Source organism: Spiroplasma endosymbiont of Polydrusus pterygomalis (genome assembly GCF_964030635.1).
GTDB lineage: Bacteria > Bacillota_I > Bacilli_A > Mycoplasmatales > Mycoplasmataceae > Spiroplasma.
In genome coordinates this window covers 1,672,470-1,730,140 of sequence record NZ_OZ034909.1, presented here as the reverse complement: position 1 = coordinate 1,730,140, position 57,671 = coordinate 1,672,470, and the positions used below count along the sequence as shown (strand labels likewise).

Here is a 57,671-nt window from a genome sequence, read left to right as displayed (position 1 = left end):
GTTTTGCTTAAATGTTCCATCTTTAATTGATTTATTAATTAAAGTTAATGATTCATATTTAATCCGCCCGGATCCCAAATGAATATGGCCAACTTCAGAATTTCCCATTTGTCCTTCTGGTAAACCCACTCATTCTCCCGAGGCATGCGCTGATACTGATGGATATTTTGCCTTTAACATTTCAACATTCACCATATGTCCTTGCGTAACAGCGTTTCCTTCCACGTCGGGGGCAATTCCTCACCCATCAAGAATTGCCAATAAAATTGGTTGTTTTGCTTTCATTCTCCTATTTCTCCTCTTTTTCTTTTTCCTCAACAATTATATAATTATTTTTTTATCATTGAGAACATATTTTTCAATCATTTTTGCCATGCCACCTGTTTCAACGGTACTTGTTACTTCCTTGGCGATGGCTTTAATTTGTTCTTGTCCATTACCCATTGCAATTCCTAAACCAACATTTTTAATCATTCAATAGTCATTCATACTGTCCCCAATTGCCATCATTTCCGATAAAGCAATTTTTCATTGGGTTGAAATTCATTTTAGTCCAGCTAATTTACTAATTCCAGGGGCATTTATTTCTGCTGTCTTTGCTGCATCAATTGCAATCTCAATTTTATCGGCACGAGCAGCAATAATAAATTGATCGTTTTCATCAACATCCATCACAATACATTTATAACTTGTGTTCTGAATTTCAACTGCCGAATCATACTGAATAAAATCCCCGTTAAAAAAAACTAATTCAGGATTTTGTTCCGCAACAGGATCAAAATTAACAATAACTTTTGTTAAATCATCAATATAACATCATAATTTCTTATGATATTTCTCTGCTAATTGAAATAAAAAATTAACTTGCAACGCTGATAAAGTTTGTTGATAAGCTATTTTATTGGCTTTAATATCATAAATACACGCCCCATTGAAACCAATAAAGTATTGCTTAAAATAATCCATTTTCACTCGTAATGCTTCAGATAAGGAAGTCAATACTGGCCGCCCTGTTGCAAAAACAACTCGTACTCCCATTTCTTGTGCTTTAATAATTGGTTCAATGTTTGTTGCATGAATCCCTTGATGAAAAGAACAAGCAGTACCATCCATATCCAATGCAATTAATTTAATCTTAGTCATAATTTCCTACTTTCTATTTTAAAAAACTCATAATTATATTGTAAAAGAAAAATCCATATTTTCAAATATGGTTTAAAAGTTAATTAATAATCCGCACAATTATTTTCTAATTGCTGTTTTAATTTCAGTGGTAGGTTCTAGACTGCACCCCGTTTAGTAAGTATTAATAAAAAGGTTTACAAACTTTAATTTATTATATATTTTTCTTTTTGGTTTGAATATCATTTATTTCATTTTTTAACATCATTAATATATTCATTATGAGATTTATAATTTTTATTATGGATTGTTCCTTTTTTAAGTAATGAATGAAAACTTTCAATAATAATGTTGTCTGCACAATTATAATTTTTACCCATTGAAATTATAATTTTGTTATCTAAACATTTACTATTATAATCTTTAGATGTATATTGATATCCGTGATCTGAATGAATTATTGTTTTATTTAGATCTTTTTTTATTTTTTTAATTTTATTAATTGCAGCATTTAAATTATCAATTACAAGTTTGTTATTATTAAATTTTGATCATTTTACATCAATAATTTCTTTAGTATATCCATCAAGTATTGTTGATTGATAATGTTTTTTACCATTTCAAATTAAATAAGTTACATCAGTAAATAAAATTGAAAATCTTTCTTTAATATCATTAAAATTACGATTTACTAAATCAGGATATTTAATTATATTTTTATTTCTATTTTGTTTTATTAATATTTTTCTACGCATACGCTTTACATATTCAGCTTGAATATTATTTTCTTTCATAATTCGTAATACTTTCTTAGCATTATAAACAATGCCATAATCTTCTTTTAAATATTTGGTAATTCGACGATAACCAAATTGTTTTAAATTTTCTTCATAGACTTTTACAATATTTTTTAATGATTCGCTATCCTTACCATTACTTGAATAATTTTTATATTTATCTCAATAACTACGCTTTAAATCTGTTATATCAAGTAATAAATTTAGTGGATATTTATTAATGTTTTCTTTGATAAAAAATACAATTTTTCTTTTATTTAATTGTAAAAGTCATGAAGCTTTTTTAGTAATTCATACCTAACTTTGTAATAGTTTAAATCTCTTTTTTCAAATGATTCTTTTGGACCTTTATTGGTGTTTAAAATTCCTTTCTTAAAATTTTCATACCATGAAGCAACAGTTTTTTTATTAATTGCATATTTTTTTGCAATAAAACTTATACTATTATTTTTAACCTCTTGTCCTATCCTTTTTCGAAAATCTGCTGTATATTTATTAAATTTTTGTCCTTTTCTTGCCATATAAAAATGCACCTCCTTTAAAGTTTAGCAAAGACTTTTTTTCTTTACTTACTAAACGGGGTGCAGTCTAGTACACTACATTTTTAAGTTAATATTGCCTTTGTAAAAACATTGTTAATGATAGCGCTTGGGAGTTTACCATTATATAAAATATCATATAAAGTTTCAAACAACGGTAAAGTAATGTTATTAGCTTGCGCATCTAACACAATTGTTTTACAAGTTAAAACTCCTTCGACTGTTTTTGAATAACTCGCTAAAACTTTTTCCGCATCATCAGCTTGAGCAATTTCAAAACCAAGAGTATAATTTCGTGATTTTTTAGAAGTAACCGTTAAAATTAAATCCGCTAAGCCGGCAAAGTTTAAAAAAGTTTCAATCCGGGCTCCTTTTGCAATCGCAAAAAGTTTAATCTCATTTAATCCCATCGTAATTAATGATGCTTTAGCATTATCTGATTTATAAAGACCATTAAAGATTCCTGAAGCAATAGCAACAGCATTTTTCAAGGCAACAGCATATTCAGCCCCAATCACATCAGTGTCAGCAAAAGTAACAAAATATTCATTATTAAACAATCCTTGAACTTCTTGAGCAATACCAAGATCATTGGAAACTGCCATAATGCAAGTCGGTTTTCGTTGCAATACTTCCTTAGCAATACTTGGTCCATAAATACCAGCATATGCTTTTAAAATGCTTGGACTAATTAATTTAACAATTGATTTTGATAAAACTTCATGTGTTTCAGGGTCTAATCCCTTTGCAACATTAATGATAACAACGGGTTTTTTCACTGTTTGATTAATTTTATAAATAATTGGTTTAATTGCCACAACAGGAATTCCTAAAATAATATATTCGGCATCTTCCACTGCTTCATAAAAATTTGTTGTTGCTTTAATTTCTTTATTAATTTTTAAATCCGCAAAAAAATGACGATTTAAATGATCATCATTAATATCATTAACTTCTTTGTTTTCAATACCATACATAATAACATTATGGTCGTTATCTGTTAAAACATTTGCTAAGACAGTTCCGTATGCACCGGTTCCAATAATAGTGATATTCTTTTGTTCTTTTTTCATCATAATTTACCTCATTACTTTCTCTCTCTAAATAATATTTTCATTGGGACCCCATCAAAACCAAAATACTCACGAATTTTATTTTCAAGAAACCTTTTATAAGAAAAATGAATATATTTTGGATTATTACAAAACATAATAAAAGTCGGAATCATACCCTCGGGTTGCGTTGCATAATAGATTTTTAAACGACCACCATTAAAATCTGGCGGGGGATTTAATAATTGAGCTTTAACTAAAATTTCATTTAAAACACTAGTTTTAACCCGTTGGGTTAAACCAGCATAAACTTCATCAATTGTTTGAAATAAAAGATGCAAACGTTTTTTTTCTAATGCCGAAACAAAAACCATTTTAGCATAATTTAAATATTTAAAATAACCACGGATACTTTTTTCGTTTTTTTGCATTGACTGATCATCTTTTTCAGCTACCGCATCTCATTTATTAACAACTAAAATAATTGGTTTATTTTGTTCAAAGGCAATTCCGGCAATATTAGTATCTTGATCAGTAATAGGAGTTGTACCATCAATAATTAGTAAAACAAGATCACTTCGTTCAATAGCACTAACAGCCCGTAGAACACTATATTTTTCGAGATTTTCATAAATCTTTCCCTTGCGGCGAATACCAGCCGTATCAATTACAGTATAAAGTTGGGTATTTCGTTTAAAACTGGTATCAATTGAATCGGTAGTTGTTCCCGCAATTGGCGAAACAATCACACGTTCTTCACCTAAAATGGCATTTGTTAAGGAAGATTTCCCAACATTTGGTTTTCCAATTAATGAAAAATGAATCCCTTCTGTTTTTGGTTGAACGGGAATTTGATCTAAATGCGAAATTACTTGGTCTAATAAATCTCCCATCCCAATTCCATGGGCTGATGACACCGCAATTGGTTCGCCAAATCCTAATGTCATATATTCATACAATTCACTTTCTTTTTCCTGTTTATCATATTTATTAATAACTAAAAGAACTGGTTTTTTTGCTCGATATAAAATTTTCGCAATCATCTCATCATCAGGAGTAACCCCTTCTTTGTATGATAAAACAAAAATAATAATATCTGCTTCTTCAATTGCAATTTCAGCTTGCATTTTAATTTTTTGGGCAAACATTGCTGTATTATTTAACGTAATTCCACCAGTATCAATAATTAAAAATTCGCGGGTCAATCATTCTGAAAAAGCATAAATGCGGTCACGCGTCACACCAGGAGTATCTTCAACAATGGCAAGCCGATTTTTAATGATACGATTAAATAATGTTGATTTCCCAACATTTGGCCGTCCTACAATTGCAACATTTCCTTTTTGTGCCATTTATTTCCCTGCTTTCTGATAAGTACTTACTACTTGATAAATTTTTGCTAATGTTTCTGCAAATGTTAACCCACTACTATCAATAACAATTGATCCGGGGGCAATTTTTAATGGTCCTACTGTTCGGGTTGTATCAACATAATCCCGTTCAGTTAATTTTGCTGTAATTTTTACTAAACTATTATGAGTAATATGATTTTCCTTATTTTGATTTCATCGTCGTTCCGCACGCGCGACAATACTAGCTGTTAAATAAATTTTTACTTCAGCATCAGGTAATACAACCGTTGTAATATCACGGCCAACAACAACATTCCCTTTCTTAACAACTAATTTTCGTTGCAAACAAACCATTGCTGTGCGAATAAAATCAATCCCCGTAATTTTGTTGATATTATCAAGAACGATATTGGTTTGTAACTTGTCAGTAACATCAATATTATTAACATAAACTTGATTATTAATAACTTGATATTTATATTTAAAGTGTGATAATTGTGCTTGCAATTGATGATGGTTTGTAAAATCAACGGCTCCTTTGACACAAAAGTAAGTAAAGGCACGATAAGTTAAACCAGTATCAATAAACTGATAATTTAATTTTTTAGCCAATTCATAACCAGCAGATGATTTACCACTACCAGATGGCCCATCAATCGCAATATTTATTTTCATCATCTTCTCCTATTTTCTATAACATAAAGATTAAAGCTATACAAAATGTCAATAAAACAATTAGTAAAACCATCGTGGTAAATAAAACTTTATATCGTGGTTTTATATTGCAATAAACAACTAACACATTATTATGTTTTTCCTCTAACAACGCGCTTGAGTCTTTTAACATTTTTGCTGTTGGTCGTTGATCATTTTTACGCATATGCGCAATTGTACTAAATTCAATATTATCAGAATTAATTTTAAAATCATTATTTTCTGATTGAATTTTATCGCTTACGCGATGATATGTAATTTTTTCCGCTAAAATACTTTCTAAAATTGCTTGATATTTCTGATAAGTTGGTTTATTTAACAAAGTTTCCACAATTAAAATATTATGCATAACATAATCAGCATCTTGTTCGTTTTTTTGATTAGTTTGAATTGTTGCCTTTGTTGTATTAACAACTTGTTCTAACAATTGTTGCAAATCATATTTAAAGTCAGATGGATAAGGTTGTTCATCCGGATTTTTGTCCAAATATACTTTTTCTCAACTAAATTCTTGTTCAAAGTTTAATTTAACACTACCAAAAAAAGTCTCATCAATAGCATTTAATTTCGTCATATAACTATTAATGACCTGACTTTTTTGATTAATTTCTTGATCTATTTCAATCTCCTTCTTAATCATTTCACGTAGCTGGGCGAATTTCCCCATTCTAGTTTCCATATTAAACCTCCAACTTTTTTAAACTACATTAAAATTATATATTATTATTAAAATTTTCCTTTAATTTTGTCGAAAAATGATTGCGTTGCCAAAGTTGGGGAAAATAAAAAAGAAAGTTTTCAGTATAATTAAGTTTGAAAAAAATTAGAAAGAAAACTATCCTATGAATATTATAACTAGAATCCAAGAGTTTTTAAACGAAAATAATAACTCTTTTATTGATTTAATTAATGAAATTAGCCCCAATATTCCTATTACAGCACTATTATCCTATTTAAACAATGAAATTAGTTCTGAAGCTTGAATACTATTTAAAAATATTTTTGAATATATTGATAACTATATTTTTAATAAGGATTGACGCAAAGCACGTTATATTCCAAAAGGATTTTATCAACGAACTTTGGTTTTTCGTAATGGTGAAGTTACTTTTAAACGACGAAAATATATCTTAAAACCAGAATTTCAAGTGGCAAAAAAACCAAAAACGGTCTTTTTACTTGATATTCAATTAGGGATTGAAAGTTATCAGCGACTTGATTATGGTTTTTCGTTAGAAATAATCAGCAAATTAGGCATAAATTTTAGTTATCAAGATATTTGTAATATGTATCGGAATGCTAACATAACAAAAAAACAATTTTTAACCTTATTAAACGGTTTGATATTAAACATTTGTTAGAACTAATGCTAGATGAACCAGATACAAAACTAAAACATGATGGGGTTATTTATATTGAAACCGATGAAGCATATCGCAATGCCATTAGTTATCAAATCAAAAAACGATTAAAAATTAAGAAAAGAATCCGTTTAACCGTCTTTCATACTGGTTATAAAGATCCTAAAACAATACGAAAAACAATGCATAATGTCAAATTTCTAGTAACAATGACTAATGAAGTTAAAAAAATTAACTCTAAAAAATACTGACAAGGAATTAAAGAATTTATTAACTTAAATTATGAATCACCCGAGACAGCTAAAATTATTGTGCTTGGTGATGGTGCACAATATATTTCAACGGTTGAAAAACACATCAATGTTGAATTTATCATTGATCGTTTCCATGTTATTAAAAAAATTAAAGATTGTCTCCGTGGTCCACGATATTATAAACGTTATTTATTGCTGAATTATACTTGTAAGTGCAAGTAAATAAAATTGCAAAAAATCTCATATAAAAATTTTATGATGCTAAGTTTATTTTAGAAAAAATAAAGCAAGGAGTTTTTATATGGGATATAAACATCTTGGCATAGATGAAAGAATTTATATTGAGAATCAATTGAAGTTTAAAATAAAAATTAGTGAAATAGCTAAAAATCTTAATCGAAGTATTAGTACTATTATTCGAGAAGTTAATAGAAATAAAGATAATAATCATTATTTTTCATTAATTGCACAAAATAAAGCAGAAAATAGAAAACAATCACATATTTATTTTCATAAGTTTAAAAATAGAGAATTAGTAAAATATGTACAACAAAAATTATTATTAGGTTGATCACCTGAACAAATTTATGGCAGAATTAAAAATTTTCATAAAGAATGAATTATTAGTTTTAAAACAATTTACAATTGAATTTATTCTGGATTACTTGAAAAAGTTACTAATAAAAATTTAAGAAGAAAAGGTAAGAAACGAAAATATCAAGAAAATCAGGGTAAATTTAATGGTAAATCAATTAAAGAACGAAATGCTAATGTTAATAATCGCGTAACTCTTGGTCATTGAGAAGGTGATACCGTAGTATCATCACGAGGTAAAAGTAAATCATGTTTAATAACTTTAGTTGAAAGAACATCAAGATTTACTTTAGCAATATTAGTTGAAAATAGAACTACTAAAGTTATTAACGAAAATATTAGCCATTATTTATCAATTCTTCCAAATAATCTTGTTAAGACTATAACATTTGATCGTGGTAAAGAATTTGCTAATTGACAACAACTTGAAAAAAATTTAAATGTGAAAATTTATTTTGCTAATGCATATTCACCCTGACAAAGAGGTAATAATGAAAATACTAATGGTTTAATTAGAGAAAAATTTCCTAAAAAATTTAATTTTTCAAATACTACTAAAAATGCAGTTCATAAATTTATATTGTCTTTAAACCAAAGACCAAGAAAAATACTAAATTATCTTTCGCCAATCGAATATTTGGTTAGAAAAATAATTTAGTTGCACTTAACTTTACAATTTGGCATAGTTTAAATCTCTTTTTTCAAATGATTCTTTTGGACCTTTATTGGTGTTTAAAATTCCTTTCTTAAAATTTTCATACCATGAAGCAATAGTTTTTTTATTAATTGCATATTTTTTTGCAATAAAACTTATACTATTATTTTTAACCTCTTGTCCTATCCTTTTTCGAAAATCTGCTGTATATTTATTAAATTTTTGTCCTTTTCTTGCCATATAAAAATGCACCTCCTTTAAAAGTTTAGCAAAGACTTTTTTTCTTTACTTACTTTTTTGGGTGCAGTCTATGATACTTATTATATAAAATATTTTTACTAATTTTATATTTATTGGCAACCAAATCAATTGCTTGTTTAATCCGATAATTTTGTTTGGTAATTAATTGTTCAATTTCAGCAATTAAAATATCATCTGCCACCGCTGCTTGTACAGGGGCAATAAAACCATCAACAACAATCACATATTCTCCAAAAGCAACATTTTCTTTTTCTTTTTGTTGTAAAAAAACAAGAACCTCGCTTAAAAGACCACGATATCATTGTTCATGAATTTTGGTAATTTCTTTCCCCACCGCAATTTGGCGATCGCCAAAAACAGTTTTCATAAGAGCTAACGTTACTAATAATCGGTGTGGTGCTTCATAAAAAATAACTAGATATGGAAATAACATTAATTCCTCTAACTCCTGAACTTTTTTTGCTTTTGCTTTATTTAAAAAACCAAAGAACAAAAAATGTTGGGGATTAAGACCTGAACTAACAATGGCATTTAGCGCCGCGTTCGCTCCACTAACCGGCACGACATCATAAGGATAATTCGTTAAAATATGTTGAACAGCATAGTATCCCGGATCACTAATCAACGGATAACCCGCATCACTAATAATTGCAATTGATAAATTTTTAGCTAAATCATCTAACATTTCGGTTAAACGATACATTTCATTTTCTTTATTTAAAGAAACTAATTTCTTTTTGCAATCAAAATAATTCAATAGTTTAAGGGTATTACGGGTATCTTCACAATAAATTTTTTGAACATCATTTTTAATAACGGCAATTGCCCGCGGAGTCATTTCTTGTAAATTGCCAATTGGCGTTGCAATTAAGTACAGTTTTGGATTATTACTTTTAAAGCTATATTGTTTAATTTTATTTACCATTATAAAGACTCATTAGTTTATCAAAACTATCGCCTTTAACTAAGTACTGGACGAGAATTTGATAAACTCTTTCTAACAAATCATGCTCAAGAATCGTTAATTGGGCAGGAGGAAACTTTCCTAAAACCCAGTTCCGGGTTGGAATTTGGGCATCTTTCCCAATTCCTAAGCGAATTCGGTAAAAATTATCACTACCTAATTTTTGAATTAAATCTTTAATTCCATTATGTCCGGCACTTGAACCATTCTTTTTTAACTTAATAGCATTAAAAGGAAGATCCTTATCATCATAAATCACAATAATATCCTCATAAGATAATTTATAAAATTGTTTAATTTGACTAACCGCCACCCCACTTAAATTCATAAATGTTTGTGGCTGACAAAAAAGGACTTTTTCATTGTTAATTGTTGTCTCTCATAAAAAAGCATTAAAAGCATTTTTTGGTTTTGCTAAATTAAATTTATGCATCAATTTATCAACTGCCAAAAAACCAATATTATGTCTTGTATAAGTATATTCCTTATCTGGATTACCCAAACCCACAATTAACTTCATAATTTCGCTCCTTTTTATTTTAACACTCGTTGATAAATTTTTTCAACATTCCGTAAAAAATAATTGTTATCAAATAATTGCTCTAATTTTGGCAAGGGTAAATATTTTGCCACATTATTTTCAATTAAAACATCTTTAAAATCAGTTTGTTGTTGTTGCGTAATCAAAGTACATTTTTGAATAAAATCATAGACTTCTTCGCGAGAAGAATTTGTTGTTTGTAAAATATTTGTTAAAACAACCTGACTAAAATAAATTTGATTATCTTGTTGTAAATGTTCAATAATTTTATCAGGAATAACAACTAAATCATTAATAACTACAATCATCCGTTTCAAGAGATAAACCACCAAGTGATATGTATCAGGAATAATAATTCGTTCATTACTACTATGGGAAATATCACGTTCATGTCATAATAAATTATTCTCAAAAGTAACATTCATATTACTACGAATCAAGCGGCCTAATCCGGCAATGTTTTCAGCACTAATCGGATTCTTTTTATGAGGCATTGATGATGACCCTTTTTGTTTTTTGCTAAATCCTTCGGCAATTTCGCTAACTTCTGATCGTTGGAAATGCCGAAACTCAAGCGCCATTTTCTCTAGTAAACTTGCAATTTGTCCAAAACTAGTAAATAATGCAACATGATAATCTCGTGATGTTACTTGCGTTGTAATTGAATCAATCTTTAAACCTAATTGTTTCGCGACGTATGCTTCTACTTCTACTTCAACATGGGCAAAATTACCAACAGACCCCGATATTTTCGCAATAGCAATCCCCACGGCAGCTGCTTGAAACCGCGTCATATTTCGTTCTAATTCCGCATACCAAAGTAAAAATTTCAATCCTAATGAGGTTGGTTCAGCAAACATTCCGTGTGTACGCCCCATAATTAATTGATTTTTATAAGCCAAAGCTTTTTCTTTTAAAACCGCTTTTAATTCTAATAAATATTTTTCAACAATTTGATTTGATTCTTTCATTAAATAATTTTGACTAGTATCAACAATATCAGTTGATGTTAAACCATAATGAATTCATTTTTTTTCTGGTCCTAACGTTTCGGATAACATTCGGGTAAAAGCAACAATATCATGTTTTGTTTCTGCTTCTAATTCTGCCATCCGGGGTAAATTTATTGTTAAATTAAATTTAATTTTAGCAATATCAGCACTTGGAATTAAGCCTACCTGCCCTCATCCCTCACAAACTAATAATTCTACTTTCGCTCAAATTTGATATTTATTCTCATCATTTCAAATTGTGCCAATCTCTGGAACAAAATAACGTTCAATCATTATAAAATATCCTTATTCATTAAAATAGTTTGTTCACGATCAGGACCGACAGAAAATAAGCTAATTGGAACCCCAACAATTTCTTCTAGTTTCATTAAATACTGTTGCGCATTAGGGGGCAACTGTTCAAAGGTGGTAACATTACTAATATCTTCTTCTCAGCCAAGCATCGTAATTAAAGTTGGTTTACACATTTCATATTCTTTAATCGTACTTGGAACATAATCAATTTGTTCACCGTGATATTCATAACCAACACAAATTTTTAATTCCTTAATTGTACTTAAAACATCTAACAACATAATTGCTATGCTAGTATAACCACTAATCCGTAATGAATGTTTCATTAAAATACCGTCAAACCAACCAATCCGACGAGCTCGTCCCGAGACAGTTCCATATTCATGCCCGGTTTCACGAATATATGTTTCAACTTCCCCAAAAATTTCCGATGGAAAGGGTCCTGTTCCAACTCGGGTATTATATGCTTTAACAATTCCTAACACATTATTAATATAACGGGGGGCAATCCCAACTCCAACAGGAATTGAAGCCGCCGTTGGATTTGATGAAGTAACAAAAGGATAAGTTCCATGGTCTAAATCAAGCATTACCCCTTGGGCTCCTTCAAATAACACTTTTTGATGCGTATAAATTGCCTTATTAACTAAAATTGAAGTATCGGTTACTAAAGTTTTAATTTGTTGAAATAAGGCTAAATATTTTTTTCAAATTACTTTTGGATCGAAACCTTCACTATTAAAAACTTTTGTTAAAACTTCATTTTTAAATTTTAAATTATTTTCTAATTTGCGTAAAAATCCTTCCTCATCAAACAATTCCCCTAATCTAATCCCAATTCGTTCGGCTTTATCTTGATAACACGGCCCAATCCCTTTTTTAGTTGTCCCAATTGAATCTTTTTGCCGATATTCTTCTTGCAACTCATCAATTTTCATATGATAAGGAAAAATTAAATGGGTCCGATCACTAATTCGTAAGTTTTTACAATCAAAACCATGTTCTTGCAAATAATTAATTTCACTAACTAATTTTCGTAAGTTAACAACACAGCCATTTCCAATAATATTAATTGATTTCTTATTGAAAACACCTGATGGAACAATACTTAACTTATATTTTACACCCTTAATAACAATTGTATGACCAGCATTGTCACCGCCAGCTCAACGAACAATCACATCAGCTTGTTGCGCAAAATAATCCGTAACTTTTCCTTTCCCTTCATCTCCTCATTGACTACCAACAACTGCTAGTGTTCGATAATTTATCCCACTCATAATTCATCTCCAATCTTTCTACGGTTTAATTTTAATATAAATCAACCTAATTTTTCAAATTTTTCATTTTATTTATTTTTAATTACTGCTTGCACAAAACCATTAAATAATGGATTTGGTTTATTCGGTCTGGAAGTAAATTCGGGATGATATTGCACCGCCAAATAAAACGGATGGTCGGGAAGTTCAATTACTTCCACTAAGTTTTTCTCCTTGTAAAAACCACTAAATACTAAGCCCGCTGCTTCTAATTGCGCACGATAATCATTATTAAATTCATAACGATGACGATGGCGTTCTAACACATCATTTTTCCGATACAATTGCTGCGCTAAAGTATTTGCCATTAATGTTGTCTTATAATTCCCAAGGCGTAATGTTCCCCCTAATTCATCGGTTTTATCTTTTCCCCGAATAATATCAATAATAGCATTTTTTGTTTCTGTTAATTCCGAAGAATTAGCATCTGCAATGTGACATACATTCCGTGCAAATTCAACAACAGCTGCTTGCATCCCAAAACAAATCCCAAAGAATGGAATGTTATTTTCGCGGGCAAATTGACAAGCTAAGATTTTACCTTCAAAGCCACGTTCACCAAAACCACCCGGAACTAAAATCCCTTGCGCATTTTGTAATAATTGTTGATAATTATTTTTATTTACTTTCTCTGCTTTAATTCAGTCAATTTTAATTTGAACTTTATTTTCATAACCAGCAATTCGTAATGACTCACTAACTGACAAATAAGCATCAGGAAGTTCAATATATTTTCCAACTATTTTAATTTCAATTGTCTGTTTTGACTGGTTAATTTTTTCAACAAACCGGTTTCAGGCAGTCATATCTGTTTTGGTAATTTTTAAATTTAATAATTTGCCAATTACTGTTTGGGCATTTTGTTCATAAATCTTTAATGGTACTTCATAAATACTAGCCACATCATTTGCAACTAAAACATTACTTTTTTCAATATTGCAAAATAAAGCAATCTTTTCAATTACATTTTCATCAAGAACTTGTTCTGCCCGGGCCACAACAATATCGGGTTGAATTCCCAATGACAATAATTCCCGTACGGAATGTTGGGTTGGTTTTGTTTTTGATTCTTTTGATGCCGTAATATAAGGAACCAATGAAACATGCATATAAATAACATTTTCGCGTCCTTGTTCCATTCGAACATGTCGAACTGCTTCAATAAAAGGTAATGATTCAATATCACCAATAGTACCACCAATCTCTGTAATAACAATATCCGCTTTTGATGTTGCTGCTGCATGATAAACTTTCTTTTTAATTTCATTCGTAACATGAGGCACTACTTGCACGGTTCCCCCATCATATTCACCACGACGTTCTTTTTCAATCACATTTTTATAAATTCGTCCCGAGGTAATATTTGATTCTTTTGTTAAATTTTCATCAATAAAACGTTCATAATGTCCTAAATCTAAATCTGTTTCAGCCCCATCCGCTGTTACAAAAACTTCTCCATGTTGATAAGGACTCATTGTCCCTGGGTCAACATTTAAATATGGGTCAAATTTTTGCATAAAAACATTTAGACCACTTGCTTTTAATAAAACACCGATTGAAGACGCTGTAATGCCCTTCCCTAAGCTGCTTACAACTCCACCAGTTACAAAAATATATTTTGCCATTGTTTTATCATCCTTTCATCCCCAAATTAAAAAAAAGTTTAGAAATTAACATGGTTGTCAGTTCTAAAACTCTTTAATCTTTGGTATTAATTATTTTCTTCCATTTCTTCTTCAAGAGCTTTTTGGGAAATTTCTTCTGTAATACCCAATTTAGATGCTACTGTTTCATCGTCGTCGATCGAATAATCATTGACGATTAAATTGTCTTCAACTTCTATTTCAACAAAATCATCTTCCTCATTATCTTCTTCGTCTAATGTATCATCAAAATCAAGAGCATCAATTAATGATTCTTCCTCATCACTTTCCTCTTCAACTTCTTCATTTAAATCAATATCTTCAAATTCTTTTGTTGTTTCAAATTGATCAGTATAATCATATTGCTTATTTATTTCATCGTATTTTAAAAAATCACGCAATCCTCACATACCTTCACTTGTTAAAACAAATCGATTATCTAAAACTAAATCAGTATATAATTCGGCAATAACATCTCCCTTACTTGCCCCACGCACTGTTACATCACTTTTTGATGCGATATCATTTCAGATATTTTCAAAAGTATCACTTCTTTTTTTTTTCTTTAAATATGAATACAATAATTCTAATAACTCTACACTATCGTTCATTAATTTAAACCTTTCCTATTAATCATTTTCATATTTTTCCCCAATTGAAAATCAAATTGTTGTTGTTGCTTTATTGCTATTATTTTTAAATGCTAAGACTTCCGAAACACCCATAATGCATTTGATTCCTTCTGGTGTATCAATATAAATTGGTTTTGTATCACTATCATATAATTTAACTGGTTTTAGGTTATATTCAACCATAAAGTAATTATAATGGTTTTTATATTTTTTTATCAAATTATTTCCTCTAATTTTGTCGAAAACTCTTGATAAAGTAAAAAAATATTATAAAATATAGAGATTTGCAAGAAATACATTTTATTAAAAACCCAATAAAATAAAGGTTTTATTAAAATATCAAGAGAGGAAAATAATTGATGAAAAAAATACTTGCAGAATTAATAAATAGTTTAACAGATGATCAATTTTTAGAATTTTATGAAAAAGTTAAAAAAGAAGCAGAATTAATCAAAAAACAAAAACGCTTAAATGAAATTGATCAAAAATTTAGAAATAAAGGTATTATAAACTGCACCCAAAAAAGTAAGTAAAGAAAAAAAGTCTTTGCTAAACTTTTAAAGGAGGTGCATTTTTATATGGACTGTTGTTTTCTAAATTCAACAGGTGTTAAATAATTTAAACTACCGTGAATTCGAATATTGTTATATCAATGCTCAAAGTCAAATAATTTGTATTTTAATTGGGTTAAATTTATAAATTTTTGCCCCTTGATAAATTCCGTTTTAAAACTTTTGTAAGTTGTTTCAGCCACAGCATTATCGTATGGACAGCCTTTATTGCTTAATGATCATTTGATGTTAAAAGTATTTAAGATATTATCAATGATTTTAATTTTAAATTCATTACTCCGGTCAGTATGAAATAACGTAATTTGATTTAATGGTCTTGTAATTGAATAAAAGGCTTTTTGTCCTAGTTGGGCTGTTTTGTTTGTCCCGGCACTATAGCCAATTATTTCACGATTAAACAAGTCAATTAATAAACAAATATAATGTCATTTAGTACCAACTTGAACATATGTTAAATCACTAACAACAACTTCATTTGGTTGTTTATTATTAAATTCACGGTTTAAAATGTTACTAATTTCGTCGTTATTAACCATTGACTTATGATTACGATATTTTAATTTGGTGTATTTAGATACTAACTGATTTTTAATCATAATTTGGCGAATTTTTCTTCGCGATAAGATAATATCTTTTCTGGTTAAAATAGCTTTAATTTTACGAGCTCCATAAATTTTGCGACTAGCATTAAATGCACTGATAACTTCTTGTTCATAATTATTAACATCAACCGTAGCGTATTTATTAATTTGATAGTAATATGTTGATTTTGCTATCTTTAATATTTGACCCATTTTTCGCACGGAATATTTTTCTTTATTATTGTTAATAATTTCTATTTTTTGCCAATTATCAGTGCCGCTTGCTTTAAAATGTCGTTTTCCATTCGTAATTGGATTAATTCTTTCCGCAAGGCAATCAGTTCATTTTCTTCAACAGTGCGGTTATCTTTTGCTTTAAAAGATCCAGAATTATTTAATTTTTCAATTCACTGATATACGGCTGATTTTGACATCCCATATTCATTAAAAATTTCAAGAATGGTTTTACCATTTTGATAAAGTAAAACAATTTGTTTTCTAAATTCATCGGTATATTAATTTCTTCCCATTTTTATATTCCTACTTTCTTCATAATTATATTTTATTTGAAAGTCCACATAAATATGGTTCAACTTATTGTAATCTATCCAAAAAACAATTACATTTGATTGTGGTAAAGAATTTAGCAAGTAAAAAAACTTGAAAATATTTGTAAAATAAAAGTTTATTTTGCTGATTCTGGTTGTCCTGGCCAAAGAGGATTAAACGAAAATAATAATGGAATTTTGAGACGAAATTTACCAAAAGGAATAGATTTATCAATATTTTTTCAAGATGACTTAAATAAAATAGCATTGAAAATAAATTCAATGCCAAGAAAATCATTAAATTATAAAAATTCATTGGATTTAATACAAAATATTCAATAAAGTGTTCCAAATATATTTACAATTCAGGAAATAAAAATAGGTTGTGATAACAAAAATTAACTTCCACAAAAATGAAAAATGATGCCATTTTATGAATCATTTTCACTATTAATTATTTCACTAACCCTAAAAAAGCTTTTGGTTCTAAACTAGTTCCACCAACTAAGGCTCCATCAATATCTGGTTGTGCTAATAATTCTTTAATATTTTCTGGTTTAACACTACCACCATATTGAATTCGCACAACATTTGCTACCACTTCATCATAAAGGCTTGCAATTTTTACCCGAATAATGGCACAAACATTTTGAGCAATTTCTGCTATCGCTGTTTTTCCAGTTCCAATGGCTCAAATTGGTTCATAAGAAATCACAATTGTTTTAACATCTTCCAAATCAATTCCTTGTAAGGCTTTTTCAATTTGGCTCTCAACAACTTGTTGGGTTTGATTTTTTTCATATTGTTCTAGGGTTTCACCACAACAAATGATTGGAACCATTCCTTTAGCTAAGATTTTTTTTGCTTTTAAGTTTACTGTTTCATCCGTTTCATTAAACATTTGACGACGTTCTGAATGGCCAATAATCACATGAGTCAGTTTTAAGTCTTTCAACATATCAACTGAAATTTCGCCGGTAAAAGCTCCCAAATCTTCATAATGACAGTTTTGCGCCGCAATAATTAAATTATGAGCATGTTGTTTCGCCAATGCTAAATTAACAAATGGGACAGCAACACCCGCATCAACTGTTAAATCAACACAAGCATGATCCACTTCTTTGAAGAAATCAATTGTTTCACTTGTTGTTTTATACATTTTTCAATTTCCAATAATAATTTTTTTTCGCATTCTCTTCCCTCATTTCTATATAACTTTTTAATTATATACTTAAATTTTACTGATTTCCTAGTAAAATAGTTTAATTTTGTCGAAAACGATTGCGTTGCCAAAGTTGGGGAAAATAAAAAAAATCATCAATATGACAATTTGAAAACGAATTTGGTGGAAGATTATTATTGTTCTTTAACTTTTTTAGATGTTAAAATATAATACCGTTGCTTGTTGGTTTGGTGTTAAATCTTTGTGTTGGTATTTTCATTTTCAAAGATTTAAATAATTTTGAATGTTAGTAAAACCTAAACCATGATAATGAATTAAGGCTTCTTTAAGGGGGACTAGACTGCACCCAAAAAAGTAAGTAAAGAAAAAAAGTCTTTGCTAAACTTTTAAAGGAGGTGCATTTTTATATGGCAAGAAAAGGACAAAAATTTAATAAATATACAGCAGATTTTCGAAAAAGGATAGGACAAGAGGTTAAAAATAATAGTATAAGTTTTATTGCAAAAAAATATGCAATTAATAAAAAAACTGTTGCTTCATGGTATGAAAATTTTAAGAAAGGAATTTTAAACATCAATAAAGGTCCAAAAGAATCATTTGAAAAAAGAGATTTAAACTATTACAAAGTTAGGTATGAATTACTAAAAAAGCTTCATGACTTTTACAATTAAATAAAAGAAAAATTGTATTTTTTATCAAAGAAAAACTAGACTGCACCCAAAAAAGTAAGTAAAGAAAAAAAGTCTTTGCTAAACTTTTAAAGGAGGTGCATTTTTATATGGCAAGAAAAGGACAAAAATTTAATAAATATACAGCAGATTTTCGAAAAATGATAGGACAAGAGGTTAAAAATAATAGTATAAGTTTTATTGCAAAAAAATATGCAATTAATAAAAAAACTGTTGCTTCATGGTATGAAAATTTTAAGAAAGGAATTTTAAACACCAATAAAGGTCCAAAAGAAAAAAGAGGAAAAAGAGATTTAAACTATTACAAAGTTAGGTATGAATTACTAAAAAAGCTTCATGACTTTTACAATTAAATAAAAGAAAAATTGTATTTTTTATCAAAGAAAACATTAATAAATATCCACTAAATTTATTACTTGATATAACAAATTTAAAGCGTAGTTATTGAGATAAATATAAAAATTATTCAAGTAATGGTAAGGATAGCGAATCATTAAAAAATATTGTAAAAGTCTATGAAGAAAATTTGAAACAATTTGGTTATCGTCGAATTACCAAATATTTAAAAGAAGATTATGGCATTGTTTATAATGCTAAGAAAGTATTACGAATTATGAAAGAAAATAATATTCAAGCTGAATATGTAAAGCGTATGCGTAGAAAAATATTAATAAAACAAAATAGAAATAAAAATATAATTAAATATCCTGATTTAGTAAATCGTAATTTTAATGATATTAAAGAAAGATTTTCAATTTTATTTACTGATGTAACTTATTTAATTTGAAATGGTAAAAAACATTATCAATCAACAATAATTGATGGATATACTAAAGAAATTATTGATGTAAAATGATCAAAATTTAATAATAACAAACTTGTAATTGATAATTTAAATGCTGCAATTAATAAAATTAAAAAAATAAAAAAAGATCTAAATAAAACAATAATTCATTAAGATCATGGATATCAATATACATCTAAAGATTATAATAGTAAATGTTTAGATAACAAAATTATAATTTCAATGGGTAAAAATTATCATTGTGCAGACAACATTATTATTGAAAGTTTTCATTCATTACTTAAAAAAGGAACAATCCATAATAAAAATTATAAATCTCATAATGAATATATTAATGATGTTAAAAAATGAAATAAATGATATTCAAACCAAAAAGAAAAAGATATAATAAATGAAAGTTTGTAAACCTTTTTATTAATACTTACTAAACGGGGTGCAGTCTATTATAAATAAATAACGTTTATAATATCGTGGACCACGGAGACAATCTTTAATTTTTTTAATAACATGGAAACGATCAATGATAAATTCAACATTGATGTGTTTTTCAACCGTTGAAATATATTGTGCACCATCACCAAGCACAATAATTTTAGCTGTCTCGGGTGATTCATAATTTAAGTTAATAAATTCTTTAATTCCTTGTCAGTATTTTTTAGAGTTAATTTTTTTAACTTCATTAGTCATTGTTACTAGAAATTTGACATTATGCATTGTTTTTCGTATTGTTTTAGGATCTTTATAACCAGTATGAAAGACGGTTAAACGGATTCTTTTCTTAATTTTTAATCGTTTTTTGATTTGATAACTAATGGCATTGCGATATGCTTCATCGGTTTCAATATAAATAACCCCATCATGTTTTAGTTTTGTATCTGGTTCATCTAGCATTAGTTCTAACAAATGTTTAATATCAAACCGTTTAATAAGGTTAAAAATTGTTTTTTTTGTTATGTTAGCATTCCGATACATATTACAAATATCTTGATAACTAAAATTTATGCCTAATTTGCTGATTATTTCTAACGAAAAATCATAATCAAGTCGCTGATAACTTTCAATCCCTAATTGAATATCAAGTAAAAAGACCGTTTTTGGTTTTTTTGCCCCTTGAAATTCTGGTTTTAAGATATATTTTCGTCGTTTAAAAGTAACTTCACCATTACTAAAAACCAAAGTTCGTTGATAAAATCCTTTTGGAATATAACGTGCTTTGCGTCAGTCCTTATTAAAAATATAGTTATCAATATATTCAAAAATATTTTTAAATAGTATTCAAGCTTCAGAACTAATTTCATTGTTTAAATAGGATAATAGTGCTGTAATAGGGATATTGGGGCTAATTTCATTAATTAAATCAATAAAAGAGTTATTATTTTCGTTTAAAAACTCTTGGATTCTAGTTATAATATTCATAGGATAGTTTTCTTTCTAATTTTTTTCAAACTTAATTATACTGAAAACTTTCTTTTTTATTTTCCCCAACTTTGGCAACGCAATCGATTTGAAATATTTAGAGAACAAGGCAATGATAAAGTTGATGCTATTTTTGGAGCAAATGCCACTAGTTTCGGGTTTACTACTTTATTAACTGATAAATTAGTAGGTACTGTTTTAACTAAGGATGGTAAACCAACAAATAATATAGTTTATTCAACATATAATCTAAAACAATTAAATCAAAAAACTAACCGAATTTATTTAATTAATGAACTTACAACAGCGGTTGATGCTCAAACACCAGTTAGTGACGGTGAAGAAGATAATGATTGTGAATTCTTACAAACACCAGATGGGACAAATTGTAGTTATATTATTGATATGTTTTCAATACAAGCATTATATAAAGGTAATTTTGAAATTATCTTTTATGCTGATAACCCATATACCAATAATGAAGAAGATTATTTAAGATTATCAGTATGGAGTTTTCGTGGAAAAACAAAAAGTGTATTAAATAATTATTTACGAGATATGACAACTAATTATAAAACTAGTTTCTTATTACCACATGACTATGAAATCCCAACATTTAATTACCCACAATAATGTAGACTGCACCCTGTTTAGTAAGTATTAATAAAAAGGTTTACAAACTTTCATTTATTATATCTTTTTCTTTTTGGTTTGAATATCATTTATTTCATTTTTTAACATCATTAATATATTCATTATGAGATTTATAATTTTTATTATGGATTGTTCCTTTTTTAAGTAATGAATGAAAACTTTCAATAATAATGTTGTCTGCACAATGATAATTTTTACCCATTGAAATTATAATTTTGTTATCTAAACATTTACTATTATAATCTTTAGATGTATATTGATATCCATGATCTGAATGAATTATTGTTTTATTTAGATCTTTTTTTATTTTTTTAATTTTATTAATTGCAGCATTTAAATTATCAATTACAAGTTTGTTATTATTAAATTTTGATCATTTTACATCAATAATTTCTTTAGTATATCCATCAATTATTGTTGATTGATAATGTTTTTTACCATTTCAAATTAAATAAGTTACATCAGTAAATAAAATTGAAAATCTTTCTTTAATATCATTAAAATTACGATTTACTAAATCAGGATATTTAATTATATTTTTATTTCTATTTTGTTTTATTAATATTTTTCTACGCATACGCTTTACATATTCAGCTTGAATATTATTTTCTTTCATAATTCGTAATACTTTCTTAGCATTATAAACAATGCCATAATCTTCTTTTAAATATTTGGTAATTCGACGATAACCAAATTGTTTTAAATTTTCTTCATAGACTTTTACAATATTCTTTAACGGTTCACTATCCTTACCATTACTTGAATAATTTTTATATTTATCTCAATAACTACGCTTTAAATTTGTTATATCAAGTAATAAATTTAGTGGATATTTATTAATGTTTTCTTTGATAAAAAATACAATTTTTCTTTTATTTAATTGTAAAAGTCATGAAGCTTTTTTAGTAATTCATACCTAACTTTGTAATAGTTTAAATCTCTTTTTCCTCTTTTTTCTTTTGGACCTTTATTGGTGTTTAAAATTCCTTTCTTAAAATTTTCATACCATGAAGCAACAGTTTTTTTATTAATTGCATATTTTTTTGCAATAAAACTTATACTATTATTTTTAACCTCTTGTCCTATCCTTTTTCGAAAATCTGCTGTATATTTATTAAATTTTTGTCCTTTTCTTGCCATATAAAAATGCACCTCCTTTAAAAGTTTAGCAAAGACTTTTTTTCTTTACTTACTTTTTTGGGTGCAGTCTAATATTAGTTTAGCAACTATTTCAAAGTGAGTAAATCAATTTCAACAAAATAAAGAAATTCTAAAAGAACGAAAAAAGCGAAAAGATTTTGAATTAAATAAGTTTAAAAAACCCTTAGAACGTGAAAACTATTTATTAAAAAAAAGAAAATGAAAGAATAAAAGATGAGAATGAGGTTTTAAAAAAGCTTGAAGCTCTTCCAAAGATAAAAACAAAAACAAACATTATAAAACAAATTGCTTTTATTAAATCATAATTGCAAGTTTCAAAAATTACTTTATCATGATATTTAAAAGAATTAAGAATTTCATATGATACTTGAAATAAATATTCAAAAAATTGTGATGAATATCAACCAAATATTGATTATTCAATATATGAAATAATTAAAGCAATTCATAGAGAAAATAGTATTAAAGGACACAGACAAATTAAATTATCTTTGGAAGAGCAAAAAATTAATGTGTCGAATTCAACAGTTTATCGTTATATGAAATTAGCTAATAGAATTTCTAGTGTAAGAATTAAAACAAGAAAAAAAATTAATCATTTCTTAAAAATGACAAATGAACATATTCGACATAAATATCTATTAAAACGTAATTTTAAAGCTGAAAAAACTAATCAAAAGTGATCAATTGATATTACGTATGTTAAAACAATCACAGAATGAGTATATTTATTTGCAATCAAGGATTTATTTAGTAATTTAATAGTAAATTATTCTTTAACAACAACCCCAACAGTAAATTGAGTAAATAATTGTATCAAAGAAGCAATTATTAAAAGAAAAATAATCAAAGGTGAATTAACTATTAATTCTGATCAAGGTATTCATTTCACTTCAAAAGCTTATGAAAAATTATTAAAAAAACACGGTATAAATATAAGTATGTCAAGAAGAGGCAATTGTTTAGATAATTCACCGATTGAAAATTGATTTTCAATTCTTAAAACCGAGAACTCAGAATTATCACACTGTAAAAATATTTTAGAAGTAAAAAATATTGTAGATAATTATATAATTCATTATAATGAAAAAAGAAAAAATTTAAATTTAAAAATGACACAACTTCAATATGAAAAGAAAGCATTTTTTAATTAAAATTCTCAGTTATCTGAAACTGTGCACAGCAATTATCTGAGTATTTTTTTAATGGTAATATTATCCTTTACTGTGGTCAACATCTCAATTTTCTAAGACCATATGGTTAATAAAACGAATCATTCATTCATCACTATTAGGGCCAGTTTGTAAGTTTCCAATTTCCCCTGTTTTAAAACCAACATATTTACCATTTTTAACATAAACATAAGTTGATGTTCCACTTAATCCTAATGAATCAGCGGTAATGGTTTTATCAATTTCGCCATTAATTTTATGGGCATTTCGTTCTTGAGTAACAATTCAATCCCCAATTTTGGATACTCATTTTTCTTTTCAAACACCATTATAATCTTTAACATTTTCGGTAATAATTAAACGGGTATTTTTAATTTTTTCTTGTTCTTCCGCACTAAGAGGATAATTTTTTAAGGCAAATTGTTGGCCAAAATCACCAGCTAAATATTTGTCATATTTATTATTTCCAAAACCATTTTTATTATATAAATCAGCAATTGTTGTACTAATTGTATTTTCACAGTGAATACAATTTTGGGCGTAAACCATAAAAGTAAAACTTTCGTTATTTTTTACACCATTCATAAACTCATTATAATAAGCCATATTACTATCTGAACAAGCTATTAAGCTTGTTGTTGATGCTGATACGATTATTGATGCTACCAATGTGCTAAGCAGTTTTTTCATTTCTATTCCTCCTAAGAATTATTTTATATATGATTGTTTATTTATAACTATACATTATTTTTAACTTTTTTAAAGATAAATCTACTTTAATTTTGTAGAAAATTATTGATATTTATAAAATATACCTAATTTTATGGATTGGCAACCCTTTTTATGACACTTTTTATATGGACTGTTGTTTTCTAAATTCAACAGGTGTTAAATAATTTAAACTACCGTGAATTCGAATATTGTTATATCAATCCACAAAGTCAAATAATTTGTATTTTAATTGGGTTAAATTTATAAATTTTTGCCCCTTGATAAATTCCGTTTTAAAACTTTTGTAAGTTGTTTCAGCCACAGCATTATCGTATGGACAGCCTTTATTGCTTAATGATCGTTTGATGTTAAAAGTATTTAAGATATTATCAATGATTTTATTTTTAAATTCATTATCCCGGTCAGTATGAAATAACGTAATTTGATTTAATGGTCTTGTAATTGAATAAAAGGCTTTTTGTCCTAGTTGGGATGTTTTGTTTGTCCCGGCACTATAGCCAATTATTTCACGATTAAACAAGTCAACTAATAAACAAATATAATGTCATTTAGCACCAACTTGAACATATGTTAAATCACTAACAACAACTTCATTTGGTTGTTTATTATTAAATTCACGGTTTAAAACGTTGCTAATTTCGTCGTTATTAACCATTGACTTATGATTACAATATTTTAATTTGGTGTATTTAGATACTAACTGATTTTTAATCATAATTTGGCGAATTTTTCTTCGCGATAAGATAATATCTTTTCTGGTTAAAATAGCTTTAATTTTACGAGCTCCATAAATTTTTCGACTAGCATCTAGCATTAAATGCACTGATAACTTCTTGTTCATAATTATTAACATCAACCATAGCGTATTTATTAATTTGATAGTAATATGTTGATTTTGCTATCTTTAATATTTGACCCATTTTTCGCACGGAATATTTTTCTTTATTATTGTTAATAATTTCTATTTTTTGCCAATTATCAGTGCCGCTTGCTTTAAAATGTCGTTTTCCATTCGTAATTGGATTAATTCTTTCCGCAAGGCAATCAGTTCGTTTTCTTCAACAGTGCGGTTATCTTTTGCTTTAAAAGATCCAGAATTATTTAATTTTTCAATTCACTGATATACGGCTGATTTTGACATCCCATATTCCTTAAAAATTTCAAGAATTGTTTTACCATTTTGATAAAGTAAAACAATTTGTTTTCTAAATTCATCGGTATATAGACTGCACCCTGTTTAGTAATTATTAATAAAAAGGTTTACAAACTTTTATTTATTATATCTTTTTCTTTTTGGTTTGAATATCATTTATTTCATTTTTTAACATCATTAATATATTCATTATGAGATTTATAATTTTTATTATGGATTGTTCCTTTTTTAAGTAATGAATGAAAACTTTCAATAATAATGTTGTCTGCACAATGATAATTTTTACCCATTGAAATTATAATTTTGTTATCTAAACATTTACTATTATAATCTTTAGATGTATATTGATATCCATGATCTGAATGAATTATTGTTTTATTTAGATCTTTTTTTATTTTTTTAATTTTATTAATTGCAGCATTTAAATTATCAATTACAAGTTTGTTATTATTAAATTTTGATCATTTTACATCAATAATTTCTTTAGTATATCCATCAATTATTGTTGATTGATAATGTTTTTTACCATTTCAAATTAAATAAGTTACATCAGTAAATAAAATTGAAAATCTTTCTTTAATATCATTAAAATTACGATTTACTAAATAAGGATATTTAATTATATTTTTATTTCTATTTTGTTTTATTAATATTTTTCTACGCATACGCTTTACATATTCATCTTGAATATTATTTTCTTTCATAATTCGTAATACTTTCTTAGCATTATAAACAATGCCATAATCTTCTTTTAAATATTTGGTAATTCGACGATAACCAAATTGTTTCAAATTTTCTTCATAGACTTTTACAATATTCTTTAATGATTCGCTATCCTTACCATTACTTGAATAATTTTTATATTTATCTCAATAACTACGCTTTAAATCTGTTATATCAAGTAATAAATTTAGTGGATATTTATTAAGGTTTTCTTTGATAAAAAATACAATTTTTCTTTTATTTAATTGTAAAAGTCATGAAGCTTTTTTAGTAATTCATACCTAACTTTGTAATAGTTTAAATCTCTTTTTTCAAATGATTCTTTTGGACCTTTATTGATGTTTAAAATTCTTTTCTTAAAATTTTCATACCATGAAGCAACAGTTTTTTTATTAATTGCATATTTTTTTGCAATAAAACTTATACTATTATTTTTAACCTCTTGTCCTATCCTTTTTCGAAAATCTGCTGTATATTTATTAAATTTTTGTCCTTTTCTTGCCATATAAAAATGCACCTCCTTTAAAGTTTAGTAAAGACTTTTTTTCTTTACTTACTTTTTTGTGCGCAGTCTAATTTTTTATTATCATTAGACTTCTTGCGATACCTTATTATTTATGCTTAAAAAGCAATTAAAATTTTTAAAAATGATTATTTTAAAGTTTAATTTAATTTTTTTATTTGTAATTTTTTTATTTTTGTTAATATCGCAAGAAGTCTATTTTATGTTCCCTAATCAATTAGCTTCTCAGAAATTATGGCAACAATCTCTTCTGGTGTTTTATGATTGGCATCAATAACTAAAAAATTAAACTTATCTTTTGAACGTTCATATCATTCCTCATACTTCCGATTCAATAATGCTCAATAAGCACTACCAACATTTTGCTCACTAGCACGGCCTCTTTTACTAATTCGCTCCATTGCTATTTCTGGATCAACCCGTAAATAAACAACTAATTCTGGTTTAATATTTTCATCTAAATATAAACTTTGCAATACAACAACAACATAAAATTCTTTATAAACTTTATAGTCGATCTTATTCATATATCCTAGTTCATACAAAACATCAACAAAAATTGGGTCTTCTAAAATACTACGATCAAAAATAATATTTGATGTTATTTTTGCTTGTTTTAATTGCTTACTGCGGGCCATAATCATATAAACTTGCATTTTAAAAGCCATCCCTTTTGGATCAGCATAATACTGATCTAAATATGGATTTTCTTCGACTGGTTCATCCATTACCAGATATTTATGCTTTTCCCCCAACATTTTACTAACAGTTGATTTCCCAACTCCAACAACTCCTGCTAATGTAATCCGCATTTTTTTATCTCCTTTATTTTGTTTTTAAATGTGATGCTATTCCAAAAAAACGTTTAATCTCTTTCGGTTTTAAATAACGTCATTCACCAGGTTTTAATGCTTCATCTAATTGTAAAAAACCAATTACAACGCGTTTCAATTTAATAACTTCATGTCCAATCGCTTGAATCATTTTTTTAACTTGATGCTTTCGTCCTTCATGAATTGTCAATAAAAGAATGGAAGCATCCTTTGTTTCTTCGTATTTTACTAATTTTGCTTGCGCTTGACTTGTTATAATTCCTGGCTCAATTTCAACGCCAGTTGCTAACTGTTGTAATTTTTGTTTTGTAAGATAACCAGAAATTAATACATGATATGTCTTATTAATAATATGACTTGGGTGTGTAATAATATTAGTAAATTCCCCATCATTAGTCAATAGTAAAAGACCACTAGTATCATAGTCTAATCGTCCGATTGGATAAATTCGTTGTGGTACCCCTTTAATATAACTTAACACCGTTTTTCGATGTTGAGGGTCATGCATTGTTGAAACACAATTACGGGGCTTATTTAACATTAAATAAACCTTACTTGAATTTTCATCAGTAAGGATTTTATTATCAATCTTAATTTGATCATATTTATCGACTTTTGTTCCTAATGTTGTCACAACAACATTATTAACTTTAACTCGACCCTGTGTAATTAATTCTTCTGCTTTTCGGCGTGAACAATAACCTTTTGCAGCAATAATTTTTTGTAATCGTTCCATTATTTAAATAAATCCTGTTCATTATCCACCACAGTTTCTTTAATTTGTGGCAGTTCCGATAAAGAAGTTAAATTAAAAGCTTTTAAAAACTCTTCGGTAATGTGATAAGTCATTGGTTTCCCTGGTAATTCACTTTTTCCAGCTTCATCAATTAAATCACGAGCTCGTAATTTGGCAATAACACTATCTGAATTAACACCACGTAATTCTTCAATTTCTGGTTTACTAATTGGTCCCCGATATGCAACAATAGCTAACGTTTCTAATGCTGCTTGTGATAATCGTGCTTCCATTTTATTACTAGCTAATTTTAAATAAAATTGGTAATATTCTTGTTTCGTTGTTAAACGATATTTATCCGCAAAAGGCTTTATTCTCAACCCTCGCTGCTCATTAGTTTGATATTCTGTTTGTAATTTTGTTAAAACTTCTTCACATTCAACAACAGAAATTTCAAGAATATAAGCGATTTCTTTTAAAATAATTCCTTCATCGCCCCTAATAAATAAGAGCCCTTCTAAAACAGCCATTTTTTCATTTACATTCATTAATCTTAATTCCCCTCTTTCTGTAAATGTGGTCTAATATAAATTGCTTCTAAATGTTGGTATTGCTCAATTTCAATTTTTTGGTGCCGAGCTAAATCTAACAACGCAATAAAACAAGCAACAAAAACTTGCAATGATAACGTAAAATTACCTAATAATTCTTCTAATGTCCATTCTTTGTCATCTTCGGCTAATAAAGCCATAATGCACTCAGCTATTTCCTCTGGTGAAACTTCAGTAATAACAACTTTTGATTCTAACGGTTTTGTTGCATTAACTCGCTCTAACATTTTTAAAAAACTATTCGTTAATTTATAAATATTAATTTTGGTTGATAATGGTAAATCCTCGTCTTTAATGGGATTACCCTTAATAATTGTCCGTGGTTTTGATAAATAACGAATCCCTTCTTGATGCTGATCTTTGAAATATTGACTAACTTCTTTAATTTTTTTATATTCTAATAAACGATTAATTAACTCATCCTGGGCATCTTTTTCATAATTATCATCAATTTCAACTTCTTCTTTTGGTAACACTAACTTTGTTTTTGTTTCCACTAAATAACTTGCCATTGTTAAATATTCCGAGGCAATTTCAATATTTAATTGTTCCATGGCCCCAATATATGCTAAAAATTGGTCAGTAATTTCTGTTAACTTAACTGTAAAAAGATCCATTTCTTTTTCCTTAACTAAATGTAACAACAAATCTAATGGTCCTGAAAAATTATCAAGTTTTACTTCATAACGCAGTAAATGTAACATTATTATCTCTCTCCCATTTTCATTTTCTTAGTTAATAATACCGCTATTTTTAAAAAAATTAAAGTCATTAAAACAAAAAAGTGATTAACTTAAAGCATCACTTTTACTGAATTATTTCATAAACTAACTCTTCTTCTTGTGGTTTTGTTGTAACAATCCGGAAAATCCGTTTTGCTCAATCATAAACTGGGGTCGTAACATACCGATTAGTATATAATGTCATTACAACCTCATCCTTGGCTACTTCCTCGCCGGTTTTTTTATTTAAATAAATTCCCGCATGATAGTCAATTGTTTCTTCCTTAGTGCACAGTTTCAGATAACTGAGAATTTTAATTAAAAAATGCTTTCATTTCATATTGAAGTGGTGGCATTTTTAAATTTAAAATTTTTCTTTTTTCATTATAATGAATTATATAATTATCTACAATATTTTTTACTTCTAAAATATTTTTACAGTGTGATAATTCTGAGTTCTCGGTTTTAAGAATTGAAAATTGATTTTCAATCGGTGAATTATCTAAACAATTGCCTCTTCTTGACATACTTATATTTATACCGTGTTTTTTTAATAATTTTTCATAAGCTTTTGAAGTGAAATGAATACCTTGATCAGAATTAATAGTTAATTCACCTTTGATTATTTTTCTTTTAATAATTGCTTCTTTGATACAATTATTTACTCAATTTACTGTTGGGGTTGTTGTTAAAGAATAATTTACTATTAAATTACTAAATAAATCCTTGATTGCAAATAAATATACTCATTCTGTGATTGTTTTAACATACGTAATATCAATTGATCACTTTTGATTATTTTTTTCAGCTTTAAAATTACGTTTTAATAGATATTTATGTCGAATATGTTCATTTGTCATTTTTAAGAAATGATTATTTTTTTTCTTGTTTTAATTCTTACACTAGAAATTCTATTAGCTAATTTCATATAACGATAAACTGTTGAATTCGACACATTAATTTTTTGCTCTTCCAAAGATAATTTAATTTGTCTGTGTCCTTTAATACTATTTTCTCTATGAATTGCTTTAATTATTTCATATATTGAATAATCAATATTTGGTTGATATTCATCACAATTTTTTGAATATTTATTTCAAGTATCATATGAAAGATTGCGTTGCCAAAGTTGGGGAAAATAAAAAAGAAAGTTTTCAGTATAATTAGGTTTGAAAAAAATTAGAAAGAAAACTATCCTATGAATATTATAACTAGAATCCAAGAGTTTTTAAACGAAAATAATAACTCTTTTATTGATTTAATTAATGAAATTAGCCCCAATATCCCTATTACAGCACTATTATCCTATTTAAACAATGAAATTAGTTCTGAAGCTTGAATACTATTTAAAAATATTTTTGAATATATTGATAACTATATTTTTAATAAGGACTGACGCAAAGCACGTTATATTCCAAAAGGATTTTATCAACGAACTTTGGTTTTTCGTAATGGTGAAGTTACTTTTAAACGACGAAAATATATCTTAAAACCAGAATTTCAAGGGGCAAAAAAACCAAAAACGGTCTTTTTACTTGATATTCAATTAGGGATTGAAAGTTATCAGCGACTTGATTATGATTTTTCGTTAGAAATAATCAGCAAATTAGGCATAAATTTTAGTTATCAAGATATTTGTAATATGTATCGGAATGCTAACATAACAAAAAAAACAATTTTTAACCTTATTAAACGGTTTGATATTAAACATTTGTTAGAACTAATGCTAGATGAACCAGATACAAAACTAAAACATGATGGGGTTATTTATATTGAAACCGATGAAGCATATCGCAACGCCATTAGTTATCAAATCAAAAAACGATTAAAAATTAAGAAAAGAATCCGTTTAACCGTCTTTCATACTGGTTATAAAGATCCTAAAACAATACGAAAAACAATGCATAATGTCAAATTTATAGTAACAATAACTAATGAAGTTAAAAAAATAACTCTAAAAAATACTGACAAGGAATCAAGGAATTAAAGAATTTATTAACTTAAATTATGAATCACCCGAGACAGCTAAAATTATTGTGCTTGGTGATGGTGCACAATATATTTCAACGGTTGAAAAACACATCAATGTTGAATTTATCATTGATCGTTTCCATGTTATTAAAAAAATTAAAGATTGTCTCCGTGGTCCACGATATTATAAACGTTATTTATTTAATAGCTGAATTATACTTGTAAGTGCAAGTAAATAAAATTGCAAAAAATCTCATATAAAAATTTTATGATGCTAAGTTTATTTTAGAAAAAATAAAGCAAGGAGTTTTTATATGGGATATAAACATCTTGGCATAGATGAAAGAATTTATATTGAGAATCAATTGAAGTTTAAAATAAAAATTAGTGAAATAGCTAAAAATCTTAATCGAAGTATTAGTACTATTATTCGATAAGTTAATAGAAATAAAGATAATAATCATTATTTTTCATTAATTGCACAAAATAAAGCAGAAAATAGAAAACAATCACATATTTATTTTAATAAGTTTAAAAATAGAGAATTAGTAAAATATGTACAACAAAAATTATTATTAGGTTGATCACCCGAACAAATTTATGGCAGAATTAAAAATTTTCATAAAGAATGAATTATTAGTTTTAAAACAATTTACAATTGAATTTATTCTGGATTACTTGAAAAAGTTACTAATAAAAATTTAAGAAGAAAAGGTAAGAAACGAAAATATCAAGAAAATCGGGGTAAATTTAATGGTAAATCAATTAAAGAACGAAATGCTAATGTTAATAATCGCGTAACTCTTGGTCATTGAGAAGGTGATACCGTAGTATCATCACGAGGTAAAAGTAAATCATGTTTAATAACTTTAGTTGAAAGAACATCAAGATTTACTTTAGCAATATTAGTTGAAAATAGAACTACTAAAGTTATTAACGAAAATATTAGCCATTATTTATCAATTCTTCCAAATAATCTTGTTAAGACTATAACATTTGATCGTGGTAAAGAATTTGCTAATTGACAACAACTTGAAAAAAATTTAAATGTGAAAATTTATTTTGCTAATGCATATTCACCCTGACAAAGAGGTACTAATGAAAATACTAATGGTTTAATTAGAGAAAAATTTCCTAAAAAATTTAATTTTTCAAATACTACTAAAAATGCAGTTCATAAATTTATATTGTCTTTAAACCAAAGACCAAGAAAAATACTAAATTATCTTTCGCCAATCGAATATTTGGTTAGAAAAATAATTTAGTTGTACTTAACTTTACAATTTGGCAATAAAATTAGAAAAGCAATTCTAAAATTAAACTGAAACAAGGTTACAAAATACCTTGAATGAGCTTATCAGCTTGTTAAAACCGAAGAAGCGAAAGGAAAGTTACAAGAAATATCTAATTATTTAAGAACATACTATGGAGCAATTCAAAAATGAGAATATCAAGAAAATATTGGTTGTCGCATTGAAAATTATATTGCTCGAATTATTAAAGTAATGTTTCGTTCAAAACCAAAAATATTTAATGAAAAAACGATTTACAAAGTAATGTTATTAAAACAATTGACAGCTAATGGGATTAATCCCTTTCAAGAGCTAACAGAAATTAAAAATCTTCAAGTAAAAAATGAACAAATTACTTGAATATGAATATTTAAAAAGATGAATAATCCAGAAGTTAAACAATATAACTTACCAATATTCACCGCTTCTACATTATCAAATACTAAAACTCTTTTAAAGAAAATAGTTTATAATTATTATTAGAACTTAATGCTGAAAACTTTTCCCCAACATTTTACACGCTACCTATAAAAATCTTGATAAAATAAAAAAATCATCAATATGACAATTTGAAAACGAATTTGGTGGAAGATTATTATTGTTCTTTAACTTTTTTAGATGTTAAAATATAATACCGTTGCTTGTTGGTTTGGTGTTAAACCTTTGTGTTGGTATTTTCATTTTCAGAGATTTAAATAATTTTGAATGTTAGTGAACCCTAAATCATGATAATGAATTAAAGATTCTTTAAGACTTGCTTGTAATTTACTAATTTTATTTAATTTTCGATAACTGGCATCAGGATTTGTCCTAGTTTTAGTGGCACATAAAGTAGAACTTGTTTGTTTTGCTACTAATAAATATAATGGTTGCATATCAGAAATAATAATGGAATTTTTGTTAATTAATTTTGTATTCATATTTTCAATAGACTTCTTGCGATACTAACAAAAATAAAAAAAATTACAAATTAAAAAAATTAAATTAAACTTTAAAATAATTATTTTTAAAAATTTTAATTGCTTTTTAAGCATAAATAATCATGTATCGCAAGAAGTCTATTATTGAATAAATTATCCGCTAATAAATTAAGCGGATAATTTATTCTTTTACTTTTTAATTTCAATATCATTTGCAATCTTATTGACAGTATTAATAAAAATATCTTTACCACACTTTTTAACTAACGACCACAAAATTAAATATTGCTTTGTTTGCATAATTTCAACTCCTTATTTAAAATATTAATAAAATCAATTTTTTAAAAATGTAAATACCAAAAGTACAAAATGTATGTGGTTTCTACAACCTTACAAAAATACCATTTTTTTAAACTAACCAATTAAAATATTTTCCTCAACATAACTATATTCTTTTTCACCGCTGCCACGAATTGAAACTAATAAAGTTGAAGAAACTCCTAATTGTCCAATAAACATTAATAAAATCAAGATTAAAGTACTTAAAACACCAAAATTATATATATCTTTAAAACCTAATGTATTTAATCCCGTTGTCCCAAAAGCACTACAAATCGTAAAAAAGATATTTAAGAAATCAAGATTAGGATTTTCCGAACTAATGCAAATAACAGCAATGGCAATTAAGGCTCCCGAAATAACGGTAACTCCTAGAGCTCGTTTTACTGTTTCATTTGGAATTTTCCGTTTAAAAACATTAACACTATTATTATTCCGAATAATGGACCAAATGGTAATGATAATAACAGCTAATGTTGTAGTTCGAATTCCACCCCGCTGTTGAAGATGGGGCTGATCCAATAAACATCATAATTGACATTACAATCCGAACCCCTGGTAAAAATTGCCCCATATCAACTGTTAAATAACCAGCATTTCTGGTTGACATTGTATTAAAGAAAATATTCATAAAACCATTTCAATTTGAAGTTGAATTTCGTAAAATACTTTCAATATAACCACCTTGGATACTTAACGTATTAATATTAGTAAATTCAATCAATCAAACACTAAAAACCCCAACAATTGATAAACCAACATAGGTAATTAAATTACTTTTTGTAAACAAAGTGAATTTAGCATGTTCTTTAAGTAGTCATGCCATGAATTTACGTTTTAAGTCATAAAAAGTTGGAAATCCTAAACCTCCAATAATAAATTGAAATAAAAAGACAAATTGAATAAAATAATTGCTATTATAAGGCATTAATGATGAATTACCAATAATATCAAATCCAGCATTATTAATTGAAGAAATTGAGTGAAAAACCCCACTTCATAAACTTCGTCAAAAATTATGGTAAGTAACATTATCAATCATATATTTCCCTTCAATTGATAATTCAGAAAAATAAAAATTGCAAAATAACAAAATTGCCCCAAAACACTCTAAAATAATTAAGAAAATAAAACTATTTTTAATTAAATCAATTGTATGACCAAAATTACTACTTCCCCGTTCACCTTGTACTAACATTTTATCTTTAATTGAAATTCGCCGTCCTAATCAAACAAAAATCATAATTTTAAAAGTAACGATTCCAAAACCACCTGTTTGAATCAAAATTAAGATTATTAACTGCCCTCAAAAACTATAATCAACCGCTGGGTTACTAATCGTAATCCCTGTATCGGAAAAAGCACTTGAAGCAGTAAATAAACCAACTAAATAATTCCAACCAAAATCATAATGCCCTATAATATCCCCTTTACGATCAAAAACAGTTCGACTACCATTAACAACCCCGGGAATAGATAATAATAGTCCACCAAAAAAAACAATTAAAATATAAACTAAAAATAATCTTCCCGATATTTTTGAGAAGGGTAACCAATGGCGACGCCGTATCAATGGCGCACTGGGGTCATTATTTCGTTGTCGTTGACTATCGCTTTTTCTTTTAAAAATATTTTTAAAATATAATTGAAAAAAACCATATGCTTCTCTCTTTCATTAATATTATTATATACTACAAGTTACTAATTATTGCTAATAATAAAAAAATAGTATAATCTAAATATGCAATAAGGGGGATATAGAATGGTACGAAGAAAAAGTTTTGCAATTATTGGATTAAATAACTTTGGACGTTCAATCGTGGAAACATTAATTCCGCGAAAACAGCATATTATGGTTTTTGATATTGACCAAGCAAAAGTTAATAATATGATTGCTAGCTACGACCAAATTGATGGGGTCGCCTTAGATTCAACAGTTAAAACAAATTTAATTGAACAAGGCTTAGACCAATACGATACCGTCATTATCACTATGGCAAGTAATATTGAAACTAGTGTTTTAACAATTGTTGGATTACAAGACCTTGGTATTACTAATATTATTGCAAAATCAAAAGATATTCGTCATACACGAATCTTAAAAGCATTAGGAATTAACAATATTGTACAGCCTGATACAATGGCCGGAAGTATTACTGCAACAAAAGCAATGTTTGATATTGATATTGAAATGCAAACTGTTGATGAAAATTATGCCTCATTAATTATTCAAGTAACTGATCCAAGTATTGAAGGACAAACATTATCAGAACTGCGTTTTATCAATAACAAAGATTATAATATTGTTTATGTTAAACGTAAAGGCCGTGTTATTTTACCCGGAGATGTTGAAACAATTAAATTAGATGATGAATTATTATTTATTGCTAAAATTAATGCAATTAATGATTTAACAATTAAGTTACAAAAAATTAGTCAAGAAAATGAAAAAGATGGTAAATAACAAAAGACTGCACCCCGTTTAGTAAGTATTAATAAAAAGGTTTACAAACTTTTATTTATTATATCTTTTTCTTTTTGGTTTGAATATCATTTATTTCATTTTTTAACATCATTAATATATTCATTATGAGATTTATAATTTTTATTATGGATTGTTCCTTTTTTAAGTAATGAATGAAAACTTTCAATAATAATGTTGTCTGCACAATGATAATTTTTACCCATTGAAATTATAATTTTGTTATCTAAACATTTACTATTATAATCTTTAGATGTATATTGATATCCGTGATCTGAATGAATTATTGTTTTATTTAGATCTTTTTTTATTTTTTTAATTTTATTAATTGCAGCATTTAAATTATCAATTACAAGTTTGTTATTATTAAATTTTGATCATTTTACATCAATAATTTCTTTAGTATATCCATCAATTATTGTTGATTGATAATGTTTTTTACCATTTCAAATTAAATAAGTTACATCAGTAAATAAAATTGAAAATCTTTCTTTAATATCATTAAAATTACGATTTACTAAATCAGGATATTTAATTATATTTTTATTTCTATTTTGTTTTATTAATATTTTTCTACGCATACGCTTTACATATTCAGCTTGAATATTATTTTCTTTCATAATTCGTAATACTTTCTTAGCATTATAAACAATGCCATAATCTTCTTTTAAATATTTGGTAATTCGACGATAACCAAATTGTTTTAAATTTTCTTCATAGACTTTTACAATATTCTTTAATGATTCACTACCCTTACCACCATTACTTGAATAATTTTTATATTTATCTCAATAACTACGCTTTAAATCTGTTACATCAAGTAATAAATTTAGTGGATATTTATTAATGTTTTCTTTGATAAAAAATACAATTTTTCTTTTATTTAATTGTAAAAGTCATGAAGCTTTTTTAGTAATTCATACCTAACTTTGTAATAGTTTAAATCTCTTTTTTCAAATGATTCTTTTGGACCTTTATTGATGTTTAAAATTCTTTTCTTAAAATTTTCATACCATGAAGCAACAGTTTTTTTATTAATTGCATATTTTTTTGCAATAAAACTTATACTATTATTTTTAACCTCTTGTCCTATCCTTTTTCGAAAATATGCTGTATATTTATTAAATTTTTGTCCTTTTCTTGCCATATAAAAATGCACCTCCTTTAAAGTTTAGTAAAGACTTTTTTTCTTTACTTACTTTTTTGGGTGCAGTCTAGTCCACATAAATATGGTCCAACTTATTGTAACCTATCCATTAGGTATATTTTTAGTGAAAGAGATAAATAATAGACTTCTTACGATACCTTATATTATTTATGCTTAAAAAGCAATTAAAATTTTTAAAAATAATTATTTTAAAGTTTAATTTAATTTTTTTAATTTGTAATTTTTTTATTTTTGTTAGTATCGCAATAAGTTTACTGTTTTTGTAATCGTTTGGTATTAGTGGATTGAACAAAAATATTATTATTAGTATCAACCGCCATTTGAATACAACATTTAGTGTTAGTGGAAAATGGATCAAGATGAGTTTTTCGTTTATCAAATTTATCTTTAAAATTACCTTTATGGATTTCTTTAATAAATGTTTCATCGATTTGTATTTGGCCATTTAATTTTTTAAATTTTAATTGAGTATTTTCTAATTATTTTGATTGCATTAATTTTTGACGATTATATCAAGCTGTTTTGGGTGTTGTTTTAATAAAACGGGAAATTACTTTACTAGATTGTCATAGCAATGAAATTTGAATTAATAAATTTCATTGTTCATAATTTAAATGACTTCAATAAGTAAAATGATGACGAAAAGCATCAAAACTAGCCCGACATTTTTTGCATAAATATTTTTGTTTTCCTTCGGGATTATGGCCATTTTTAAAACAATGATAATATTTGCAATTAGGGCATTTAATACCTTTATCTCTAAATTTTTGATCAATTTCATTTAAGCGTTTTTGTTTTTTGATTAATTCTGCTTCTTTTTTAAATTTTTCATAAAATTCTAAAAATTGATCATCTGTTAAACTATTTATTAATTCTGCAAGTATTTTTTCCATCAATTATTTACCTTTCTTTATATTAAAAATATACCTAATTTTAGATATATTTTATAAATATCAAGAGTTTTCGACAAAATTAAAGGGAATATTATGAAAATATAAAATAAAATATGCTATAATTTATTTAATTATTTTTTTACTAAAAATAGGTTATTAATAGTTTATTAAAAATGGAGGAAAAAATTAATGGGAAAAACTAAAAAGCATGTTAAATTTTTTGAATTTCTGACTGTTTTTTCAACTGCCGTTGGAATTACAATCGGAATTGGAATTTATTTGAAAAATGATACTTCAGAAGGCCATGTTTTATATTTTACCCAAAATCCTTATTTAGCAATCGGTTTATGAGTCTTAGTTGGGAATTTAGGAATGGCAATGATTATGGTTTTTATTGAAGTCACATCTGTCAAAACAAAAAGTGGTCATGGCACCCTTGCATCGTGGGCGAATGTTTTAATTGGCCGCAAAGTTGGCAGTTTAATATCGTTGCTTTATATCTTTTTTTATTTTCCAATTTTATTAGGCCTTTTCCCAATTTTTAGTATTAATGCGATGTTTGATGCATTAGCAATTGAAAGTATTAGTAAAGGAACACAAAACATAATTGCCATTAGTGTTGGTCTTGTTATTTTAATTTTGTTTTTCTTATTAAATATTTTCTTACGAAATGTTGGGAAATGAGTTCAAACAATTGGAACTTTTATTAAGTTTATTCCACTATTAGTTAGTTTAGTTGTGGGATTTATTGCGCCAATTAATGGCAATGTCTTTGATACTTATAAAGACTTAAAATTTGGTAATTTCTTTATGGGGTTATTACCGGTGTTATTTTCATTTGATGGGTTCATTTATGCTGCTGGATTACAAAAAGAAGTTTCTAATAAAAACGTTGTGCCAAAAGCATTATTTACAGCAATATTATTTATTACTATCTTTTATATTTTAGAAGTTATTTCATTGTTCTTAGGAACAAATGATGGTATTGTTTTTACCTTATTTAAAAATGTTATTGAAGGATCCGTTGCTAAAATCTTAATGTGATTTATTATGTTGACAGCATTAATGAGTATTAATGGATTAACTTTTGTAGCTCCTTCGTTAGGCCATACAGTCCAAGAAGAAAATCTAATTTATATTGGTAAAAAGGAATTAAGTTATCAACAGATTGGTTTGATTCAAATGGGGATTACGATTAGTTTTAACTTATTATTGATGGGACTTAGCTTGGGACTTATTGGTGATCCAATGTACTTGTTAGACCTTTCTTCTAATGCAGTTAGTTTTGCGGCATTTCTTTGTTATATTAGTTTAATTATTGCTGTTTGTGTTAATCGCTATACGAAACGGGTGGAAGTAACAAAAGTCAAAGGGATGTATTATTATGCTGGGTTTTCCTTGTTCTTATTAATTGGTTCAATTGGTTATATTATGTATAGTTTCTTTGCTTTTAGTAGTAATCATAAGACTTTATATAGTTTATTGATTATTATTGGAGGAACCTTAATAATGTGAGGAATTAATGAACTATTATTAAGTACAAAAGGGACTCCTTTTCCCTGACAAAACAATATTAAAAAACCCATTGATTAATAATTTTAATCAATTGGGTTATAAGTAAGAATTTTATCAAGGTTTAGACTGCACCCAAAAAAGTAAGTAAAGAAAAAAAGTCTTTGCTAAACTTTTAAAGGAGGTGCGTTTTTATATGGCAAGAAAAGGACAAAAATTTAATAAATATACAGCAGATTTTCGAAAAAGGATAGGACAAGAGGTTAAAAATAATAGTATAAGTTTTATTGCAAAAAAATATGCAATTAATAAAAAAACTGTTGCTTCATGGTATGAAAATTTTAAGAAAAGAATTTTAAACATCAATAAAGGTCCAAAAGAATCATTTGAAAAAAGAGATTTAAACTATTACAAAGTTAGGTATGAATTACTAAAAAAGCTTCATGACTTTTACAATTAAATAAAAGAAAAATTGTATTTTTTATCAAAGAAAACATTAATAAATATCCACTAAATTTATTACTTGATATAACAGATTTAAAGCGTAGTTATTGAGATAAATATAAAAATTATTCAAGTAATGGTGGTAAGGGTAGTGAATCATTAAAGAATATTGTAAAAGTCTATGAAGAAAATTTAAAACAATTTGGTTATCGTCGAATTACCAAATATTTAAAAGAAGATTATGGCATTGTTTATAACGCTAAGAAAGTATTACGAATTATGAAAGAAAATAATATTCAAGCTGAATATGTAAAGCGTATGCGTAGAAAAATATTAATAAAACAAAATAGAAATAAAAATATAATTAAATATCCTGATTTAGTAAATCGTAATTTTAATGATATTAAAGAAAGATTTTCAATTTTATTTACTGATGTAACTTATTTAATTTGAAATGGTAAAAAACATTATCAATCAACAATAATTGATGGATATACTAAAGAAATTATTGATGTAAAATGATCAAAATTTAATAATAACAAACTTGTAATTGATAATTTAAATGCTGCAATTAATAAAATTAAAAAAATAAAAAAAGATCTAAATAAAACAATAATTCATTCAGATCACGGATATCAATATACATCTAAAGATTATAATAGTAAATGTTTAGATAACAAAATTATAATTTCAATGGGTAAAAATTATCATTGTGCAGACAACATTATTATTGAAAGTTTTCATTCATTACTTAAAAAAGGAACAATCCATAATAAAAATTATAAATCTCATAATGAATATATTAATGATGTTAAAAAATGAAATAAATGATATTCAAACCAAAAAGAAAAAGATATAATAAATAAAAGTTTGTAAACCTTTTTATTAATACTTACTAAACGGGGTGCAGTCTTTTGTTATTTACCATCTTTTTCATTTTCTTGACTAATTTTTTGTAACTTAATTGTTAAATCATTAATTGCATTAATTTTAGCAATAAATAATAATTCATCATCTAATTTAATTGTTTCAACATCTCCGGGTAAAATAACACGGCCTTTACGTTTAACATAAACAATATTATAATCTTTGTTATTGATAAAACGCAGTTCTGATAATGTTTGTCCTTCAATACTTGGATCAGTTACTTGAATAATTAATGAGGCATAATTTTCATCAACAGTTTGCATTTCAATATCAATATCAAACATTGCTTTTGTTGCAGTAATACTTCCGGCCATTGTATCAGGCTGTACAATATTGTTAATTCCTAATGCTTTTAAGATTCGTGTATGACGAATATCTTTTGATTTTGCAATAATATTAGTAATACCAAGGTCTTGTAATCCAACAATTGTTAAAACACTAGTTTCAATATTACTTGCCATAGTGATAATGACGGTATCGTATTGGTCTAAGCCTTGTTCAATTAAATTTGTTTTAACTGTTGAATCTAAGGCGACCCCATCAATTTGGTCGTAGCTAGCAATCATATTATTAACTTTTGCTTGGTCAATATCAAAAACCATAATATGCTGTTTTCGCGGAATTAATGTTTCCACGATTGAACGTCCAAAGTTATTTAATCCAATAATTGCAAAACTTTTTCTTCGTACCATTCTATATCCCCCTTATTGCATATTTAGATTATACTATTTTTTTATTATTAGCAATAATTAGTAACTTGTAGTATATAATAATATTAATGAAAGAGAGAAGCATATGGTTTTTTTTCAATTATATTTTAAAAATATTTTTAAAAGAAAAAGCGATAGTCAACGACAACGAAATAATGACCCCAGTGCGCCATTGATACGGCGTCGCCATTGGTTACCCTTCTCAAAAATATCGGGAAGATTATTTTTAGTTTATATTTTAATTGTTTTTTTTGGTGGACTATTATTATCTATTCCCGGGGTTGTTAATGGTAGTCGAACTGTTTTTGATCGTAAAGGGGATATTATAGGGCATTATGATTTTGGTTGGAATTATTTAGTTGGTTTATTTACTGCTTCAAGTGCTTTTTCCGATACAGGGATTACGATTAGTAACCCAGCGGTTGATTATAGTTTTTGAGGGCAGTTAATAATCTTAATTTTGATTCAAACAGGTGGTTTTGGAATCGTTACTTTTAAAATTATGATTTTTGTTTGATTAGGACGGCGAATTTCAATTAAAGATAAAATGTTAGTACAAGGTGAACGGGGAAGTAGTAATTTTGGTCATACAATTGATTTAATTAAAAATAGTTTTATTTTCTTAATTATTTTAGAGTGTTTTGGGGCAATTTTGTTATTTTGCAATTTTTATTTTTCTGAATTATCAATTGAAGGGAAATATATGATTGATAATGTTACTTACCATAATTTTTGACGAAGTTTATGAAGTGGGGTTTTTCACTCAATTTCTTCAATTAATAATGCTGGATTTGATATTATTGGTAATTCATCATTAATGCCTTATAATAGCAATTATTTTATTCAATTTGTCTTTTTATTTCAATTTATTATTGGAGGTTTAGGATTTCCAACTTTTTATGACTTAAAACGTAAATTCATGGCATGACTACTTAAAGAACATGCTAAATTCACTTTGTTTACAAAAAGTAATTTAATTACCTATGTTGGTTTATCAATTGTTGGGGTTTTTAGTGTTTGATTGATTGAATTTACTAATATTAATACGTTAAGTATCCAAGGTGGTTATATTGAAAGTATTTTACGAAATTCAACTTCAAATTGAAATGGTTTTATGAATATTTTCTTTAATACAATGTCAACCAGAAATGCTGGTTATTTAACAGTTGATATGGGGCAATTTTTACCAGGGGTTCGGATTGTAATGTCAATTATGATGTTTATTGGATCAGCCCCATCTTCAACAGCGGGGGGAATTCGAACTACAACATTAGCTGTTATTATCATTACCATTTGGTCCATTATTCGGAATAATAATAGTGTTAATGTTTTTAAACGGAAAATTCCAAATGAAACAGTAAAACGAGCTCTAGGAGTTACCGTTATTTCGGGAGCCTTAATTGCCATTGCTGTTATTTGCATTAGTTCGGAAAATCCTAATCTTGATTTCTTAAATATCTTTTTTACGATTTGTAGTGCTTTTGGGACAACGGGATTAAATACATTAGGTTTTAAAGATATATATAATTTTGGTGTTTTAAGTACTTTAATCTTGATTTTATTAATGTTTATTGGACAATTAGGAGTTTCTTCAACTTTATTAGTTTCAATTCGTGGCAGCGGTGAAAAAGAATATAGTTATGTTGAGGAAAATATTTTAATTGGTTAGTTTAAAAAAATGGTATTTAGACTGCACCCTGTTTAGTAAGTATTAATAAAAAGGTTTACAAACTTTCATTTATTATATCTTTTTCTTTTTGGTTTGAATATCATTTATTTCATTTTTTAACATCATTAATATATTCATTATGAGATTTATAATTTTTATTATGGATTGTTCCTTTTTTAAGTAATTAATGAAAACTTTCAATAATAATGTTGTCTGCACAATGATAATTTTTACCCATTGAAATTATAATTTTGTTATCTAAACATTTACTATTATAATCTTTAGATGTATATTGATATCCGTGATCTGAATGAATTATTGTTTTATTTAGCTCTTTTTTTATTTTTTTAATTTTATTAATTGCAGCATTTAAATTATCAATTACAAGTTTGTTATTATTAAATTTTGATCATTTTACATCAATAATTTCTTTAGTATATCCATCAATTATTGTTGATCGATAATGTTTTTTACCATTTCAAATTAAATAAGTTACATCAGTAAATAAAATTGAAAATCTTTCTTTAATATCATTAAAATTACGATTTACTAAATCAGGATATTTAATGATATTTTTATTTCTATTTTGTTTTATTAATATTTTTCTACGCATACGCTTTACATATTCAGCTTGAATATTATTTTCTTTCATAATTCGTAATACTTTCTTAGCATTATAAACAATGCCATAATCTTCTTTTAAATATTTGGTAATTCGACGATAACCAAATTGTTTTAAATTTTCTTCATAGACTTTTACAATATTTTTTAATGATTCGCTATCCTTACCATTACTTGAATAATTTTTATATTTATCTCAATAACTACGCTTTAAATCTGTTATATCAAGTAATAAATTTAGTGGATATTTATTAAGGTTTTCTTTGATAAAAAATACAATTTTTCTTTTATTTAATTGTAAAAGTCATGAAGCTTTTTTAGTAATTCATACCTAACTTTGTAATAGTTTAAATCTCTTTTTTCAAATGATTCTTTTGGACCTTTATTGGTGTTTAAAATTCCTTTCTTAAAATTTTCATACCATGAAGCAACAGTTTTTTTATTAGCTGAATTATACTTGTAAGTGCAAGTAAATAAAATTGCAAAAAATCTCATATAAAAATTTTATGATGCTAAGTTTATTTTAGAAAAAATAAAGCAAGGAGTTTTTATATGGGATATAAACATCTTGGCATAGATGAAAGAATTTATATTGAGAATCAATTGAAGTTTAAAATAAAAATTAGTGAAATAGCTAAAAATCTTAATCGAAGTATTAGTACTATTATTCGATAAGTTAATAGAAATAAAGATAATAATCATTATTTTTCATTAATTGCACAAAATAAAGGAGAAAATAGAAAACAATCACATATTTATTTTCATAAGTTTAAAAATAGAGAATTAGTAAAATATGTACAACAAAAATTATTATTAGGTTGATCACCCGAACAAATTTATGGCAGAATTAAAAATTTTCATAAAGAATGAATTATTAGTTTTAAAACAATTTACAATTGAATTTATTCTGGATTACTTGAAAAAGTTACTAATAAAAATTTAAGAAGAAAAGGTAAGAAACGAAAATATCAAGAAAATCGGGGTAAATTTAATGGTAAATCAATTAAAGAACGAAATGCTAATGTTAATAATCGCGTAACTCTTGGTCATTGAGAAGGTGATACCGTAGTATCATCACGAGGTAAAAGTAAATCATGTTTAATAACTTTAGTTGAAAGAACATCAAGATTTACTTTAGCAATATTAGTTGAAAATAGAACTACTAAAGTTATTAACGAAAATATTAGCCATTATTTATCAATTCTTCCAAATAATCTTGTTAAGACTATAACATTTGATCGTGGTAAAGAATTTGCTAATTGACAACAACTTGAAAAAAATTTAAATGTGAAAATTTATTTTGCTAATGCATATTCACCCTGACAAAGAGGTACTAATGAAAATACTAATGGTTTAATTATAAAAAAATTTCCTAAAAAATTTAATTTTTCAAATACTACTAAAAATGCAGTTCATAAATTTATATTGTCTTTAAACCAAAGACCAAGAAAAATACTAAATTATCTTTCGCCAATCGAATATTTGGTTAGAAAAATAATTTAGTTGCACTTAACTTTACAATTTGGCATTATTGCATATTTTTTTGCAATAAAACTTATACTATTATTTTTAACCTCTTGTCCTATCCTTTTTCGAAAATCTGCTGTATATTTATTAAATTTTTGTCCTTTTCTTGCCATATAAAAATGCACCTCCTTTAAAAGTTTAGCAAAGACTTTTTTTCTTTACTTACTTTTTTGGGTGCAGTCTATTCAATGGGTAAAAATTATCATTGTGCAGACAACATTATTATTGAAAGTTTTCATTCATTACTTAAAAAAGGAACAATCCATAATAAAAATTATAAATCTCATAATGAATATATTAATGATGTTAAAAAATGAAATAAATGATATTCAAACCAAAAAGAAAAAGATATAATAAATGAAAGTTTGTAAACCTTTTTATTAATACTTACTAAACGGGGTGCAGTCTATATTTCACTATAAGATTTATTGTTAATTGAATATTCATTAACAATTTTTTCTTTAAATTCAAAAGAATGATCTTTAGACCCTTTTATTTTACCTTTAGCCATATAAAAATGTTTCTCCTAACTTTATATATTAATAATAATCTAGAAAAATTTTTATTTATATATCTCAGTTAAAAGAAACATTGCACTAAAATTTTTTTAGTGTTTTCGTATTTTGATTAAACTGTTGCAAAGTATAACAATGTTCGTACCATTTGTGATACATATGACATTTCATTATCATATCATGCATATATTTTAACTAATTGTTTTCCATCACGTTCAATAATTTTTGTTAATGTTGCATCAAAAATTGATCCATGTGTTTCACCAATAATATCTGATGAAACGATTGGCTGCGTATTATAACCAAAAGTTTCTGATTCTGCTGCTTTCATTGTATTATTAATTTCTTCAACTGTTGCTGTTTTTTTCAATTCAACTGCTAAGTCAACAATTGAACCAGTAATAATTGGCACACGTAATGCCATTCCATCAAATCTACCTTCCAATTGTGGTAATACTAATGCTACTGCTGCTGCTGCTCCTGTTTTAGTTGGAACAATATTAGAAAAGGCAGCACGCGCTCTTCTTAAATCATCATGCGCTAAGTCTAATAATTTTTGATCATTTGTTATCGCATGTACAGTTGTCATATATCCTTTTTCAATTCCAAACTTTTCGTCTAATACTTTCGCCATTGGTGCTAAACAGTTTGTTGTACAACTTGCTCCTGAAATAACAGTATCCTCTTTTGTAATTTCTTTATGGTTTACATTATAAACAACTGTTTTAACATCTTTTCCTTTTGCTGGAGCGGAAATTAAAACTTTTTTTGCTCCTGCTGTAAGGTGTTTTGACGCTCCGGCACGATCAGCAAAGAAACCTGTTGATTCAACAACAACATCGATTCCTAATTTACCTCATGGCAATTCAGCTGGATCTCTTTTAGCAAAAACATTTATTTTTTTCCCATCAACGATAATAACTCCTTCTTCTGAAGAAATTTTCCCACGTTTTCATCCCCCTTGGGATGAATCAAGTTCCAACAATGTTGCCAAAGTTTTTGCCTCTGTTAAATCATTAATTGCGACAATTTCAACATTTTTTTCATCAAATAATCTTCTAAAAGCTAAACGGCCAATACGTCCAAATCCGTTAATTGCAATTTTTGTCATCTACTTTTTCTCCTCTACATATATTTAATAACTTAGTCTGCAATAAAATACTGCATACTTATTATGATTTTACAACCTCTAGCTTTAATTTGCAAGAAAATTAACAAATATCCAGATAATACAATGGTTTTATAGTCTTTTAATTCAATAAACTAGACTGCACCCTGTTTAGTAAGTATTAATGCCAAATTGTAAAGTTAAGTGCAACTAAATTATTTTTCTAACCAAATATTCGATTGGCGAAAGATAATTTAGTATTTTTTTTGGTCTTTGGTTTAAAGACAATATAAATTTATGAACTGCATTTTTAGTAGTATTTGAAAAATTAAATTTTTTAGGAAATTTTTCTCTAATTAAACCATTAGTATTTTCATTAGTACCTCTTTGTCAGGGTGAATATGCATTAGCAAAATAAATTTTCACATTTAAATTTTTTTCAAGTTGTTGTCAATTAGCAAATTCTTTACCACGATCAAATGTTATAGTCTTAACAAGATTATTTGGAAGAATTGATAAATAATGGCTAATATTTTCGTTAATAACTTTAGTAGTTCTATTTTCAACTAATATTGCTAAAGTAAATCTTGATGTTCTTTCAACTAAAGTTATTAAACATGATTTACTTTTACCTCGTGATGATACTACGGTATCACCTTCTCAATGACCAAGAGTTACGCGATTATTAACATTAGCATTTCGTTCTTTAATTGATTTACCATTAAATTTACCCCGATTTTCTTGATATTTTCGTTTCTTACCTTTTCTTCTTAAATTTTTATTAGTAACTTTTTCAAGTAATCCAGAATAAATTCAATTGTAAATTGTTTTAAAACTAATAATTCATTCTTTATGAAAATTTTTAATTCTGCCATAAATTTGTTCGGGTGATCAACCTAATAATAATTTTTGTTGTACATATTTTACTAATTCTCTATTTTTAAACTTATGAAAATAAATATGTGATTGTTTTCTATTTTCTCCTTTATTTTGTGCAATTAATGAAAAATAATGATTATTATCTTTATTTGCTGAATTATACTTGTAAGTGCAAGTATAATTCAGCAAATAAAAAAACTGTTGCTTCATGGTATGAAAATTTTAAGAAAGGAATTTTAAACACCAATAAAGGTCCAAAAGAATCATTTGAAAAAAGAGATTTAAACTATTACAAAGTTAGGTATGAATTATTAAAAAAGCTTCATGACTTTTACAATTAAATAAAAGAAAAATTGTATTTTTTATCAAAGAAAACCTTAATAAATATCCACTAAATTTATTACTTGATGTAACAGATTTAAAGCGTAGTTATTGAGATAAATATAAAAATTATTCAAGTAATGGTAAGGATAGTGAATCATTAAAAAATATTGTAAAAGTCTATGAAGAAAATTTAAAACAATTTGGTTATCGTCGAATTACCAAATATTTAAAAGAAGATTATGGCATTGTTTATAATGCTAAGAAAGTATTACGAATTATGAAAGAAAATAATATTCAAGCTGAATATGTAAAGCGTATGCGTAGAAAAATATTAATAAAACAAAATAGAAATAAAAATATCATTAAATATCCTGATTTAGTAAATCGTAATTTTAATGATATTAAAGAAAGATTTTCAATTTTATTTACTGATGTAACTTATTTAATTTGAAATGGTAAAAAACATTATCAATCAACAATAATTGATGGATATACTAAAGAAATTATTGATGTAAAATGATCAAAATTTAATAATAACAAACTTGTAATTGATAATTTAAATGCTGCAATTAATAAAATTAAAAAAATAAAAAAAGATCTAAATAAAACAATAATTCATTCAGATCACGGATATCAATATACATCTAAAGATTATAATAGTAAATGTTTAGATAACAAAATTATAATTTCAATGGGTAAAAATTATCATTGTGCAGACAACATTATTATTGAAAGTTTTCATTCATTACTTAAAAAAGGAACAATCCATAATAAAAATTATAAATCTCATAATGAATATATTAATGATGTTAAAAAATGAAATAAATGATATTCAAACCAAAAAGAAAAAGATATAATAAATGAAAATTTGTAAACCTTTTTATTAATACTTACTAAACAGGGTGCAGTCTATTTATAAATAAAAAAACAACCCTTTTATTTAACAAGAGTTATTTTTTTGGAGGTTCATCGTACACGATGCCTATTTATAAAATATACCTAAAATTAGGTATATTTTATAAATATCAAGATTTTTCTACAAAATTAAAGGAAAATATTATAAAATAAAAATATTAGAAACGAGGTGAAGTAACTGTCAACAAGAAAAGGAATTTTTAGTATTTTAATAGGGGCTTTTACTTCGTTAATTGGAACATGTTTTCAATTTACGATAATGTATTTATTAATTCATAGTTATGGATCACAATTAAACGGGTTTGTAAAGAATAGCGTGGCGATTGTCTCTTTTTTAGGAACAGTAGAGGGTGGTTTAGGAGCCATTACTGTTATTTTTTTAGTAAAGCCATTATTGCAAAAAGATTGAATTAAAGCGAATGAAATGGTTAACACCGCGAAGCACCAGTATAAAGTATCAGGTTATGTCGGAATTATTTTATTAATTGCAATTTCGGTTGGCTATAGTGCTTATATTTATTTATTTGAAAATAATTTTAGTATTTTATGAAATTATGAAACAATTAGTTATTCCTTATGAAAAATGATTTTAATTGTTTTAATTATTGGCTTAAAAAACTTAATTGCCTTATTTTGAACAGCGGCTTATGAAAACTTAATGCAAGCTGACCAAAATAATCATTTACGCCGGTTAATTTTAATGATTTGTGATTTAATAACCTATTCAGTTATTTTCTACTTAATTTCAATTGCGGTTGATCCGGTTTTTGTCTTCCTAATCTTTTTAATTTATTCGGTGATGAAAGGAAGCTTAATTTATTTATTTATTAAGTTACATTATCCATGGGTACGCCTCGTTCGTCAACGCGATAATATGCAATTAGTTAAAGCGAGCAATATTGTTGTGTTTAAAAACATTGGTGAAACATTATTAATTAATGGCGATGTTATTATTACTGCCTTATTATTAGGGTTACGGGTATCCTCAACCTTATCGTTATATATGACGATTACAGTCGGGGTACGAAGCATTATGATGATTTTAATTAATTCCTTCCGTGAATTCTTTGCCGCTTGAACAGCAAAAAATGGGCGAGTTGATTGAAAAAGTTATATGAAATTTGAAACATATGCGTTTATGATTGGTGGTTTCTTATTTATTAACCAGTTTATTTTATCGCCATATTTTATCGCAACGCTATATGCACCCCAAATTATTGAACAAATTAGAAATAGTAATTCAACATTAAACCCATGAACAACACAAGAAGTTGAAATTTTTAAAAGTATTTTTTACGAACCAACTTTCTCCTTATTAGTGGCCTTAAGTTCTGTTTTCATTATTATAGCGGAGCCATCAAATGTAATAGTGTATGCTAAAGCGAATTATAAACAAACAGCGATGCCAACTTTTATTATTGGTTGCATCAATATTGTTCTTTGTTTTTTCAGTGCTTTAATTTGACGCTTTGGTTTAGATGGTTTATCCGCAGCATTATATAGTATTTTAATCATTACTTGTTTTGTTAGTTTCCTGCGGTTCTTATACTTATGATTTTATAATTGAATCTTTTTAACTTATAATAGTAACTTTAAAGGAGTCTTTCGAAATTGAATGATTTTATTAGTGCCAATTATTATTGCAATTTTAGTGAATTATTTATTCTTAACAAAAGCATATAATCCAAATGAAATTTATAATATTTATTTACAACCAGTTTGAGGATGACAAAAATTATTGAATTTTTTCTTCGGATTAATCTTTACTTCTTTATTTGTTATTTTTGCTAATTCAATCTTTTGAGCCCCTGGTTCCGTGCGTAGTCTCTTCTTGCGCTTACCCCTTGTTTATAAAATTTGAACAAAACGACAAGATAAAATGCGAACAATTCGCCGTAAAAAATACGAAGATGATTTTATTACTTTAACCGAACCAGAAATGCCGTATCAAAAGATGTGGGAACGAGAAGAAACTTTACACAAGAATACGAAAAAAATGGATGAGCATGAACCAAGTAAAGAAATTTATAAATTAACGGGTTAAAAAAATAAGTTAGAATATAACTTATTTTTTAATGTCACTTAAATATCCAGGGTGATATTTTTGCCCATGAATGATTTTAGTAATATTATAGAGTGCATTAATAGCTTCACCAAAACCAGTTACCATATTGTAATACTTCCCTTCATAATAGGCACTATTCCCAGCGGCAAATATGTGGGGGTGACTAGTTTGACCATTTGGTTGAATAATGATTTTTCGCATTGGGGTTGTTGATAATGTAAATTGTTGTAACATTGTTGGCATAACTTTTGCCCCATATTGAACAATAAAATGATCAGCATTAATTGTTAATGTTTCCTTGGTTGTTTCGTTGGCAATTCTTAAAGTAGTAATTTTATTATTATTTGTGTCAACCGTTTCAACATGATAAGGTTTTAATTCCTTCACTTTATTTTTTTGTAACTTTTGAACACTGTTTTCTTTTGCACGGTATAGTTCACGGCGATGAACAATTGTTACATCATTACTAATATTATCTTCAACAAGATGATTTGCCCAATCCACAGAGCTATCACCACCTCCTAGAATAACAATCTTTTTGTTTGCCAACAGAGTTGGATTTTTAACAGCGTATCATAAATTATCATATATTTGGGCAGGATCAAGATGCTCTAAGCGAATTGGGGTGAACACGCCATTACCACTTGTAATTAAAATTGTTTTAACAGTGAGGATTTGGTTTGTTGTTAGGATAATGGTAAACCCATTTTTCGTTTCCGTAACACTTTGTAAATTAGTTTTGCCAACGTATGTTATTTGTCCGGTGTGTGTTTCAGCTTGTTGCATTAAGTTTTCAATAAAAGTTTTTGTTTTAATTTCTTCAAAACCAGGCATATCGTATAATTGTTTTTCAGGATACAATTCTCAAGGTTGACCACCAGGGGTGTCATTTCCTTCAATGACATAACCACTTAATCCTAACATCCCAGTGCAGCTTCACGCATACAAACCAACAGGGCCAGCACCAATAATTAAAATATCTTTCATTTTTTTATAACAACCTTTCTAATTTTTTCTGCACTTTAATTATTACATATTTTTTTAAAAGTCTAATTTAATTTTGTAGAAAACTCTTGATAGATTGCGTTGCCAAAGTTGGGGAAAATAAAAAAGAAAGTTTTCAGTATAATTAGGTTTGAAAAAAATTAGAAAGAAAACTATCCTATGAATATTATAACTAGAATCCAAGAGTTTTTAAACGAAAATAATAACTCTTTTATTGATTTAATTAATGAAATTAGCCCCAATATCCCTATTACAGCACTTATTAAACAATGAAATTAGTTCTGAAGCTTGAATAATATTTAAAAATATTTTTGAATATATTGATAACTATATTTTTAATAAGGACTGACGCAAAGCACGTTATATTCCAAAAGGATTTTATCAACGAACTTTGGTTTTTCATAATGGTGAAGTTACTTTTAAACAACGAAAATATATCTTAAAACCAGAATTTCAAGTGGCAAAAAAACCAAAAACGGTCTTTTTACTTGATATTCAATTAGGGATTGAAAGTTATCAGCGACTTGATTATGATTTTTCGTTAGAAATAATCAGCAAATTAGGCATAAATTTTAGTTATCAAGATATTTGTAATATGTATCGGAATGCTAACATAACAAAAAAAACAATTTTTAACCTTATTAAACGGTTTGATATTAAACATTTGTTAGAACTAATGCTAGATGAACCAGATACAAAACTAAAACATGATGGGGTTATTTATATTGAAATCGATGAAGCATATCGCAATGCCATTAGTTATCAAGTCAAAAAACGATTAAAAATTAAGAAAATAATCCGTTTAACCGTCTTTCATACTGGTTATAAAGATCCTAAAACAATACGAAAAACAATGCATAATGTCAAATTTCTAGTAACAATGACTAATGAAGTTAAAAAAATTAACTCTAAAAAATACTGACAAGGAATTAAAGAATTTATTAACTTGCTGAATTATACTTGTAAGTGCAAGTATAATTCAGCTATAAACTATTTTCTTTAAAAGAGTTTTAGTATTTGATAATGTAGAAGCGGTTAATATTGGTAAGTTATATTGTTTAACTTCTGGATTATTCATCTTTTTAAATATTCATCTTCAAGTAATTTGTTCATTTTTTACTTGAAGATTTTTAATTTCTGTTAGTTCTTGAAAGGGATTAATCCCATTAGCTGTCAATTGTTTTAATAACATTACTTTGTAAATCGTTTTTTCATTAAATATTTTTGGTTTTAAACGAAACATTACTTTAATAATTCGAGCAATATAACTTTCAATGCGACAACCAATATTTTCTTGATATTCTCATTTTTGAATTGCTCCATAGTATGTTCTTAAATTATTAGATATTTCTTGTAACTTTCCTTTCGCTTCTTCGGTTTTAACAAGCTGATAAGCTCATTCAAGGTATTTTGTAACCTTGTTTCAGTTTAATTTTAGAATTGCTTTTATAATTTTATTGCTGAATTATACTTGTAAGTGCAAGTAAATAAAATTGCAAAAAATCTCATATAAAAATTTTATGATGCTAAGTTTATTTTAGAAAAAATAAAGCAAGGAGTTTTTATATGGGATATAAACATCTTGGCATAGATGAAATAATTTATATTGAGAATCAATTGAAGTTTAAAATAAAAATTAGTGAAATAGCTAAAAATCTTAATCGAAGTATTAGTACTATTATTCGAGAAGTTAATAGAAATAAAGATAATAATCATTATTTTTCATTAATTGCACAAAATAAAGCAGAAAATAGAAAACAATCACATATTTATTTTCATAAGTTTAAAAATAGAGAATTAGTAAAATATGTACAACAAAAATTATTATTAGGTTGATCACCCGAACAAATTTATGGCAGAATTAAAAATTTTCATAAAGAATGAATTATTAGTTTTAAAACAATTTACAATTGAATTTATTCTGGATTACTTGAAAAAGTTACTAATAAAAATTTAAGAAGAAAAGGTAAGAAACGAAAATATCAAGAAAATCGGGGTAAATTTAATGGTAAATCAATTAAAGAACGAAATGCTAATGTTAATAATCGCGTAACTCTTGGTCATTGAGAAGGTGATACCGTAGTATCATCACGAGGTAAAAGTAAATCATGTTTAATAACTTTAGTTGAAAGAACATCAAGATTTACTTTAGCAATATTAGTTGAAAATAGAACTACTAAAGTTATTAACGAAAATATTAGCCATTATTTATCAATTCTTCCAAATAATCTTGTTAAGACTATAACATTTGATCGTGGTAAAGAATTTGCTAATTGACAACAACTTGAAAAAAATTTAAATGTGAAAATTTATTTTGCTAATGCATATTCACCCTGACAAAGAGGTACTAATGAAAATACTAATGGTTTAATTAGAGAAAAATTTCCTAAAAAATTTAATTTTTCAAATACTACTAAAAATGCAGTTCATAAATTTATATTGTCTTTAAACCAAAGACCAAGAAAAATACTAAATTATCTTTCGCCAATCGAATATTTGGTTAGAAAAATAATTTAGTTGCACTTAACTTTACAATTTGGCAATTTTTTATAAAAAATGATTATTTTAAAGTTTAATTTGATTAGTCAAACTTTAAATTTTTATTGTTTTTTATAGGTTATGCAAGAAGTCTATTGAATTAATAATGGTTAAAAATCCTACTTGCATATTTATTTTACAGCACAATAAAAAAGATTTACTTTTCGTAAATCTATAATCATCTTTTAAAAATTTTAATATACAAGTCTTTGATGCCTTGGCTCATCAAACAATAACCAATAACCAGGGCAGCAAAGAAGGCAAAGTACATTGCTGGTAACGGTGCTAAACTTAAGTGTGGTCCTAACGATGTAAACGGTAAGGCAATTCCAATCAAAATCACAACGATGCTTGATACCAATAATTCTCAAGATGGCATTGATTGAATGAAAGGAATTTTTCTTGTTCGATACATTTGAACAATTAAGGTTTGTGTTACTAATCCTTCCACAAATCAACCTGTTTGGAATAACGTAATTTGTTCAGCAGTAATATGTTGTGGATTGGCAAGAACACCGAAATAACAGTCCATTACAACGAAGATTAAAATATCAAAAACTGAGGAGACCGGTCCATTAACAAAAACAAACGGTAAAATATTCTTTGTCGCCCAAGTTTGTGGTTTTGATAAAAAGTCAACATCAACTTTATCAAAAGCAACTGCTAATTGGGAAATATCGTATAATAGATTTTGAAATAAAATTTGAATTGGCATCATTGGCTGAAATGGTAATCACGCCGAAGCAATTAAAATACTCAAAACATTTCCAAAGTTAGAAGTAATTGTAATTTTAATATATTTTAAAATATTACCAAAAATTTGCCGCCCTTGAATAATTCCTTTTTCCATAACTAGCAAAGACTTCTCTAATAAAATAATATCTGATGCTTCTTTTGCAATATCGGTCGCATTATCAACTGATATTGCAACATCACTTTGCCTTAAAACAGGGGCATCATTAATTCCATCCCCCATAAAACCAACTACATGTTGATTTTGTTTTAAAGCTGTAATAATTATTGCCTTTTGTAATGGATTTAATTTAACAAAAACATTATTTTGTTCAACAACATCTCGGAGTTCAAATTCACTTAATTTTTCAATATAATCCCCACTAATAACACCGCAAACTTTCAAATGAACACGGTCACAAATTGCTCGTGTTACTTGTTCATTATCTCCGGTTAAAATTTTTAACTGCACCCCATTTTTTCGTAATAATTGGATCATTTTGGCAGCAGAAGGTTTTGGTTTATCAAGAAATGAAACAAAGCCATAAAAAATTAAATTTTTCTCATCTTTTGTTGAATAATAAACATCATTATCATGCCCATGATTATAAGCTAACCCAATCACTCTTAATCCTTCACTGTTCATTCGTTCAGCTGTTGCCGCAATCATTCGTAAATGTTCCTCTGTTAATTTTTCAACTTTTCCTTTATATTCAATTCATGTACAATTTTTAATAATTTCTTCAATTGCTCCCTTACAAATTAAAGTATGACGTTGATCTTTCCCTGAGACAACAACAGTTAATTTACGGCGATTAAAATCAAACGGAATTTCATCAATTTTTTGATAATCATTTTTAAACTTACATAAATGATGATCATCAATATAATGAATAATTGCTTTATCTAACGGATTTTTTAGTCCTGTTTGAAAATAACTATTTAAATATAGATATGTTAATAACCGATTATCTTTTTTATTATCTAACAACTGATAATCAACTAATTCAATCTTATCATTTGTTAATGTTCCGGTTTTATCAGTACATAATACATCAATTGCCCCTAAATTTTGAATTGCTTCTAATTTTTTAACAACAACCTTGGCTTTACTCATCCGGCTTGCTCCTCGGGCAAGGTTAGAAGTTACAATCATTGGTAACATTTCTGGTGTTAAACCAACCGCAACAGAAA

The 57,671-nt window shown here is 26.7% G+C and carries 73 protein-coding genes and 7 pseudogenes (2 of these 80 cut by a window edge); 32 read left to right on the top strand and 48 right to left on the bottom strand.

Features of this window, described 5'->3' with window-relative positions:
• The 9 genes and pseudogenes from gpmI to ACQH23_RS11295 form a co-directional block, all read right to left on the bottom strand.
• Nucleotides 1-285, bottom strand: the start of a protein-coding gene (gene gpmI / locus ACQH23_RS11335; protein WP_425378398.1) for a 2,3-bisphosphoglycerate-independent phosphoglycerate mutase. The gene continues 1,293 nt to the left of window position 1, outside the view; 285 of the gene's 1,578 nt are visible here — the first part of the coding sequence; the start codon lies at nucleotides 283-285; its stop codon lies off the left edge, out of view.
• 36 nt (nucleotides 286-321) lie between these two features.
• Entirely contained in the window at nucleotides 322-1,143 is an 822-nt protein-coding gene (locus ACQH23_RS11330; protein ID WP_425378397.1) for a Cof-type HAD-IIB family hydrolase, read from the bottom strand.
• Between the two features lie 185 nt (nucleotides 1,144-1,328).
• The gene (locus tag ACQH23_RS11325) at nucleotides 1,329-1,916 is read right to left on the bottom strand and encodes a DDE-type integrase/transposase/recombinase (protein WP_425378396.1); all 588 of its coding nucleotides are present in this window, start codon (nucleotides 1,914-1,916) and stop codon (nucleotides 1,329-1,331) included.
• A 21-nt stretch (nucleotides 1,917-1,937) separates the two neighbouring features.
• A pseudogene (locus ACQH23_RS11320) lies at nucleotides 1,938-2,003 on the bottom strand (hypothetical protein); the annotation flags it as partial.
• Between the two features lie 173 nt (nucleotides 2,004-2,176).
• Nucleotides 2,177-2,440 (bottom strand): hypothetical protein, encoded by a 264-nt coding sequence (locus tag ACQH23_RS11315; protein WP_425377654.1) that lies wholly within the window; start codon nucleotides 2,438-2,440, stop codon nucleotides 2,177-2,179.
• 83 nt (nucleotides 2,441-2,523) lie between these two features.
• Nucleotides 2,524-3,534 (bottom strand): NAD(P)H-dependent glycerol-3-phosphate dehydrogenase, encoded by a 1,011-nt coding sequence (locus ACQH23_RS11310; protein WP_425378395.1) that lies wholly within the window; start codon nucleotides 3,532-3,534, stop codon nucleotides 2,524-2,526.
• Nucleotides 3,535-3,545: 11 nt separating this feature from the next.
• Nucleotides 3,546-4,862 carry a ribosome biogenesis GTPase Der gene (gene der, locus ACQH23_RS11305; protein WP_425378394.1) on the bottom strand — a complete coding sequence of 439 codons (1,317 nt, stop codon included), beginning with the start codon at nucleotides 4,860-4,862 and terminating at the stop codon, nucleotides 3,546-3,548.
• Nucleotides 4,863-5,540 (bottom strand): (d)CMP kinase, encoded by a 678-nt coding sequence (cmk, locus tag ACQH23_RS11300; RefSeq protein WP_425378393.1) that lies wholly within the window; start codon nucleotides 5,538-5,540, stop codon nucleotides 4,863-4,865.
• A 13-nt stretch (nucleotides 5,541-5,553) separates the two neighbouring features.
• Nucleotides 5,554-6,255, bottom strand: coding sequence for a hypothetical protein (locus tag ACQH23_RS11295; protein WP_425378392.1), 702 nt, complete (start codon nucleotides 6,253-6,255; stop codon nucleotides 5,554-5,556).
• Between the two features lie 163 nt (nucleotides 6,256-6,418).
• On the opposite strand from ACQH23_RS11295, the gene ACQH23_RS11290 reads away from it, so the two are divergent.
• The 3 genes from ACQH23_RS11290 to ACQH23_RS11280 all read left to right on the top strand — a co-directional run bounded on the left by ACQH23_RS11290 (nucleotide 6,419) and on the right by ACQH23_RS11280 (nucleotide 8,443).
• A complete protein-coding gene (locus tag ACQH23_RS11290; RefSeq protein ID WP_425378391.1) occupies nucleotides 6,419-6,937 on the top strand; it encodes a UPF0236 family transposase-like protein in 519 nt (172 codons plus the stop codon).
• 5 nt (nucleotides 6,938-6,942) lie between these two features.
• Nucleotides 6,943-7,413: a UPF0236 family transposase-like protein gene (locus ACQH23_RS11285; protein WP_425378390.1), complete on the top strand. Its 471-nt coding sequence runs from the start codon at nucleotides 6,943-6,945 to the stop codon at nucleotides 7,411-7,413.
• Between the two features lie 79 nt (nucleotides 7,414-7,492).
• On the top strand, nucleotides 7,493-8,443 hold the full coding sequence (locus ACQH23_RS11280) for an IS30 family transposase (protein ID WP_425378389.1): 951 nt from the start codon (nucleotides 7,493-7,495) through the stop codon (nucleotides 8,441-8,443).
• 12 nt (nucleotides 8,444-8,455) lie between these two features.
• Here the strand turns inward: ACQH23_RS11280 and ACQH23_RS11275 are convergent, their stop codons facing one another.
• The 8 genes from ACQH23_RS11275 to ACQH23_RS11240 form a co-directional block, all read right to left on the bottom strand.
• On the bottom strand, nucleotides 8,456-8,680 hold the full coding sequence (locus ACQH23_RS11275) for a hypothetical protein (RefSeq protein WP_425378388.1): 225 nt from the start codon (nucleotides 8,678-8,680) through the stop codon (nucleotides 8,456-8,458).
• 49 nt (nucleotides 8,681-8,729) lie between these two features.
• Entirely contained in the window at nucleotides 8,730-9,626 is an 897-nt protein-coding gene (gene rsmI, locus ACQH23_RS11270; protein WP_425378387.1) for a 16S rRNA (cytidine(1402)-2'-O)-methyltransferase, read from the bottom strand.
• The gene (gene pth / locus ACQH23_RS11265) at nucleotides 9,616-10,185 is read right to left on the bottom strand and encodes an aminoacyl-tRNA hydrolase (RefSeq protein WP_425378386.1); all 570 of its coding nucleotides are present in this window, start codon (nucleotides 10,183-10,185) and stop codon (nucleotides 9,616-9,618) included. Before pth ends, rsmI begins: the two co-directional genes overlap by 11 nt.
• 14 nt (nucleotides 10,186-10,199) lie before the next feature.
• The gene (gene purB, locus ACQH23_RS11260) at nucleotides 10,200-11,492 is read right to left on the bottom strand and encodes an adenylosuccinate lyase (protein ID WP_425378385.1); all 1,293 of its coding nucleotides are present in this window, start codon (nucleotides 11,490-11,492) and stop codon (nucleotides 10,200-10,202) included.
• Nucleotides 11,492-12,793, bottom strand: a complete 1,302-nt coding sequence (locus ACQH23_RS11255; protein WP_425378384.1) for an adenylosuccinate synthase — start codon at nucleotides 12,791-12,793, stop codon at nucleotides 11,492-11,494. The genes purB and ACQH23_RS11255 overlap by 1 nt, the downstream gene beginning before the upstream one ends.
• A gap of 68 nt (nucleotides 12,794-12,861) precedes the next feature.
• The gene (locus tag ACQH23_RS11250; protein ID WP_425378383.1) at nucleotides 12,862-14,457 is read right to left on the bottom strand and encodes a CTP synthase; all 1,596 of its coding nucleotides are present in this window, start codon (nucleotides 14,455-14,457) and stop codon (nucleotides 12,862-12,864) included.
• 86 nt (nucleotides 14,458-14,543) lie between these two features.
• Nucleotides 14,544-15,086 (bottom strand): DNA-directed RNA polymerase subunit delta, encoded by a 543-nt coding sequence (gene rpoE, locus ACQH23_RS11245; protein ID WP_425378382.1) that lies wholly within the window; start codon nucleotides 15,084-15,086, stop codon nucleotides 14,544-14,546.
• An 18-nt stretch (nucleotides 15,087-15,104) separates the two neighbouring features.
• The gene (locus tag ACQH23_RS11240; protein WP_425378381.1) at nucleotides 15,105-15,290 is read right to left on the bottom strand and encodes a hypothetical protein; all 186 of its coding nucleotides are present in this window, start codon (nucleotides 15,288-15,290) and stop codon (nucleotides 15,105-15,107) included.
• Nucleotides 15,291-15,466: 176 nt separating this feature from the next.
• Here ACQH23_RS11240 and ACQH23_RS11235 point away from each other — a divergent pair, with 176 nt between their 5' ends.
• Nucleotides 15,467-15,640 carry a hypothetical protein gene (locus ACQH23_RS11235; protein ID WP_425378380.1) on the top strand — a complete coding sequence of 58 codons (174 nt, stop codon included), beginning with the start codon at nucleotides 15,467-15,469 and terminating at the stop codon, nucleotides 15,638-15,640.
• 41 nt (nucleotides 15,641-15,681) lie between these two features.
• Here the strand turns inward: ACQH23_RS11235 and ACQH23_RS11230 are convergent.
• Nucleotides 15,682-16,751, bottom strand: a protein-coding gene (locus ACQH23_RS11230; RefSeq protein WP_425379348.1) for an IS3 family transposase whose coding sequence is annotated in 2 segments (ribosomal slippage) — nucleotides 15,682-16,550 and nucleotides 16,550-16,751 — 1,071 coding nt in all. Because the reading frame shifts where the segments join, the coding sequence is not laid out codon by codon here.
• A gap of 121 nt (nucleotides 16,752-16,872) precedes the next feature.
• On the opposite strand from ACQH23_RS11230, the pseudogene ACQH23_RS11225 reads away from it, so the two are divergent.
• Nucleotides 16,873-17,150, top strand: a pseudogene (locus ACQH23_RS11225) (IS30 family transposase); the annotation flags it as partial.
• A 112-nt stretch (nucleotides 17,151-17,262) separates the two neighbouring features.
• Here the strand turns inward: ACQH23_RS11225 and tpiA are convergent.
• On the bottom strand, nucleotides 17,263-18,000 hold the full coding sequence (tpiA, locus tag ACQH23_RS11220; protein WP_425378379.1) for a triose-phosphate isomerase: 738 nt from the start codon (nucleotides 17,998-18,000) through the stop codon (nucleotides 17,263-17,265).
• 398 nt (nucleotides 18,001-18,398) lie between these two features.
• On the opposite strand from tpiA, the gene ACQH23_RS11215 reads away from it, so the two are divergent.
• From ACQH23_RS11215 to ACQH23_RS11200, 4 genes are all read left to right on the top strand, one after another.
• Nucleotides 18,399-18,662 (top strand): hypothetical protein, encoded by a 264-nt coding sequence (locus tag ACQH23_RS11215; protein ID WP_425378378.1) that lies wholly within the window; start codon nucleotides 18,399-18,401, stop codon nucleotides 18,660-18,662.
• Between the two features lie 107 nt (nucleotides 18,663-18,769).
• Nucleotides 18,770-19,033, top strand: coding sequence for a transposase family protein (locus ACQH23_RS11210; RefSeq protein WP_425377916.1), 264 nt, complete (start codon nucleotides 18,770-18,772; stop codon nucleotides 19,031-19,033).
• Nucleotides 19,034-19,206: 173 nt separating this feature from the next.
• Nucleotides 19,207-19,638, top strand: a complete 432-nt coding sequence (locus tag ACQH23_RS11205) for an IS3 family transposase (RefSeq protein WP_425378377.1) — start codon at nucleotides 19,207-19,209, stop codon at nucleotides 19,636-19,638.
• 69 nt (nucleotides 19,639-19,707) lie between these two features.
• Nucleotides 19,708-19,890 carry a hypothetical protein gene (locus ACQH23_RS11200; protein ID WP_425377776.1) on the top strand — a complete coding sequence of 61 codons (183 nt, stop codon included), beginning with the start codon at nucleotides 19,708-19,710 and terminating at the stop codon, nucleotides 19,888-19,890.
• Between the two features lie 9 nt (nucleotides 19,891-19,899).
• On the opposite strand, the gene ACQH23_RS11195 is transcribed toward ACQH23_RS11200, so the two are convergent.
• Nucleotides 19,900-20,901: an Mbov_0401 family ICE element transposase-like protein gene (locus tag ACQH23_RS11195; RefSeq protein WP_425378376.1), complete on the bottom strand. Its 1,002-nt coding sequence runs from the start codon at nucleotides 20,899-20,901 to the stop codon at nucleotides 19,900-19,902.
• Here ACQH23_RS11195 and ACQH23_RS11190 point away from each other — a divergent pair.
• On the top strand, nucleotides 20,878-21,534 hold the full coding sequence (locus tag ACQH23_RS11190; protein WP_425378375.1) for a hypothetical protein: 657 nt from the start codon (nucleotides 20,878-20,880) through the stop codon (nucleotides 21,532-21,534). The two genes, ACQH23_RS11195 and ACQH23_RS11190, sit on opposite strands and share 24 nt — an antisense overlap.
• Nucleotides 21,535-21,574: 40 nt before the next feature.
• On the opposite strand, the gene ACQH23_RS11185 is transcribed toward ACQH23_RS11190, so the two are convergent.
• The gene (locus ACQH23_RS11185; protein ID WP_425377606.1) at nucleotides 21,575-22,171 is read right to left on the bottom strand and encodes a DDE-type integrase/transposase/recombinase; all 597 of its coding nucleotides are present in this window, start codon (nucleotides 22,169-22,171) and stop codon (nucleotides 21,575-21,577) included.
• Nucleotides 22,172-22,431: 260 nt separating this feature from the next.
• Complete coding sequence (locus ACQH23_RS11180; protein ID WP_425377740.1) at nucleotides 22,432-22,695, bottom strand: hypothetical protein; 264 nt, start codon at nucleotides 22,693-22,695, stop codon at nucleotides 22,432-22,434.
• A gap of 61 nt (nucleotides 22,696-22,756) precedes the next feature.
• On the opposite strand from ACQH23_RS11180, the gene ACQH23_RS11175 reads away from it, so the two are divergent.
• Together ACQH23_RS11175 and ACQH23_RS11170 are read left to right on the top strand one after the other, a co-directional pair.
• The gene (locus tag ACQH23_RS11175) at nucleotides 22,757-23,014 is read left to right on the top strand and encodes a hypothetical protein (RefSeq protein WP_425378374.1); all 258 of its coding nucleotides are present in this window, start codon (nucleotides 22,757-22,759) and stop codon (nucleotides 23,012-23,014) included.
• Nucleotides 23,015-23,021: 7 nt separating this feature from the next.
• Nucleotides 23,022-23,870 (top strand): IS3 family transposase, encoded by an 849-nt coding sequence (locus ACQH23_RS11170; protein WP_425378373.1) that lies wholly within the window; start codon nucleotides 23,022-23,024, stop codon nucleotides 23,868-23,870.
• A 60-nt stretch (nucleotides 23,871-23,930) separates the two neighbouring features.
• Here ACQH23_RS11170 and ACQH23_RS11165 read toward each other — a convergent pair whose 3' ends face one another.
• From ACQH23_RS11165 to ACQH23_RS11115, 11 genes and pseudogenes are all read right to left on the bottom strand, one after another.
• A complete protein-coding gene (locus tag ACQH23_RS11165) occupies nucleotides 23,931-24,494 on the bottom strand; it encodes a hypothetical protein (RefSeq protein ID WP_425378372.1) in 564 nt (187 codons plus the stop codon).
• A 247-nt stretch (nucleotides 24,495-24,741) separates the two neighbouring features.
• Nucleotides 24,742-25,818: pseudogene (locus tag ACQH23_RS11160) on the bottom strand (IS3 family transposase).
• Between the two features lie 62 nt (nucleotides 25,819-25,880).
• Nucleotides 25,881-26,564, bottom strand: coding sequence for a DDE-type integrase/transposase/recombinase (locus tag ACQH23_RS11155; RefSeq protein WP_425378371.1), 684 nt, complete (start codon nucleotides 26,562-26,564; stop codon nucleotides 25,881-25,883).
• 173 nt (nucleotides 26,565-26,737) lie between these two features.
• A complete protein-coding gene (locus ACQH23_RS11150) occupies nucleotides 26,738-27,001 on the bottom strand; it encodes a hypothetical protein (RefSeq protein ID WP_425378356.1) in 264 nt (87 codons plus the stop codon).
• Between the two features lie 227 nt (nucleotides 27,002-27,228).
• Nucleotides 27,229-27,831, bottom strand: coding sequence for a deoxynucleoside kinase (locus ACQH23_RS11145; RefSeq protein WP_425378370.1), 603 nt, complete (start codon nucleotides 27,829-27,831; stop codon nucleotides 27,229-27,231).
• A 13-nt stretch (nucleotides 27,832-27,844) separates the two neighbouring features.
• The gene (locus ACQH23_RS11140; RefSeq protein ID WP_425378369.1) at nucleotides 27,845-28,588 is read right to left on the bottom strand and encodes a pseudouridine synthase; all 744 of its coding nucleotides are present in this window, start codon (nucleotides 28,586-28,588) and stop codon (nucleotides 27,845-27,847) included.
• Nucleotides 28,588-29,136, bottom strand: a complete 549-nt coding sequence (gene scpB / locus ACQH23_RS11135) for an SMC-Scp complex subunit ScpB (RefSeq protein WP_425378368.1) — start codon at nucleotides 29,134-29,136, stop codon at nucleotides 28,588-28,590. The genes ACQH23_RS11140 and scpB overlap by 1 nt, the downstream gene beginning before the upstream one ends.
• A 5-nt stretch (nucleotides 29,137-29,141) precedes the next feature.
• Nucleotides 29,142-29,903, bottom strand: coding sequence for a segregation/condensation protein A (locus ACQH23_RS11130; RefSeq protein ID WP_425378367.1), 762 nt, complete (start codon nucleotides 29,901-29,903; stop codon nucleotides 29,142-29,144).
• Between the two features lie 250 nt (nucleotides 29,904-30,153).
• A pseudogene (locus ACQH23_RS11125) lies at nucleotides 30,154-30,261 on the bottom strand (hypothetical protein); the annotation flags it as partial.
• Complete coding sequence (locus ACQH23_RS11120) at nucleotides 30,236-30,781, bottom strand: IS3 family transposase (protein ID WP_425378366.1); 546 nt, start codon at nucleotides 30,779-30,781, stop codon at nucleotides 30,236-30,238. The gene ACQH23_RS11120 and the pseudogene ACQH23_RS11125, both read right to left, overlap by 26 nt.
• Before the next feature lie 2 nt (nucleotides 30,782-30,783).
• Nucleotides 30,784-31,143, bottom strand: a complete 360-nt coding sequence (locus tag ACQH23_RS11115) for an IS3 family transposase (RefSeq protein ID WP_425378365.1) — start codon at nucleotides 31,141-31,143, stop codon at nucleotides 30,784-30,786.
• Here ACQH23_RS11115 and ACQH23_RS11110 point away from each other — a divergent pair.
• The 5 genes from ACQH23_RS11110 (at nucleotide 31,120) to ACQH23_RS11090 (ending at nucleotide 33,667) form a co-directional block, all read left to right on the top strand.
• Nucleotides 31,120-31,908, top strand: a complete 789-nt coding sequence (locus ACQH23_RS11110) for a UPF0236 family transposase-like protein (protein WP_425378364.1) — start codon at nucleotides 31,120-31,122, stop codon at nucleotides 31,906-31,908. The genes ACQH23_RS11115 and ACQH23_RS11110 overlap by 24 nt on opposite strands.
• On the top strand, nucleotides 31,883-32,131 hold the full coding sequence (locus tag ACQH23_RS11105; RefSeq protein WP_425379347.1) for a UPF0236 family transposase-like protein: 249 nt from the start codon (nucleotides 31,883-31,885) through the stop codon (nucleotides 32,129-32,131). The genes ACQH23_RS11110 and ACQH23_RS11105 overlap by 26 nt, the downstream gene beginning before the upstream one ends.
• Before the next feature lie 75 nt (nucleotides 32,132-32,206).
• Complete coding sequence (locus ACQH23_RS11100; RefSeq protein WP_425377840.1) at nucleotides 32,207-32,329, top strand: helix-turn-helix domain-containing protein; 123 nt, start codon at nucleotides 32,207-32,209, stop codon at nucleotides 32,327-32,329.
• Nucleotides 32,330-32,365: 36 nt separating this feature from the next.
• A complete protein-coding gene (locus ACQH23_RS11095; protein ID WP_425379346.1) occupies nucleotides 32,366-33,157 on the top strand; it encodes an IS30 family transposase in 792 nt (263 codons plus the stop codon).
• On the top strand, nucleotides 33,158-33,667 hold the full coding sequence (locus ACQH23_RS11090; protein WP_425378363.1) for a hypothetical protein: 510 nt from the start codon (nucleotides 33,158-33,160) through the stop codon (nucleotides 33,665-33,667).
• Nucleotides 33,668-33,798: 131 nt separating this feature from the next.
• Here the strand turns inward: ACQH23_RS11090 and ACQH23_RS11085 are convergent, their stop codons facing one another.
• The 3 genes from ACQH23_RS11085 to ACQH23_RS11075 all read right to left on the bottom strand — a co-directional run bounded on the left by ACQH23_RS11085 (nucleotide 33,799) and on the right by ACQH23_RS11075 (nucleotide 36,016).
• Complete coding sequence (locus ACQH23_RS11085; protein WP_425378362.1) at nucleotides 33,799-34,104, bottom strand: hypothetical protein; 306 nt, start codon at nucleotides 34,102-34,104, stop codon at nucleotides 33,799-33,801.
• Between the two features lie 414 nt (nucleotides 34,105-34,518).
• Nucleotides 34,519-34,965 carry a potassium transporter TrkG gene (locus tag ACQH23_RS11080; protein WP_425378361.1) on the bottom strand — a complete coding sequence of 149 codons (447 nt, stop codon included), beginning with the start codon at nucleotides 34,963-34,965 and terminating at the stop codon, nucleotides 34,519-34,521.
• Nucleotides 34,874-36,016 carry a potassium transporter TrkG gene (locus ACQH23_RS11075; protein ID WP_425378360.1) on the bottom strand — a complete coding sequence of 381 codons (1,143 nt, stop codon included), beginning with the start codon at nucleotides 36,014-36,016 and terminating at the stop codon, nucleotides 34,874-34,876. Before ACQH23_RS11075 ends, ACQH23_RS11080 begins: the two co-directional genes overlap by 92 nt.
• Nucleotides 36,017-36,205: 189 nt before the next feature.
• Here ACQH23_RS11075 and ACQH23_RS11070 point away from each other — a divergent pair, with 189 nt between their 5' ends.
• Nucleotides 36,206-36,907: a potassium channel family protein gene (locus ACQH23_RS11070; protein WP_425378355.1), complete on the top strand. Its 702-nt coding sequence runs from the start codon at nucleotides 36,206-36,208 to the stop codon at nucleotides 36,905-36,907.
• A gap of 41 nt (nucleotides 36,908-36,948) precedes the next feature.
• Here ACQH23_RS11070 and ACQH23_RS11065 read toward each other — a convergent pair whose 3' ends face one another.
• The 3 genes from ACQH23_RS11065 to ACQH23_RS11055 all read right to left on the bottom strand — a co-directional run bounded on the left by ACQH23_RS11065 (nucleotide 36,949) and on the right by ACQH23_RS11055 (nucleotide 38,986).
• The gene (locus ACQH23_RS11065; protein ID WP_425377849.1) at nucleotides 36,949-37,545 is read right to left on the bottom strand and encodes a DDE-type integrase/transposase/recombinase; all 597 of its coding nucleotides are present in this window, start codon (nucleotides 37,543-37,545) and stop codon (nucleotides 36,949-36,951) included.
• A gap of 263 nt (nucleotides 37,546-37,808) precedes the next feature.
• Nucleotides 37,809-38,072, bottom strand: coding sequence for a hypothetical protein (locus ACQH23_RS11060; RefSeq protein ID WP_425378359.1), 264 nt, complete (start codon nucleotides 38,070-38,072; stop codon nucleotides 37,809-37,811).
• A 500-nt stretch (nucleotides 38,073-38,572) separates the two neighbouring features.
• Nucleotides 38,573-38,986 (bottom strand): transposase, encoded by a 414-nt coding sequence (locus ACQH23_RS11055; protein WP_425378358.1) that lies wholly within the window; start codon nucleotides 38,984-38,986, stop codon nucleotides 38,573-38,575.
• A gap of 189 nt (nucleotides 38,987-39,175) precedes the next feature.
• On the opposite strand from ACQH23_RS11055, the gene ACQH23_RS11050 reads away from it, so the two are divergent.
• The 4 genes and pseudogenes from ACQH23_RS11050 to ACQH23_RS11035 all read left to right on the top strand — a co-directional run bounded on the left by ACQH23_RS11050 (nucleotide 39,176) and on the right by ACQH23_RS11035 (nucleotide 41,818).
• Nucleotides 39,176-40,579, top strand: a complete 1,404-nt coding sequence (locus ACQH23_RS11050; protein WP_425378357.1) for an amino acid permease — start codon at nucleotides 39,176-39,178, stop codon at nucleotides 40,577-40,579.
• Between the two features lie 115 nt (nucleotides 40,580-40,694).
• Entirely contained in the window at nucleotides 40,695-40,958 is a 264-nt protein-coding gene (locus ACQH23_RS11045; RefSeq protein ID WP_425378356.1) for a hypothetical protein, read from the top strand.
• Nucleotides 40,925-41,200 (top strand): annotated as a pseudogene (locus ACQH23_RS11040) (hypothetical protein); the annotation flags it as partial. The gene ACQH23_RS11045 and the pseudogene ACQH23_RS11040, both read left to right, overlap by 34 nt.
• A 21-nt stretch (nucleotides 41,201-41,221) precedes the next feature.
• On the top strand, nucleotides 41,222-41,818 hold the full coding sequence (locus ACQH23_RS11035; protein WP_425377849.1) for a DDE-type integrase/transposase/recombinase: 597 nt from the start codon (nucleotides 41,222-41,224) through the stop codon (nucleotides 41,816-41,818).
• Nucleotides 41,819-41,859: 41 nt separating this feature from the next.
• On the opposite strand, the gene ACQH23_RS11030 is transcribed toward ACQH23_RS11035, so the two are convergent.
• On the bottom strand, nucleotides 41,860-42,561 hold the full coding sequence (locus ACQH23_RS11030; protein ID WP_425378355.1) for a potassium channel family protein: 702 nt from the start codon (nucleotides 42,559-42,561) through the stop codon (nucleotides 41,860-41,862).
• A gap of 103 nt (nucleotides 42,562-42,664) precedes the next feature.
• Between ACQH23_RS11030 and ACQH23_RS11025 the strand changes: the two genes are divergently transcribed.
• Nucleotides 42,665-44,248: a TrkH family potassium uptake protein gene (locus ACQH23_RS11025; protein ID WP_425378354.1), complete on the top strand. Its 1,584-nt coding sequence runs from the start codon at nucleotides 42,665-42,667 to the stop codon at nucleotides 44,246-44,248.
• A gap of 184 nt (nucleotides 44,249-44,432) precedes the next feature.
• Here ACQH23_RS11025 and ACQH23_RS11020 read toward each other — a convergent pair whose 3' ends face one another.
• From ACQH23_RS11020 to ACQH23_RS11010, 3 genes and pseudogenes are all read right to left on the bottom strand, one after another.
• Nucleotides 44,433-44,900 carry a DDE-type integrase/transposase/recombinase gene (locus tag ACQH23_RS11020; RefSeq protein WP_425378353.1) on the bottom strand — a complete coding sequence of 156 codons (468 nt, stop codon included), beginning with the start codon at nucleotides 44,898-44,900 and terminating at the stop codon, nucleotides 44,433-44,435.
• 21 nt (nucleotides 44,901-44,921) lie between these two features.
• Nucleotides 44,922-44,987: pseudogene (locus tag ACQH23_RS11015) on the bottom strand (hypothetical protein); the annotation flags it as partial.
• A 173-nt stretch (nucleotides 44,988-45,160) separates the two neighbouring features.
• A complete protein-coding gene (locus tag ACQH23_RS11010; protein WP_425378352.1) occupies nucleotides 45,161-45,364 on the bottom strand; it encodes a hypothetical protein in 204 nt (67 codons plus the stop codon).
• Nucleotides 45,365-45,421: 57 nt separating this feature from the next.
• Here ACQH23_RS11010 and ACQH23_RS11005 point away from each other — a divergent pair, with 57 nt between their 5' ends.
• Both ACQH23_RS11005 and ACQH23_RS11000 read left to right on the top strand, forming a co-directional pair.
• Nucleotides 45,422-45,544 carry a helix-turn-helix domain-containing protein gene (locus tag ACQH23_RS11005; protein ID WP_425377840.1) on the top strand — a complete coding sequence of 41 codons (123 nt, stop codon included), beginning with the start codon at nucleotides 45,422-45,424 and terminating at the stop codon, nucleotides 45,542-45,544.
• Nucleotides 45,545-45,580: 36 nt separating this feature from the next.
• Nucleotides 45,581-46,372, top strand: a complete 792-nt coding sequence (locus tag ACQH23_RS11000) for an IS30 family transposase (RefSeq protein WP_425379345.1) — start codon at nucleotides 45,581-45,583, stop codon at nucleotides 46,370-46,372.
• Here ACQH23_RS11000 and ACQH23_RS10995 read toward each other — a convergent pair.
• Nucleotides 46,369-46,509, bottom strand: a complete 141-nt coding sequence (locus ACQH23_RS10995; RefSeq protein WP_425378351.1) for a hypothetical protein — start codon at nucleotides 46,507-46,509, stop codon at nucleotides 46,369-46,371. The genes ACQH23_RS11000 and ACQH23_RS10995 overlap by 4 nt on opposite strands.
• 57 nt (nucleotides 46,510-46,566) lie before the next feature.
• On the opposite strand from ACQH23_RS10995, the gene ACQH23_RS10990 reads away from it, so the two are divergent.
• Nucleotides 46,567-46,767: a hypothetical protein gene (locus ACQH23_RS10990; RefSeq protein ID WP_425378350.1), complete on the top strand. Its 201-nt coding sequence runs from the start codon at nucleotides 46,567-46,569 to the stop codon at nucleotides 46,765-46,767.
• A 256-nt stretch (nucleotides 46,768-47,023) separates the two neighbouring features.
• On the opposite strand, the gene gap is transcribed toward ACQH23_RS10990, so the two are convergent.
• A complete protein-coding gene (gene gap, locus ACQH23_RS10985) occupies nucleotides 47,024-48,022 on the bottom strand; it encodes a type I glyceraldehyde-3-phosphate dehydrogenase (RefSeq protein ID WP_425378349.1) in 999 nt (332 codons plus the stop codon).
• A 207-nt stretch (nucleotides 48,023-48,229) separates the two neighbouring features.
• Nucleotides 48,230-49,087: an IS30 family transposase gene (locus tag ACQH23_RS10980; protein WP_425378348.1), complete on the bottom strand. Its 858-nt coding sequence runs from the start codon at nucleotides 49,085-49,087 to the stop codon at nucleotides 48,230-48,232.
• Here ACQH23_RS10980 and ACQH23_RS10975 point away from each other — a divergent pair.
• From ACQH23_RS10975 to ACQH23_RS10960, 4 genes and pseudogenes are all read left to right on the top strand, one after another.
• A complete protein-coding gene (locus ACQH23_RS10975; RefSeq protein WP_425378347.1) occupies nucleotides 49,048-49,239 on the top strand; it encodes a hypothetical protein in 192 nt (63 codons plus the stop codon). The two genes, ACQH23_RS10980 and ACQH23_RS10975, sit on opposite strands and share 40 nt — an antisense overlap.
• Nucleotides 49,206-49,478: pseudogene (locus ACQH23_RS10970) on the top strand (hypothetical protein); the annotation flags it as partial. The gene ACQH23_RS10975 and the pseudogene ACQH23_RS10970, both read left to right, overlap by 34 nt.
• Nucleotides 49,479-49,499: 21 nt before the next feature.
• Nucleotides 49,500-50,096, top strand: coding sequence for a DDE-type integrase/transposase/recombinase (locus ACQH23_RS10965; protein ID WP_425378346.1), 597 nt, complete (start codon nucleotides 49,500-49,502; stop codon nucleotides 50,094-50,096).
• 300 nt (nucleotides 50,097-50,396) lie between these two features.
• Nucleotides 50,397-52,181, top strand: coding sequence for a transporter (locus tag ACQH23_RS10960; protein WP_425378345.1), 1,785 nt, complete (start codon nucleotides 50,397-50,399; stop codon nucleotides 52,179-52,181).
• A 21-nt stretch (nucleotides 52,182-52,202) separates the two neighbouring features.
• Here the strand turns inward: ACQH23_RS10960 and ACQH23_RS10955 are convergent, their stop codons facing one another.
• Nucleotides 52,203-53,189 carry an NAD(P)/FAD-dependent oxidoreductase gene (locus ACQH23_RS10955; protein WP_425378344.1) on the bottom strand — a complete coding sequence of 329 codons (987 nt, stop codon included), beginning with the start codon at nucleotides 53,187-53,189 and terminating at the stop codon, nucleotides 52,203-52,205.
• A gap of 244 nt (nucleotides 53,190-53,433) precedes the next feature.
• On the opposite strand from ACQH23_RS10955, the gene ACQH23_RS10950 reads away from it, so the two are divergent.
• Together ACQH23_RS10950 and ACQH23_RS10945 are read left to right on the top strand one after the other, a co-directional pair.
• A complete protein-coding gene (locus ACQH23_RS10950; protein ID WP_425378343.1) occupies nucleotides 53,434-54,210 on the top strand; it encodes a UPF0236 family transposase-like protein in 777 nt (258 codons plus the stop codon).
• Nucleotides 54,211-54,773: 563 nt separating this feature from the next.
• Nucleotides 54,774-55,724 carry an IS30 family transposase gene (locus ACQH23_RS10945; protein WP_425378342.1) on the top strand — a complete coding sequence of 317 codons (951 nt, stop codon included), beginning with the start codon at nucleotides 54,774-54,776 and terminating at the stop codon, nucleotides 55,722-55,724.
• A gap of 193 nt (nucleotides 55,725-55,917) precedes the next feature.
• Here the strand turns inward: ACQH23_RS10945 and mgtA are convergent, their stop codons facing one another.
• A protein-coding gene (mgtA, locus tag ACQH23_RS10940; RefSeq protein ID WP_425378341.1) for a magnesium-translocating P-type ATPase crosses the window boundary here: on the bottom strand, nucleotides 55,918-57,671 show its 3' portion. 979 nt of this gene lie beyond the right edge of the window; the window shows 1,754 of its 2,733 coding nt (coding positions 980-2,733); the start codon falls outside the window, past its right edge — the gene reads right to left on this strand; the stop codon is at nucleotides 55,918-55,920.